Below are 56,714 nucleotides of genomic sequence, written 5' to 3' on the forward strand. Positions count from 1 at the left end.
TGAACGCGACGCGCGAAATCGAAGCCGCCGAATAGCGCTGTAAGCCACGAGAATTGCACCGGCTTCCAGATCGAAAGCCCCGACGCGACCAGCAGCACGCCAAGGAACAATACGAAGAGGTAGAGCGCGCGCTGCACCGCGTTGTATTTGCCGGTATCGTGCGGCAGCTTGAACTGCATCGCCAAGGCGGCATCGTGTACGACATCGCGCGGGTGGACGGGCAGCAGCTTGCGCCGGAAATGCCCCCGCCCGATGCCATACGCCAGATACAGCAGGCCGTTCGCGCACAGCAGCCACATCGCCGCGAAATGCCATGCGATCGAGCCGCCCAGCCAGCCGCCGACGGTCGACCACACTGGAAATCTGAACGGAAAAAAGGGTGACGCGTTATAGATCGCCCAGCCGCTCATTACCATGCAGACCATCGCAAATGCATTGATCCAGTGCGTGATTCGTACGACGAGTGGGTGGACGATAAAGCGCGCTTGCGGTTCGGGCATGGTGAGCGGTGATGAAACATGGAAGAACCTGAAAGCCGCGTCATTGCGGCACGCGGCAGTCTGAACGGCAGAAAGAGCGAACGGTTGAAAAGCGCCGTATTACATAGGCGGCGTTACGCCATGCTCGCCTGCCGAGATGAAATTCGCCGCCATCGTGCCATCGGCTTCCTTGTGGGCGAACAGCACGACCTTCGCGCCCGGCACCAGCAGCGAGCGGTCACCCGGTTCGAGGGCGACGATAGGCACGTCTTGCGGAATCACGATTTTCTTTTCACCGTCCTTGTACTTGACCGTGATCGTGCGGCCGTTGCTGACCACGAGGGAGCCGACCGTGCCGTTGGTCATCGTGCTATTGGAGCCGAGGTCCCACGGGCGATGGCCTTCGGCGGCGCCGCGCATGCTGGCCGGGAAGACGTGCACTTCGAGCGCTTTCAGGGTGCCGTCGGGCTGCGGAATCGCGGCGGTGCCGACATAGCTGTCCGGCTTGATGTCGTTCACGTTGGCGAGCGCGACGCCACGAATCGGCGTGTCCTTGGCGAGCTTCACGTCGACGTCTTTGCCGTCGCGCGTGTGGACCTTGAGCAGGTCGCCCGAGAGCGCGGTTACCGTGCCGCGTACGCCCGTGGGCGCGGCGGTTTGGGCCTGCGCGACGGATCCTGCGGCAAACAGCGAGGCTGCGACGAGCGCGGGGGCAACAATGGCGCGCATCGCATTAGCGGAAACAATCTTCATGAGTTTGCTCTGGGTGGGTGAGGGATAGGGGCAGATTAGGCGCGCGGGTGGCTCGGGCGAGTGACAGACGGATGACAAAAACGTCATGAACGGCGCGGCGCGGCCACGTAGAATGGCCGGCATATCCACGTCCACATCCATGACCCACGCCCACGGCGGCGCTCGGGGTCGGAAACCAGCCACCATGAGCATCCTCGTCATTGAAGACGACCCGAAAACCGGCGACTACCTGAAGAAGGGGCTGCGCGAGAGCGGCTACGCGGTCGACCTCGCGCGCACCGGCACGGATGGGCTGCACATGGCGCTCGAACACGCGTACGACCTCGTGGTGCTGGACGTGATGCTGCCGGGCATCGACGGTTGGGAAATCATGCGTGCGCTGCGCGCGCGGCGCGATCTGCCTGTCATTTTCCTGACCGCGCGTGATCACGTCAGCGACCGCATCCGCGGCCTCGAACTCGGCGCCGACGATTACCTCGTCAAGCCGTTCTCGTTCACCGAGCTGGTGTTGCGCATCCGCACGCTGCTGCGCCGCGGCGTGATGCGCGAGAGCGATGTGTTCGAGATTGCCGACCTCAAGCTGGACGTTCTGCGCCGCAAGGTCACGCGCGAAGGCGTCGAAATTCCACTGACCAATAAGGAATTCATGCTGCTGCATCTGCTGGTGCGACGGCAGGGCGAAGCGCTGTCGCGCACGCAGATCGCCTCGGAAGTGTGGGATATGAACTTCGACAGCGACACCAATGTGGTCGACGTCGCCGTCAAACGGCTGCGTGCCAAGATTGACCATCCGTTTGAAAAGAAGCTGATTCATACGGTGCGCAGCATCGGGTATACCTTCGGCGACAGCTCATGAAACTGTGGACCGAACGTTCGTTGACGGCTCGCACCACAGTGTTGTTCGCCGCGATCGCATGCGTGGTGATCGGCACGCTGGGCGCGTATTTCTATCGCTCTGCCCAATTGTCGTTGCAGCGCCGCGCGGACGTGGTGCTCACCGGCCGTGTCGAGCATTTCAGCCGCATCGTGCGCGATCTCTATTCGGTCAGCGAATTGAAGAACCGGCCTTTGCTGTTCGAGACCATGCTCGGGGCGGAGCAAGACGTGTTGCTGTTTCGCCGTCCGGGCGAAGCGCCGTTTATCGACGTGAACCCCGGCAACATTGCGGTGCCTGCCCTGCAGGCCGGTGCGGAGAATCGCTTGCCGACGCTCCCGGACATCCGCCAGACGATGTTGCCGAACGGCGTGCCGGTTCACTGGGCGATCGCCGCCGTCAAAGCACGCGAGGACGGCAGCGAGGTCGAAGTGATCGCCGCGCATCCGATGACTCAGGAAGCGCAGATGCTGGCCGCGTATCGCAATCGCATCGTGCTGGCTACGCTCACCGGCATGCTGGCCGCGACGCTGCTCGCCTACTACGTGCTGCGCCGCGGCTTGCGGCCGGTGCGCGAGATCGCTGCGCGGGCGGCGCAGATCAGTCCGGCGAGTTTGTCGGTGCGGCTCGACAGCGAGGCCGCGCCGGTCGAATTACGTCAGCTCACGCACGCCTTCAACGCCATGCTCGACCGTCTCGCCGATGGCTATCAGCGCCTCTCGCAGTTTTCCGCCGATCTGGCGCATGAAATCCGCACGCCTGTGGGCGCCTTGATCGGCCAGACCCAGGTGACGCTCGCCAAACCGCGCGACGTCGATGAATATCAGCAATTGCTCGAATCGAATCTCGAAGAGCTGAGCCGTTTGAGCCACATCGCGGAAAACATTCTGTTTCTCGCGCACTCGGACCATGCTGCGCTGTCCATCGACCGCGAGCCGGTCGATCTGCGTGAGGAACTCGTCAGGATCGCAGACTATTTCGAAGGCCCCGCCGACGAACGCGGCATGCGCTTCACCGTCGAGGCACAGGGCGTGGCGTCGGTCAATCCGATGCTGTGCCGGCGGGCGATCAACAATCTCGTCGTCAATGCGGTGCGATACGGCGCGAACGATACGGTGGTGCGGTTGAGCGGCACGCAGGACGAACAGGGCGCGACAGTGGTGGTGGTGGAAAACGACGGTGCGCCGATTCCCGACGAGCAACTGGACCGCCTGTTCGATCGCTTCTACCGCGCGGATGCGGCGCGCAGCGCGTTCACCGAATCGAGCGGGTTAGGACTCGCGATCGTCAAGGCGATCATGCATCTGCACGGCGGCACGGCGCGCGTGGTATGTCCGGTGCCGGGTGTGGTGCGCTTCGAATTGCGCTTTCCGGGAGCCTGAAACCGATTTTCGCGTCAGCACTGATGGCGTGGCTGCCTGGCCGGGCAGGATCGACGATTCTAAAAATCCTGCGTGCCTGGCGCATTCAATGGGCAATGATGTGCATCGCTTAATGCCCTCAACCCAGTTGTGTTGATATCCAGTGAAAACGCGGCCAGACCGCATTTACCGGTCTGTGCCGGACCGATAGGCCGTAACACGAGCCCCAGGCGACGATAGAGTCGATCCATGCTGGATGGCGCGACACCTACTAATTGGCGGATTCCCTGGCTTTGGGAACGAATAAAGATCAAACGAAGGAGTTCGCGCATTCTTTGCATGTTGCAGGCGACGCCGCTGTCGAAAGTCGTGAACCGGGATAGCTCCCACGTGCACGAATCGCTGATCAGCGGAATGGAGCACAAGTCCGGAAAAATTTCGGCGAGCAGATAAGGCTGAGTCGTGGGCAACAATCGTGCATAGCCACAGATACTGCGATCCTGCTTATAGGCGATGACGCAGGTGGTGGTGTTCCGGTCAAATTCGTCCCATTCCTCGATAGTGCCGGAGCTGGCTGACGGCAAGTCCCATTGCATCTCCTTGACGAATACCGTGTGCCGATACCTGCCAAGTTGCTGCTTTTCGGGAGGAGTCAGCTGTTCCATTGTGGTAAATACGATCTCTTCCATGAGTCTGCTCGATAGCTAAAGTAGTCCGTAGGCAATGGCATAGGCCGCTGCACTGGCCTTGGATGGGGCGTTAAGTTTTCTCCTGCAATTCTTTAGATGAAAATTCACCGTATCGACGGAAATGGCGAGGGCGTTCGAGATACCCTTGGCTGACTTTCCATCGGCGGTCCAACGAAGGATTTCAATTTCACGCTGGGTAAGTTTGGCTTCGGTGGCGATGCTGCTCTGCCGGCCGGAAATCCGGCTGATGCAGAACATCGACAACTGGCCGAGCGCCAGGAGAAAAGGTCGGAGGACTTTGATCTCACTGGCGCCTAGCGACGTGCGTTCTCTCGCCAATGAGTAAACGCCGAACTGGCCGCGAGCGTCCCAGCAGGGTTGTGAAATGCCGATTGCGAGTCCTGCCGATTTGGCTTCGTCCCATAAGTGTTTTGTGTTCGCAAAGAGGCCATCATTCCATATCGCGGGAGTCAGGTCGCCCAACTCGAGTTTGGCTATCGGATCTATTCTCAGGTACTCCCTTTCCCTGTATCTCGACACCCATCGCTCGGGATAGGAGCTCTTGATAACGATGTTTCTGGAACAAAAAGGAACGCGATTGACGTAGCCAAACGCACAATACGAGAATCCGAGATCCAGAGAGGCGCGCGACAGTATGGAAAATACACGGTCAATCTCTTCGCAGGTCTGTAGTTCGAGGAACAGATCGCTCCACCATTCAGATAGGTCCCGGGGCATCACAAGGCTCCGCTATGCAAGTTTGATTACAGACTTCGTTTTATAGGAGTGGTTCTTGTTCCATAGCGTGTCTAGTGGTTGCAGAAATGATGATTGACATCTCGTTGGTCATTTTCGGTTTATATCGTAAATCATAAATTCGTCATATTTAGCCGAAAGCTGCAATTTCCTACCAGTTTTGGGCTGTGACGTATCGGCGCATGGGCGTTCGAGTGCCGTGCCCAGTGTCACTAATCAGGCAACTACCAATCGCGGGAGCTGTTCCGTGATTGGCTTCATGTAATTGTTTGAACTATCGGATTGGTGTGAATGGATCGATAACCAATCGACAGTTTTTCCTTTACTTATGAAGGAGCTTGCCGTGGCGCAATCGTATTCGAATATTTGTGATTTTCCGGTTTTTGATCCCGATAAGGACTGGATCACACTGGAACAGAATCATGCGAGTGATGAATTTAATCGAGCCTGTTCGTATGTGAAGAGTCGCGCTGCGGAAGACAACCTGGTCATGAGCTTTGAGGGGAACAACTCACGTCCCTATCCGGTTATGTCGGGTGTGTGTGCGCTTCACGCGGGAACGGAGGAAATTCTGGCGCCGCGAATCGCGTCTATATTTAATGCTTTGCAGAAGATCGTTTCGGCATATCGCGCGGATGCCAATCTCCAGGAGTTTCTGGGGATTCCGAATCAGTTGAACCAATGGGTCAAGGAGGACACGGAGCCGGCCAACAACAGGGTCGATTTGTGCCGCTTCGATCTGATGGGACGCACGCTGTCGGAGCTCAAGATCATTGAATTCAACTGCAATGCGCCCGGGGGGATTGTGTACGCGGGCATGATCAACCGATATTGGCGCGAGGCGCCTTTTTCCTCCTCGCTGATCGAATCGTGGGGCGGCGGCGCGTCTACTTTCGAACAGAGTGACTGGGTTGCCACGTGGTTGTCATCGCTCGCGGATCGGCGCGGCTTGCGCGATATCGAAGGTATTGGCCTATTGCATCCGGCAGGCGGAAACATTCTGGAATTACCGCATCTGAAGAAGCGGATCGAAGCGTGCGGCCTTCGCTCGGCCATGCTGACGCCCGAGCAGCTCAGCCAGACCGGCGATCACACATTCCAGCTTGCTTATTTGAAGTACGGCGTGCAGCGCGCGATTCAGGACATCGGACAATGGGAGCAGTTTTGCCGGAGTGTGGTCGAAGGCCGGCTCGTAATCCAGTCATCGCTGGCGGGGCGTTGGATCGGCGACAACAAGTTGTGTGTCGCAGTCATGTCCGATCCGCGCTTTTCCTATCTGTTCAACGACGCAGAGCGCGCGGCGATCGGCACCATCATCCCGACGAGCCGCAAACTCGGCGACGGTATCAGTCAACGGGAAGTGATCCAGTACAAAGACGATTTTGTCGTCAAGCATCCGTACGGAACGCGCGGTGTGTCGGTTTTCGTCGGCCGGGACTACGATCAGATCGCGTGGACGGAACTGGTCGGCAAAACTTCGTCGCTCGGTCATGTGGTTCAGCAATATGTCGACTCGGACTTTGAGGTCGACGGAGACACCTGCTTCAGGGATCTGGTGGTGATGTTGGCGAGTGGCGCGATTGTTGGATACGGATCGCGAGTGAGCCGGGCGCGAAAAGTCAATATCGCCCAGGACGGTCGAAAGATGGCGGTGTTGAGTTCGCTGCCAGTACCGGTAATTCACTGATTCAAGGGGATGCGATTCGGCGCGCTCGCCTGTGGGGATTTCAGGCTGTTTACTTTCGGTAACTGCCTGTCGTTGGTCGGAACCTGGGTGCAGCGGATCGGCACAGGCTGGCTTGCGTGGGAGTCGAGTCATTCGAGTGTGTGGCTCGGCTTGCTCGCGTTTGCCGATCTTTTCCCAACCGTGCTCCTTGCGCCGATTGCCGGCGTGATGGCCGACCGTTGCGACAAACGCCGCGTCATTCTCTATTGTCAGTTCGTCGCGATGGCAACGGCCGTTTTGCAGGCCGGTCTGATTTTGAGCCGTGCCAATTCCATGGAGGCGCTCTTTGCGGTGACGTTGGTGTCGGGCATTGCCAGCGCGCTGTGCCAGCCCGCTCGCCTTTCCTGGATATCGACTTTAGTGCCGCCGGGAAAGCTTGCGTCCGCGGTCGCGATCAATTCTCTATGCTTCAATCTGGCGCGCTTCGTAGGACCGGCTTTGGCGGGCGTGATGCTTCTGAAGCTCGATCCTTCCGCGTTGTTTCTGCTCGATGCGCTGAGCTATGCCACATTCATCGTCGTCATTCTTCGAATTCCGCCTGCTGCCCCGCGCTCGACCGAAAAGATTTCGCCCTCGCCATGGTTGCATGAGGCGACGGAAGGATTGCGCTACCTCGTGTCGGACGCCCCGTTACGGGCAACCTTCCTGATCCTGACCGCGTCCGCGGTTTGCATTCGCGGGATCCCGGACCTCGCGCCTGCCATTGCCGGCGAAATGTTGCGGCGCAGCTCACAAGGGTTTGCGTCTCTCGTTGCCGCAGCGGGGGCAGGCGCGATCGCGGGCGGCGTATGGTGCAGCGGGCGTGACGCAACCAAACCGTTAGCAAGATTGATCGAGCGGCACGTAATGGCCGCTTCGCTCGGCACGCTTGCCCTGGCGTTGACGCACGACTTCCGCCTGGCGGCCGCGCTGTTCTTCACGATGGGTTTCTCGATCGTCGTGACCGGAATAGGCGCACAAACGCTGATTCACCTGTCGGTTCCGCAGGCCTTGCGCGGACGCGTGCTCGCGCTATACGGCATGGTCTATCGTGGCGGGCCGGCGCTCAGTGCATTGTGGCTCGGCGCGTGCGCGCCGCTTTTGGGCTTGCGCCTGGCGCTGGGCGTTGGCGCACTGCTGTGCATGGTGGCGTACGGTGTCACGACGATTCGAGTTTGCGCGGGCGCTCGCCGCCAGGATCCGCCAGCGCAATGACCGGCATCCACCGGTTGAATCGGTTCGTGGGCGACAGGGCTTCGAGCAAACCGGCAATGGCGATACCGGGATGATTGCGCAACGGGTTGCGGCGGCGCAGTGCCTGCCAACGTGCAGCACGCCCAGGCGTCAGCCGCCCGGCGCGTCCGCATCCGGACGGTTCGCGTAGTGCGCACGTTTTTCCTCATACATCAGCAGATCGGCGCGTTGCACGCCGGCTTCGAGCCGGTCGCCGCGCCGGCACGTCGCAGCACCCATCGAAAGGCTCAGCAGCGAACCCGGATAAAACTGGTTGTTCAGCTCGACCAGCTGGCGGATCGCATCGACCATCGCCGCGCCGCCTCGCTCGTCGGTGTCGGGCAACAGGATCGCGAACTCGTCTCCGCCGATGCGCGCCGCGTAAAACGGCGCGTCCGCCGCCTTGGCCAGGACTTCGCCGGCGCGCCGTAACAATGCGTCGCCGGCCGCGTGGCCGAGCTGGTCGTTCACGCGTTTGAGGCCGTTCAGATCGGCCATGATAATGGTCACCGGCCACGGACCCTTGCGCTCCAGCCGGTTCAGTTCATCGACATAGAACGAGCGGTTGCGCAGCTTGGTCAGCACGTCATGCTTGCCAAGGAATTCCAGGTACGCTTCGGCCTTCTTGCGCGCCGTGATGTCGGTGAGGGCCACCAGCACCAGGTCCCAATCGCGTTCATGACCCGGCAGGACGGAGAACTGCAGGTGTACGTGCACCTCGTTGCCGTCGAGCGAATAGTTGAGCACTTCGCGCTGCTGGAACAGCTTGCCGTCCCATAGATCGATCAACTGCTCGCGGAAATGCGGCCGCATGTCGTCGCGGAAAACGTCCGGCAGGCGCGCCAGCAGCGTTTTCTTGTCTGGCGCCACGAACATGCCGAGCGTGTGCTGGTTCACGTCGAGCACGTGAATTTCCTGCATGCAACGGTCGACAAACTCGGGATGCACGTCGGTGAACACCCGAAAATCGCTGATGCCTGCCGAGCGCGCCCCGTCGAGCAGACGCTTGACCGCGCTGAAATCTTCCACCCACAACGATACCGGCGAATGTTCGAACAGGCCGCGCACATACTGTTCGGCAAGCGTCACGCGATGCCGCGCGCCTTCGAGTTCGGTAATGTCTTCGACCGATACGAGCACGCGGTCCCAGCGGTCTTCATGGCCGGGCAGCACGGCGCCCTTGAGCAGCACGTCGAGGCGCCGCCCGCCGAGCGTGTAGTTGACCGTCTGGCTCGTGAACTGGGCCTGGCCCGCCCATAGCTGGCATAGCTCTTCGAGGTGGGTCTTGAGCATGTCGTCGCGGAACACCGAGGCGAGATTGCTGGTGAGCGCGTCGAAATCGGCGGCCTCGAATTGCGTCAGCGTTTTCTGGTTGACCTTGATGACGCGGATGCTGTGCGCGCATTCGGCGACAAGGGCCGGATAGTCGGCGAACTGGGCGCGCAGATCGGTCACACCTTGTGCCCGCCATTTGTCGAATAGCGCGCGCACGCCGCTGAAGTCTTCGAGCCAGAGCGAGACAGGCGCGAGTTCGAACATTTCGGAATCGTCCCCCGATCCCCCAAGGGGACTTCCTTCGGGGCGGGGGACTTCCTGCTGGCCGTTGTTGGCGGGCGCTGAGTCGCGTGGGAGGGTGTCCAGCATGAGAGTCCCGTGGTCGGAGTTCCGGCTATTCTAAAGCGGCTTGGCTTCGGCTCAAAATGAAACTATCAGCACAGCGGATAGTTTCTCTCGAAAATCGCGATTTCCCTTGTGGGCCTGTGGCGAATAGGATGGTCGGTATCGAACCCACACCGCTTCGACACAGCCGGAGCCGCGACGGAGATCCCGCATGGAACACCACGCCCGCACTCAGAACGAACGGCTCGAGATCAAGACGACCACCTGCTACATGTGCGCCTGCCGCTGCGGCATTCGCGTGCATCTGCGTGAAGGCGAGGTGCGCTATATCGACGGCAACCCCGAGCATCCGCTGAACCAGGGGGTGATCTGCGCCAAGGGCGCCTCGGGCATCATGAAGCAGTACTCGCCCGCACGCCTGACCCAGCCATTGATGCGCAAGGCGGCCGCGGAGCGGGGCAGCGCGCAGTTCGAGCCGGTGTCGTGGGAGGTCGCGTTCGACGTGCTCGAAAAACGCCTTGCCACGATTCGCGCCACGGATCCAAAGAAATTCGCACTGTTCACCGGTCGCGACCAGATGCAGGCGCTCACCGGCCTCTTCGCCAAACAGTTCGGCACGCCTAATTACGCGGCCCATGGCGGCTTCTGTTCGGCAAACATGGCGGCCGGCATGATCTATACGATCGGCGGCTCGTTCTGGGAGTTCGGCGGCCCCGATCTCGACAGCGCCAAACTCTTCTTTATGATCGGCACGGCGGAAGATCATCATTCGAATCCGCTCAAGATCGCTATTTCGAAGTTCAAGCGCGCGGGTGGACGCTTCATCGCGATCAATCCGATCCGCACCGGATACGCCGCCATTGCCGACGAATGGGTGCCGATCAAGCCCGGCACCGATGGCGCGCTGTTCATGGCGTTTCTGCACGAACTGATCGCCGCCGACGCCTGGGATCACGAGTTCGTGCAGCGCTATACGAACGCGGCGGAGCTCGTGGATCTCGACGAAGCCAGCGACAACTTCGGCCTGTTCGTGCGCGACCCGAACCGGCCGGTCGGCAATCCGCTGTTTCCGCAGAATCATCTCTGGTGGGACGCCGCCGCCGCGCGCGCAGTGCCGCACCATGCCCCCGGCGTGACGCCCGCGCTCGACGGACGTTATACGCTCGAGGATGGCACGCCGGTCACGCCGTCGTTCGCCTTGCTGCGCGAACGCGTGGCCGACTGCACGCCCGAGTGGGCCGCTGAGATCACGGGGATTGCAGCGGACACGATTCGCCGTCTCGCGGGCGAAATGATCCAGACGAGCCGTGATCGCCGGATCACGCTGCCGATCCGCTGGACCGACGCGTGGGGCGAGACGCACGAGACCGTCACGGGCAACCCGGTCGCCTTTCATGCGATGCGCGGACTGGCCGCGCATTCCAACGGCTTCCAGTCGATCCGCGCGCTGGCGGTGCTGATGTCGCTGATGGGCACGATCGACTGTCCAGGCGGATTTCGCCATAAGTCGCCGTTTCCCCGTGCGGTGCCGCCCTCGGCCAAACCGCCGAACAGCCCCGACGCCGTCAAGCCGAACACGCCGCTCGCCACCGGGCCGCTCGGCTGGCCTGCCGCGCCCGAAGATCTGTTCATCGACGACAACGGCGGCCCGGTGCGCATCGACAAGGCCTTCTCCTGGGAATATCCGCTTGCCGTGCATGGCGTGATGCATAGCGTCATCACCAATGCGTGGCGCGGCGATCCGTATCCTATCGACACGCTGCTGATTTTCATGGCCAACATGGCGTGGAATTCGTCGATGAACACGATGAAGGTGCGCGAGATGCTCGCCGACAAGCATGCGAACGGCGAGTACAAGATTCCATTTCTCGTGGTGTGCGATGCGTTCCAGTCGGAGATGACGGCGTTCGCCGATCTGATCCTGCCGGACACCACCTATCTCGAGCGGCACGACGCGATGTCGATGCTCGATCGGCCGATCTCCGAATTCGACGGTCCGGTGGATTCCGTGCGCGTGCCGGTCGTGCCGCCCACCGGCGAGTGCAAGCCATTCCAGGAAGTGCTGATCGAACTGGCGTCGCGGCTGAAGTTTCCCGCGTTCACGACCGCCGAAGGCACGCGCCGTTTTCGCGACTATCCCGACTTCATCGTCAATCACACGACCTCGCCCGGTTCCGGCGTGGGCTTTCTGATCGGCTGGCGCGGCAAGGACGGCGACAAGGCGCTGGTGGGCGAGCCGAATCCGCAGCAGTGGGAACAGTATGCAAAGAACAATTGCGTGTTCCATTTCCGCTTGCCCGAGACGCTCCAATACATGCGCAACTGCAACGGGCCGTATCTCGACTGGGCAGTGAAAAACGGTTTCCGTAAATTCAACGAGCCGATCCTGATCCAGCTTTACTCCGACGTCATGCAGAAGTTCAGGCTCGCCGCGCAGGGCCGCACGAGCGGCAGGCAACCGCCGGAGCACTTGCGCGCGCGTGTCGAAAAGTATTTCGATCCGTTGCCGTTCTGGTATGCGCCGCTCGAAAGCGATTCCACCGATCTCGCGCGTTTCCCGCTTGCCGCCGTAACGCAACGGCCGATGGCCATGTATCACTCGTGGGACTCGCAGAACGCGTGGCTGCGGCAGATTCACGGCGAGAACTATCTCTACATGAATCCGCTGATGGCGGCCGAGAACGGCATCGCCGACGGCAGCTGGATCTATGCCGAATCGCAATGGGGCCGCGTGCGCTGCATGGCGCGCTTTAGCGAGACCGTTGAGCCGGGGACGGTATGGACCTGGAACGCGATCGGCAAGGCCTCGGGCGCGTGGAATCTCGGCGCGGACGCGAACGAATCCCAGCGCGGCTTCCTGCTCAATCACCTCATCACCGACGAGCTGCCCGGCCGCGACGAAGCCGCCGCGCGCTTCTCGAACTCGGACCCGGTGACAGGCCAGGCCGCGTGGTACGACGTACGGGTGCGCATCTATCCGGCGGAAGCGGACGCGCGTCATACGCTGCCGCAGTTCGATGCGATGCCCGCATTGCCGGGGTCGAACGGGGTGATCTCGCGGATCGTGCAGACCTACTTCGCGGGGCGCGGCGAGTTCGCGGCGCGGCTGCGCGGCGCGACAGGGCGCAAGTGATGCGCGGTTCACACTCGAGCAAAAGCGCGGCTAAGGCACAACGAAGGCACAACGGAGGCGCACCCAAGGCGCACCCAAGGCGCAACGAAACGTGCGAACAACGCAATGAAGCAGTAAGGAGCCTTTGATGACTCAGATGGCATTGGTAATCGACCTGAACGTGTGCGTGGGGTGCCAGGCTTGCGTGACGAGTTGCAAGGAGTGGAACACGTCGGGTGAATCGGGCAGTCTCGCCGACCTGAATCCCTACGACGCGGACCCGTCCGGCACATTCTTCAACCGCGTGCAGAGCTTCGAGGCCGGCAGCTATCCGAACGCCGAGACGATCCACTTCCCGAAGTCATGCCTGCACTGCGAAGACCCGCCGTGCGTGCCGGTGTGTCCGACCGGCGCGAGCTACAAGCGCAAGGAGGACGGCCTCGTGCTGGTCGATTTCGACAAATGCATTGGCTGCAAGTATTGCGCGTGGGCTTGCCCCTACGGTGCGCGCGAACTCGACGAAGCGCGCAAGGAGATGACGAAATGCACGTTGTGCGTCGATCGCATTCATGATGAAAACCTCTCCGAGCGCGATCGCCAACCGGCCTGCGTGCTCGCGTGCCCGACCTCCGCGCGGCTGTTCGGCGATATCCACGATCCGGAGTCGGTGGTGTCGAAGGCGATCGAGGAGCGTGGCGGCTATCAGCTGATGCCCGAGTGGAACACACGGCCGGCGAACCACTATTTGCCGCGCGTCACGACGTCGGCCTCGGGTTGCGGGAGCCAAGGCTGTTCGTGCAAAGACACGGGTACGGCCATGGAGGTGCCCGAATCGCTCGATGCGCGGCTCGAGCGCGGCGAACTGCATCTTGCGTCGATGGCGACGCGCATCTAAAGGACTTCGCGATGAATCCGGCTTTCTCGGTGGTTTTTCTCACAACGTTGAGTGGCGCGGCGCAGGGCCTGCTGATCGCGCTGGTTGGCGTGGAAGCGGCCGTGCATCTGGGGCTGATCGCGGCGCCCACCGATGCGTTCTATGTCGCCGGCGCGGCGCTGTCGGTCGTGTTGGGCGGCCTCGGACTGATCGCGTCGTTCTTCCATCTCGGGCATCCGGAGCGCGCATGGCGTGCGGTTGCGATGTGGCGAACCTCGTGGTTGTCGCGCGAATGTCTCTGCCTGCCGGCGTTTCTCGCCTGTGCTTTTTTCTATGGCGTCGCGCACGGGTTCGGCTCGCCGTGGTCGCTCGCGATAGGCGTGCTCGGCGTACTGGCGAGCGCCGCGCTATTCGTCTGCTCGGCGATGATCTATGCATGCCTGCGTTTTCTACAGGAGTGGGCCACACCGCTCACGCTGGTCAACTTCGTGCTGCTAGGTTGCGCGTCCGGGTTCACGCTGGCGACGGCGCTGACCGCGTGGTTCGCGCCGGGGCTGACAGCGGGTCTGGCGGTCTGTGCCTGCGTGCTGACACTCGCGGGCTGCGCCAGCCGCTCGGCGTCGCTCATGCGCAATGCGCGGTTGCGGCCGAAGTCCACCGTGCAGAGCGCGACCGGCATCGAGAACCCGAAGCTCGTACAGGTTTCGCGCGGCTTTACCGCCGGCGCGTTCAATCTGCGCGAATTTTTTCACGGCAAATCGGCGGGGACGCTGCGGGGAGTCAAATGGGGTTTTCTCGTGGCCGCGTTTGCCGTGCCAGTCTTGCTGATGGCGCTGGGCGCGGGTTTGCATTCGATCGACGTCTCGCTCGGCTTGCTGGCCGCAGCGTGTCTCGTGCAATACGCGGGCCTCGTGGCGGAACGCTGGTTCTTTTTCGCCGAAGCGAAGCATCCGCAAAATCTTTATTACGCGAGAGTCGGCTGATGCCTGCGCGTAGGCGTTCGCACCAGTTTGCGGCGCGACCTACGCGCTGGTGCCGTTCATCGACCGCAAGGCGCTCGGCGGCGTCGCGGGCGTGATTGGCGCCGGTACCAACGGCATTGCAAATTGACGGAATCGCTTCTGCATAAGGGCTGTCGTCATCTGTCAAGCGCTGCACGCAGAATGTGCTGCAGCGCACCACCATTGTGCTGTACAGCATCAAAATGCATCAGCCCGGTCCGCGCGGATCCGCCTTGCGAGAGCGCCTTTCACCGCGCAGAGGCGGACGGGCGGTCAATAGTCTCGTGTGGCATAGCCCTTGCGTAAGTCAGAGCGGCGGATCAACGACGATCCGGCCAGCATGCAGCAAAAGTCACCCTTTAGATTTCTGGCTTTTGGACAACGGCGTCCCCCGAATTCAGTCACCTGACGACTGTATCCGCGGGACGCCTTTTTATTTGCTTGAGGAACTCACATGAACAACGATCGACTTCCGCAATTCTGGATGCCCGTCTGCGCGCTCGACGACATTGTTCCGAATACCGGCGTCTGTGCGCTGGTCAATGGCGAGCAGATCGCGGTATTTCACGTCGCGAACGGTGACGGCAGCGTGTTCGCGATCGACAACTTCGATCCGGGTTCGCAGGCGGCGGTGCTCTCGCGCGGGCTGATCGGCAACCTCGGTGAGCGGATCGTGGTGGCCTCGCCGATCTACAAGCATCATTTCGATCTGCGTACCGGCGAGTGCCTCGAGGCGCCGGAGAATTCCGTCAACGCCTACCCGGTGCGCGTCGAGAGCGGTCAGGTGTGGGTCGCCGCATGAGACCCGAATACGCCGGGCAAACTTCAGGAGGCGCTTCGTTCACCGCGCCTTGCCGTCCGCGACTGGTGGTCGTCGGCAACGGCATGGCCGGCATGCGTACTGTCGAGGAACTGCTCAAGCTCGCACCGGACCTCTACGACATCACCGTATTCGGTGCCGAGCCGTACGGCAACTACAACCGCATTCTGCTGTCGCCGGTACTCGCGGGCGAAAAGCGTGTCGACGACATCATCCTCAACACGCGTGACTGGTATGCGGACAACGGGATCCGGCTGCATGCTGGCGACCCGGTGGTCGCGATTGACCGCCGGCGCCGTATCGTGCGTTCGCAAAGCGGCGTCGAGGCGAGCTACGACCGGCTGCTGATCGCGACCGGCTCCAGGCCATTCCTGATTCCGGTGCCGGGTCACCAGCTGCCGGGCGTGATCGCGTTTCGCGACATTCAGGATGTCGAAGCGATGCTCGCCGCCGCGCGCAGTCACCGTCACGCCGTGATCATCGGCGGCGGCCTGCTCGGGCTCGAAGCGGCGAACGGGCTCATGCGCCAGGGCATGTCGGTCACGGTCGTGCACGACACCGACAGCCTGATGGACCGCCAGCTCGACAGGAGCGCATCGGCCCTGCTGCTGCGGACGCTGGAGAAGAAGGGCTTGCGCTTCCTGCTGAAAGCCCGCACCACCGAAATCGTCGGGCCGGAGCGTGTCGCCGCCGTGCGTTTTGACGACGGCACGGAAATCCCCGCCGACCTGGTCGTCATGGCGGCCGGTGTGCGCCCGAATATCGACCTTGCGAAGCAGGCGGCCTTGCATTGCGAGCGGGCGATTGTCGTCGACGACACGTTGCAGACCTACGATCCGCGTGTCTACGCGGTCGGCGAATGCGTGCAGCACCGCACGGCGACCTTCGGCCTCGTCGCGCCGATCTGGGACCAGGCGCGTGTCTGCGGCGCGCACCTGGCCGGTGCGGGCCACCGTCGTTACGTGCAGCGCGCCACGGCGACCAAGCTGAAAGTCACCGGCGTCGACCTTTATTCTGCCGGCGATTTCACCGGCGGCCCGGACAGTGAAGACCTCGTGCTGCGCGATCCGCGACGCGGCGTCTACAAGCGCCTCGTGATCGAGGATAGCCGGGTGATCGGCGCAGTCCTCTACGGCGACGTCAAGGATGGAGCGTGGTACTTCGAGTTGATCCAGAACCGGACCGACATTTCTCCGCTGCGCAGCCAACTGCTGTTCGGTAAAGCCCTGTGCGAGGCGCAGCCCGCCTGAACCGGAATCGAACGTGAGTTTTCCCATCGCCATTTCCAACTCGTTTGACGGTAACCGTGACGCGGTCCGAACCACCTGCCCGTATTGCGGCGTCGGTTGCGGCGTACGCGCGACCCCACGCCCGGACGGCCCGCCCGACATTGCCGGCGACGAGCGCCATCCGGCCAACGCCGGACGCCTATGCGTGAAGGGCTCGGCGCTCGGCGAAACGGTCGGGCTCGACGGACGCCTGCTGCATCCGAAGCTGCGCGAGCCGGGCAGCGGCGAATTGCGCGACGCGTCGTGGAGCGATGCGCTCGACACGGTCGCTAGCGGCTTTCGCCGGATCATCGATCAGCATGGCCCGGCTGCGGTCGCGCTCTACGTCTCGGGACAACTGCTGACGGAGGACTACTACGTCGCCAACAAGCTGATGAAAGGCTATGTCGGCAGCGCGAACGTCGACACCAATTCGCGCCTGTGCATGTCGTCATCGGTTGCCGGGCACAAGCGTGCGTTCGGCGAAGACCTGGTGCCGGTGTGCTACGAAGACCTCGAACTGGCAGACATGGTGGTGCTGGTCGGATCGAACACCGCGTGGTGCCATCCGATCCTGTTCCAGCGGATTGTCAAGATCAAGGAAACGCGACCCGATATGAAGGTCGTCGTGATCGACCCGCGTTATACCGCGACCTGCGAGACGGCCGACCTGCACCTGCCGCTGAAGGCGGGCACCGACGTCCGGCTGTTCAACGGGTTGCTCAGTTTTCTCGCGGAACACGACACGACCGATACAGGCTTCGTCGATGCGCACACGACCGGTTTCGCACAGGCGCTCGATGCCGCATCAACCGACGCGGCGAGCGGTTTTGACCTCGCGCAGTGCGCGAAGGCCTGCAAAATCGACCCACACGATCTGCTCGAGTTCTATCGGCTTTTCGCGCGGACCGAGCGGGTGGTGACGGTCTATTCCCAAGGCGTGAACCAGTCGTCTTCCGGCACTGACAAGGTCAACAGCATCATCAATTGCCATCTGCTGACAGGTCGCATCGGCAAGCCGGGGATGGGACCGTTCTCGTTTACCGGACAGCCGAACGCGATGGGTGGGCGTGAAGTGGGCGGCCTTGCAAACATGCTGGCGGCACACCTGGAGCTCGACAATCCGCAACATCGCGGACTCGTGCAGACTTTCTGGGGCTCGCCCGCCATTGCAGAACGGCCGGGACTCAAGGCGGTCGAGTTGTTCGGGGCGATCGAGACAGGCCGGATCAAGGCCGTCTGGATCATGGGCACGAACCCGGTTGTGAGCTTGCCCGACGGCGATCAGGCGAAGCGGGCGCTCGCGCGCTGCGAGCTCGTCGTCAGTTCCGACATTGTTGAAAACACGGACACCAACGCGTTTGCCCACGTGCTGCTGCCGGCACTCGGCTGGGGCGAGAAGGACGGCACGGTCACCAACTCCGAGCGCAGGATCTCGCGCCAGCGGGCGTTCCTGCCGGCACCGGGCGAAGCGCGCGCCGACTGGCGGATCGTCTGCGACGTCGCGCAGCGGATGGGGTATGCCGGCTTCGATTTTTCGGCGCCGCATGAGATCTTCGATGAGCATGCGCGGCTGAGTGCTTATCGCAACGAGCGCAACGAGGCTGGCAACGGTGACGAGACCCCTGACAGCCACGGGAAAACAGGCGACGGGCAAATCGAAGGGAAGGTGCCGCGTGTCTTCAATCTGAGCGGCCTCGTCGCGCTCGGCCGCGAGCGTTACGATGCGCTGCAGCCCATCCAGTGGCCCGTACTGGCGGCGAAAGACGCAGCGCAGCGCGGTACCGCGCGTCTCTTCGGTGATCGCCGCTATGCGCACGCAGACGGCAAGGCGCGTTTCGTGGCGACCCCGCCGCGCGCACCGATCCACGCGCCGGACGACGAGTATCCGCTCACGCTGAATACCGGCCGGGTGCGCGACCAATGGCACACGATGACCCGCACGGGCAAGTCGGAGAAGCTCGCCGGCCACGTGACGGAAGCCTTCGTCGATCTGCATCCGCAGGACGCGCTGTCGTGCGGCGTGCGGGAAGGTGAACTCGCGCGCGTGTCGAGCCGTTGGGGCTCGATGGTCGCCCGTGTGCTGCATGGTGGTGGCATGTCGCGTGGCAGCGTGTTCGTGCCGATCCACTGGAACGATCAGGTGGCGTCCGACGCGCGTGTCGGCGCAGTGGTGAATCCCGAGGTCGATCCGGTCTCCGGGGAGCCCGAGTTCAAACATACGCCGGTTCGCGTCGACCGGTTCGACGTCGCCTGGCACGGTTTCTCGTTGAGCCGTCACGCTCCGGTGCTGGACGGCATGACCTACTGGACGCGCGTCCACGGCACGCAGTTCGTGCGCTACGAACTCGCGGGGCGCAAGCCGCTCGCCGATCACGGCGGCTGGGCGCAAGCGCTGTTCGGCATCGACGATCCGCACGCCGACTGGCTGGAGTACGAAGACAGGACGGCGGGCATCTACCGCGCCGTACACCTGGTCGACGAGCGTATCGAGAGTTGCATCTTCGTCTCGGCGCGGCCTGAACTGCCCTTGCCGTCGCGCACGTGGCTCGCGGGCCTGTTCGGGAAGGACCGGCTCGACGAGGAGGACCGCGCCGGCCTGCTGGTCGGACAGCCGATTGGCAAGGGCGTCGATACGGGACCTACGGTCTGCTCGTGTTTTGGTGTCGGCCGCAACACGATCTGCGCGGCGATCCGCGAGCAAGGGCTAAAGACGGCGGCGGAGATTACCGCGTGCCTGAAGGCCGGTGGCAATTGCGGGTCCTGTGTGCCGGAACTGAAGAAGCTGCTGGTCGACACCGAGCTGGAACGATTGAGCATCGCATGAAGGAGACTGACGTTTCATGATGAAGAGACTTAAGACCATGCCCCGTTGCCACTCACCCACACGCGCCGACTTCACCGCACGCCGTACAGAAGTCGCATCCATCCTTGCGAATCACCGCGTTCGCACCGCAAGAGCCGCATTTGCGTCCAAGCATGGTGTGCAGTCCCTGCGCACCGCCACCGGGTTGCGTCAGCAATGCGGATTCGTCCGCGTCGCCAGGATGCGGACGGATACCGAAATCCGCCGGCAACGCCACCTCGGCTCTCATCTGCCCGCGCGGCAAACGCGCCAGCATGCGCGACGGCACCTGGTTGCCTTCAGCGTCGAGAAAGCCGCGCCGGTGCAGAATCTGCTGGATCGCAAAGGCGAGCGCCGCCACTTCGGAATCGTGCCAGCGCGGCGTGCGATGACCATCGAGCCGCTGCACCTCGCCGAGCCGCACCTGGCCGCGATCCCACGACACCTTGCGCATGTCCTGCAAGTTGCGCGCGACAAAACCGCCGCGTGCCGCGAGCGACAGCGAACGCATCGTCGCCGTGATCCATTGCTGCGACTCGTCGCGCTGACCGGTCGGAATGAAGAACTCGATGGGGCGCTCGATCGTCACATCTTCGCCGCCGAGCCGTCCCGTCACTTCGATGAACGACACCGCCACGTAAAGCGACTTCTTGCCGGCTTGCGTCAGGTACTCGACTTTTTCGATGATCGCCGGCAACTCGCCCTTGGGCCGATGATCGATTGCGATCCGCAGCGGATCCTGATCGGTCTCGGCCAGCGTGTCGTCTGCCTGGGGCGGGCTCACGCTCAGCACCGCGCCTAGCGTTTCGTTCGGGCGGTAGGTGGCGAGGCCCTTCAGACCGTTTTTCCAGGCGTCGAAGTAAAGGCTTTCGAATGCCTCGAACGGATAGTCCGCCGGCACGTTCACCGTCTTCGAGATCGACGTGTCCACGTACGGCTGCACGGCGGCCATCATGTCGAGGTGGTCGCGTGCCGACATTTCCAGGGCGCTGACGAAGTAGTCCGGCAGTTTGTTCACATCGCCGCCGAGCTCGCGATAAAGGCGATACGCGTAGTCTTCGACGTCGAACGATTCGCGGCCGCCGTCGGCCATCACCTTCATGCGCGTGTAGGTCCACGAGAAGGCCGGCTCGATGCCGTTCGACGCATTGTCGGCGAATGCGAGGCTGACGGTGCCCGTCGGCGCGATCGACAGCAGATGGCTGTTGCGGATGCCGTCCTGGCGTATCGCATCTTTGATGTCGTCGGGCAGGCGCGAGGCGAACGTGCCGGCTTCCAGATAGCGCCCGGCGTCGAACAACTCAAACGCGCCGCGCTCGCGCGCCAGTTCCACCGACGCTCGATAGGCTTCGTCGCGCATCAGCCGGGCAATGCGCACCGCGAAGTCGCGGCCTTCCTGCGAGTTGTAGCGCAAGCCGAGCATCACCAGCGTATCGCCGAGGCCGGTGAAGCCCACGCCGATGCGCCGCTTGGCGCGCGACTCGTCATATTGCTGGCGCAGCGGCCATAGCGTGACGTCGAGCACGTCGTCGAGAAAACGCACCTGGATGCGGGTGCGTTTGGCGAGACCGTCCCAGTCGAATGAAGGCTTGCGGCCTTTCATTTGCGCGAACGGATCGAGCACGAAACGCGTGAGGTTCAACGGTCCGAGATTGCAGCAGCCGTAGGCTGGCAGCGGTTGTTCGCCGCACGGATTGGTGGCGCGGATGGTTTCGACGGCGCGTAGATTGTTGTCCTCGTTCATGCGCGAGATGAACACGATGCCGGGCTCGGCGACGTCGTAGGTGGAGCGCATGATGCGGTCCCAGATCTCGCGTGCGGGCCTTTCGCTGTAAACCCACAGGCCGTCTTCGCGTTGCCGCACATCGCCGGCCGCGCGCAGCGCCGGCGACGGCTCGGCGCGGTGCACGAGCGGCCAGGGCTGATCTGCTTCGACGGCGCGCATGAATTCGTCGGTGACGCCCACCGACACGTTGAAGTTGTTCCAGCGGCCCTTCGAATGTTTCGCCTCGATGAACTCGATCAGATCGGGGTGATTGCAGTCGAGCACGGCCATTTGCGCGCCGCGCCGCGAGCCGGCGCTTTCCACGGTCCGGCATGAGGCGTCGAACACGTCCATATAACTGCACGGTCCGGACGCCGACGAACTGGTGGTATGAACGCGGGCACCCTTGGGCCGGATCGCGGAGAAGTTGTAGCCGACGCCGCCGCCGCGGCGCATCGTTTCGGCGGCTTGCAGCAGCGCCACATAGATGCCGGGAAGGCCTTGTTCGTCGACACCTTGAATCGCGTCGCCGACCGGCTGCACGAAGCAATTGATGAGCGTGGCGGCGATGCCGGTGCCTGCCGCGCTCATGATGCGCCCAGCGCCCAGCGCGCCGTGCCGCAGATTGTCGGCAAACAGCGTTTCCACCGACTCGCGCAGTGCCTCCGGTTCCGCCTGAGCGACGCCGCGGGCGACACGTTTGAACACGTCGTCGGCCGATTGCTCTTCGCCTTTCGCGTACTTCTCGAGCAGGACGTCCAGAGAGAATTGTTGCGGTGCAACTAATTGACCGGGAGGAACCGCTGCGGCGCGGGTTTCCGGGGTGTCTTCTGCCATGGCGTGGCCTCTAGCGGCGTCGCAAGAGGCGCGGCGCGGTGGGTGGAATTGCGGATCACTATACCGCCGCGTGTGGGGCGAACGGGGTGTCTCGACGCAATGGGGACCACCTTAGCGCACGTGGCGAGGGGCCGCAATCGGGGAGCGGCTGGTGCCTCGCTTCAAACTTCAGGCTTCACGCTTCAGCCAGCTCGCCCAGCACCTCGGCGCAAATCATCGCAGAAGCATTCGAAGGCGCCGGCCGTTCAGCTGGCTTAAACACGGCATCGCCGCGGCGAATCTTGCGCCGCGTCACCGCGCACGTTCCCGACGTATGCGCCGAGCGCCGCCGCCACCGCTGCTCGCCATAGTGACAGCGCCCGGGTTCGACCCAGCGGATCACCAGCGTGGTGTCGGAGCGCTCGAGAATTTCGATGCGTACGCCATTGGTACCGTCAAGGGGGACGGACTCTAAGGTCATCATAGTCGGCTCCGTATTGTGGTGTGCGGACTGTAGTCCCGTGCGCGCCGGATAGCCATTGTGTCGCGGTTGAAACACTGTTCTCAAAATAGCAACAATGAAACTTGACATCTACGTTCGCCCGACGCGGAGAGGCTTTGCGGGCGATATGCGATGTGAATTTGCGATAGGGTGGATTTTTGCAACGCAGTGTTGTACGCCGCGCGACGGGCATGCCGCCTGCAAAAGGCGCCGGTGCTTCCTTTAAGATGTAATTATCGATGAGCGACCGTGCCGTGCAATTGTAGCGGTTTTGCATTTTTCTGGACGGCTCGCGCGCATATCAACAAGACCCTAAGAGCCTTCATGATTTCACGCCCCCCCGTAGTGCCGCCCGAATCGCCGACACCGCCCGATTGCCTGAAAAAACAAAAAGCGGCATCACTTGTTCTATACGTCGGACTTGTGTTGCTGGCCCTGTGGGTCGTGCGCGATTTCATTGCCGTGATGGCGTGGGCCGGCGTCATTGCGATCGCGCTGTGGCCGCTTTTGCACAAGGTGGAAAGCAGCCGCTGGTTCACCGGCCGTACGACACTGATCGCCGCGGTGCTGACGTCCGCGATCGCGTTGCTGGTGGTGCTGCCGGTCGGAATCGGCATCGCGCAAGCGTTGCGCGAAGCCCATGACATGAGCGAGTGGTTCAAGGCCGTGCAGGAAAACGGTATTCCGCTGCCGGACAGCATCGAGCGCTTGCCGTTCGGCGTGCAACAGATTTCGGCCTGGTGGCAGGCCAATCTCGCCCAGCCATTGCGCGACTCGGCGGCTATGAAGGGGCTGCACAGCACCACGGTGATGACGTTCGGCCGCCACTTCGGTGCACGCGCGGCGCACGCCGTGGTGGTGTTCGCCTTCATGCTGGTCACGCTGTTCGTGATTTTTCAGGCGGGGCCGCGTCTGTCCGGCTCGCTGCTACAAGGCGTGCGGCGCGGCTTCGGCGACGACGGCGCGCACTTGCTCGAGCGCATGGCCGCGGCCGTGCGCGGCACGGTGTCGGGGCTGGTGGTGGTCGGGCTCGGCGAGGGTGTGTTGATGGGCGTGGCCTATTGCGTCACCGGCTTGCCGCACGTCGCGCTGCTTGCGTCGATCACGGCGATCGCCGCGATGCTGCCGTTCTGCGCACCGATCACGTTCGGCCTCGCGGCCTTGTGGCTGTTCTCGCAAGGCTCGGTTGCTGGAGCCATCGGGCTTGCGGGGTTCGGTTCAGTGGTGGTGTTCATCGCGGAACATTTCGTGCGGCCGGTGCTGATCGGCAACTCGACGCGCCTGCCCTTTCTGCTGGTGCTGTTTGGCATTCTCGGCGGGGCGGAAACGTTCGGTTTGCTTGGCCTCTTCATCGGGCCCGCGCTCATGACCGTGTTGATGGTGTTGTGGACCGATCTCGTGCAATAGTTGCACGCAATTTGCGGGCGCAATCAGGGCTGCCGATTCGCAGAGGTACGCCGGATTACTTTTCCTGATCGCGGGCCGGCTGTTTGACACAGCCCAACGTATATTTCAGCGCGGCGGGCAGCAGCGCGCTCCAGACATCCCAGGTGTGGCCGCCGTCGATAATGCGCAGTGCCGCCGGATTCCCCGCCAGCCGAAGATGCGTATATAGCGATGACGCATCGGCCTGGATTGCGAGGTCGTCGTCGCCGGCGGCGATGAACATCGGCAGGCGATAGGGCTGGCTCATGTACCGCTCCCACTGCGCCGGATAGTTGAGCGCACGCCAGACGTGCGGATCGAACTGCCGGTCCCCGAACACGCCGACGCGGCGCGCCGCCGAAGCGAGCGGCGGCTCGTTGGCATAGATCGCGGGACTTAGCAGGAGCGCGCCGCAAAAGAGATTGGGTTGCGTCATGGCGTAGCGCAATGCGCCGAAACCGCCCATCGAAACGCCGCCGATCATCCGCCCGCCACGCTGCGTCGCGACCGCGTAGCGCGTTTCGATCTCGGGCAGAAGATCGTCGAAGAACGCTGTTTCCATCTTCTCCTTGCGATCGACATACCAGTCGGTGCCGCCTTGCGGCATCACGATCGCGACCGGCGGTATCTCCTTGCGCTCGATCAGTGCGTCGGCGGTGGTTTGCAGGTGACCTTGCGTGAGCCAGTCGTTGGCGTCGCCGTTGTTGCCGTGCAGGAGGTAAAGCACGGGAATGCGCGCGGCGTCGTGACGATAGCCGGTGGGCAGATAGATCGTGTAGGCCCAGTCGCGGCCGAGCGCTTCGGAATGGAAGCTTCGGCTGATGACAGTGCCGGCGCTCGCCGGCGCGCCGACGGCGGCGCACAGCGCGAGGAGTGCGGAATGTAGGAATAGACGCATTTCAGAGAAAAAGGCCGCCGCGCAGGTCGCGCGCGGCCGTCATGCTATCAGTTTCGGTAGTGGAAATCGGCAAACTGCAAGCGGGGTAGCGATAACGAGGTAATTCGTTAGGCATTCAAGCTCGTTAGGCATGCAAGCGGCAACGGGGCAACGGGGCAACACGGCAACACGGCAACACGGCAACACGGCAACACGGCAACACGGCAACACGGCAACACGGCAACACGGCAACACGGCAACACGGCAACACGGCAAAAGCTCGCGCGTGCATGCGCACGCTGCTCGCTCAGGGCGAGGTTCTGAGACGCAAGTTCCAGAGACGCGTGGCGAAGCGCTTGAGCGGCTCCGACGCCTTGGCGACGGCGAACAGTGCGCCGACCGCACATGCGTCCGCCACCAGCCCGAGGGGATAGTTCAGATAGCCGTCGGTCGCGGCATACAGCACCGAATCGACGATCAGCGAAATCACGGCGCCTGCAATAAAGCACAGCAGCCCTTTACGGCCGATCATGCCGACCCACGGCATCCATTGAGCGAGCTTTCGTGCCCAGCCGAGCTGGATCAGGTTCGCGACGAGCCAGGCAATCGCGAGAAAATTGACGGCGCGCAGGTAGGAGAGGTTTTGCTTGAAGCTGGCATCGAGCGGCTCGCGTTCGATAAAAAGCTTGTAGCAGGCCGCGGCAGCGACCACGGCGAACGCCAGTACGCTGACCAGCCAGCCGAGCCGGTGCGCGCTGATCCGCTGATAGACCGGCTGGCAACGTGCCAGCACGCCGAGCACGAACAGCAACTGCCAGGCAAACGGGTTGAAATCCCAGTGCATGTCCGGCGCGGCGGGCAGGTAGGCGTCGATAGCCGGTGCGCCCGCCCACAGCGCGACACTGCCGGCTAGCAACAGCCATGGCTTGCTGCGCGCGAGCGGCAGGATCATGGGCACCAGCAGCGCGAAGAACACGTACATCGGCAACACGGAAGCAAGATACGGCTGACGGCGCAATAGCAGGATGTCGCGCAGGGCGGCCACGGGGGTGTCCATCAGATCGTCGAGATCGGTGGTGGCGAGATTCGGGCCGTCGATACTGAACGCACTCAGCACCGCGCTGACCAGCAGCATCAAGCCGGCAGTGATGAGGAAGGCGCGATAGATTTCAAGCGAGCGCCGCAGGAAGCGGCTGCGCGCGGTCGCCTCGTTACGCCGTTCGGCGAGCGCCGCGTAGGCCGTCGCGGTAGCGAAGCCGCCGAGGAACACGAAAACCTCAGCCGCGTCGCATAGTGCGTACGCATGCAGCGTGACGCGCGACAGAATACTGCCGCCGATATGATCGACGACGATGATCAGGAGAACCAGCCCGCGAAAAAAATCGAGCTCAAGCAAGCGGGATTGCGACTTTTGCATAGTGTGGCGCCAAAAGCAGCCCCGTGCGACGGCGCGCTAGTCCAGCGCGGCAGGCGTCTCACAAAGCTTTTTGAAATTGGATGGGGTGTTGCGGCGGGCGGCCGGCCCGCGGAAGGCCGCCCCGCGGATGGCCGCCCCGCGTCGCCGCTTGAAGCGGCCATGCGAGGCTCGGTTGCGGAGGCCAGTAAAAATGACTCGTTTGACAGCGAGGAGTTCCGCTGCGGTGCCGCAAAAGCTTTCGATTATATTTCTTTTCGTGATAAACCCGCTGCGGGACGCGCAGGGCGCCGCGCGGCCCAATGCGACAGCCGGCTTAAGTCCGGGCGGCGCGGCGCCGTTTACCTGAATAAGCGTCGCGGAAAAAGGGTCTGCTCCACGCAGTGGAGATTTCGCAACGTTTTGAGATATGGGAGTGACACCCGATGGACGGCGACGCAACGGCGTGTGAGGATTTCTGAAAACGCGGCGGGGTCGATAAACGCCTCAAGAAGCGTCAAAAAGAAAGCGGTTGGATCGAGGTCACATCACTCGAGCTCAGGGAGATCATCATGAACAAGCAAGTGTTCGCGCTGGCTGTCTCCACCGCTTTGTCCGCCACCTCGTTAGCTATTTTCTCCCCGCCTGTTTCTGCCCAGACGAGCGTGACGCTGTACGGCGTACTCGACGAGGGCATCAACTACACCAACAATGTCGGCCGCGGCCACGTCTATGAACTTGCGAGCGGCTATGCGCAAGGCAGCCGCTGGGGCTTGAAAGGCGCCGAGGAACTGGGCGGCGGACTGAAGGCGATCTTCCAGCTGGAAAACGGCTTCGACGTCAGCTCCGGGCGGCTTGATCAGGGCGGCCGGATGTTCGGCCGCCAGGCGTTTGTCGGCTTGAGCTCGGAGCCATACGGCACATTGACGTTCGGCCGCCAGTACGACTCGGTGGTCGACTATCTGGCGCCGACGACGGCCAACGGCAACTGGGCCGGGTTACTGTTCTCGCATCCGTACGATAACGACAACACCGACAACTCATTCCGCCTCGACAACAGCGTCAAGTACACCAGCCCGTCGCTCTCGGGCTTTCAGTTCGGCGGCGTCTACAGCTTCAGCAACGACACGGGCTTCGCCAACAACCGCGCGTACAGTTTCGGCGGCCAGTACACCTACGGCGGACTGCTGGTGGCCGCGGCATATCTGCAGGCCGACAACCCCGGCAACGGCTCAAACGGCGCGATCACCGCGAACGATGCCAGCTTTATCGCCGCCCGCATGCGCGTGTTCGGCGGTGGCATCACGTATACCTTCGGCCCGGCGACTGCCGGCTTCGTGTACACCAACTCGAACTATCTGGATCCCACCAGCAACGGCTATCTCGGCGTGACGCCGCTTGTGCCGCTCGTGCCGCCAGGCGTGTTATTGAATTCGCTGAAGTATCAGAACTTCGAGGTGAATGGCAAGTATCAGATTTCGCCAATGCTGTTCGTCGGCGCGCAGTACGTGTACTCGATGGAAACCTACGACGCTTCGAGCGGCGGCGTGAAGCCGAAGATTCATTCGTTCGGCTTGATGGCGGACTACAACCTGTCCAAGCGCACCGACGTGTACATTCAGGGCGAATATCAGCAGGTGACCGGCGACCCCACCTACTCGATTCTTGACGATGCGTTTACGCCGGGCACCCAGTCGCCGTCATCGACGTCGAAGCAGGTCGTGCTGCGTGCGGCGATACGGCATAAGTTCTAGGCGCGGCAGGGCGTGCCGGCCGTATGCGGAATGACGACTTCAAGACAAAGCGTGAAGGATGTCGTTTTTCCGTGTGACCGGAAATTAGTTCATCACGTAGTTCTGAATCAGAATCCCGATTATTACCCCGGCGGGAATACCGAAGGTTCTACCGCGAATGGTCGCGCTCAGATCTTCGTCGAGTACGAAGCTGCAGCGGCGTTCACGCCAGACGGTTTTATAGGCCAATGGTTTTGCATCGACGATTACGATCGAAACGAGCGCGGTCAGAATGACCTGTTCCAAAGCATGCAGCTTCGCGATAAACGGCGAAAATTCACCGGCATTGCACAGCAACACCATCACGACTGCGGCGATCAGGGCGCCGAAAAAGAAACCACCCATGAATCTGTTCGCTGAATTTAGAGAATCCACTTAAACCTCAAATCATCCGCCGGCTTATCGAGCTGACGAAGTAAAAAATATACTGACGGAAATGGCTTGCCCGTTTAAAGACTCGCAACGCTTTGGCAGCGAGGCAGGCAGGCTTCAAAAGGACCCGTAAGGATATTTTCTTGACGTTCTTCAACATATCGTCTCTTTCCCAACGTCGCGTGGGATTAGTCGGAAATGCCGGGCGCGCCGGCAGGCCGCTGACAGAACAGCCGATGGGCATTCCACCCGTCCGCTCGTCAACCCATTTTTCCCTCGATGCGCACCGTCGCCGCGGCTGGCAATTCAAGGTTTGGCGGCGCTTTGCCGTTAAAGCAAACGTTGCCGTGCGGTCGTCCGGCGGCGCAGCCGCTTACGGGTCTTTGCGATCGCGCGGGTAGCGGCGCGAGGCCGACCCGCGCATGAGGCGCTGGCAGATCTTGTGCACCGGGTTATGCCGCCAGGGCGGCCGCGACCGGACCTGCACGGAGCAGCGGCTGCTTGAGGGCATGCGGCGCTGGACTGGTTGCGCACGCAACCGTGTCTGCAACACCATAAGTAAGGTTTGTATCAGAGTGTGCGAGGCGGGGCGTTTTTTTAAAAACGCACTTTACAATTCCGCGTGAATTTTAATCGGCAATCTGGCCTTTTTCGCAGAAGATCGCCTGCTATCGGGCGTCTGGCGTCTGGCGTCCGGGCTTCGAGGCTTCCAGGCTTCCAGGCTTCCCGGCTTCCGGCTTCCGGCTTCCGGCAACGCAAAAAGGGTTGGGTTGGACGGCAAGGCACGGGTGGGCGCCGCACGAGGTGGCCTCGCTGTGTCGCGAAAGAGAGCAGCGCTTCGTAAGAACGCGCGCTTCGAACGCGACAGGGCAGCACTCGGCTCGCCAATAAAAAAGCAGGAGTCGAATATGTTGGGAAAGCGTTTCGACCGAACAATGATGGCCAGTCTGGCTGGCGTGTGGGTCGCGCTGGCGGTCAGCGGTTGTGCGAATGTGGGACAGCAGGGCGCGCAAACCGGCGCGGCATCGGGTGCATCGGCTGCGCCCGGTGTGCCGGCGGCGGCTGCAGCGCCGGCTTCCAATGCGGTTGCAGGCACGTCGGTCGAGCTGGCCGCCGACGACGGCACACCGCTTAAAAAGGCGCCGCCTCTGGTGTATCGCGTCAAGCGTGGCGACACGTTGGCGCGTATTGCGCAGCATCATCATTGCAGTGTCAGACAGTTGCAGGCGTGGAATGGCCTCAAGCCTTCCTCGCGGTTAAAGCGCGGGCAGGTGCTGCACGTCGCCTCGCCGGAAACGGTGCGAGCGGTCAATGCGGCCACTGCGGCGGCCAACGCGGCGGCGGCTGCTGCGAAAGCTGCCGCGGCGTCCGCGCCGGCTGTTCCGCTCGCCGCGCAGCAAGCGTCTGCGGCCACCACCGCGCAGGCAACGGCGCAGTCCGCCACGCAATCGCCCGCGCCCAGCGCTGCTGAGGCGCGCGAAGTCGCGCAGCAGATTTCCCGGCATGCGAACGGCGTGTCGCTGGCATGGCCTGCGGGTGGCCGCGTCGTAGAGGCTTTTCAGCCTGGCGAAACGCGCGGCATCGAAATCGGCGGCAAGGCGGGCGATCCGGTGCGGGCCGCGGCCGGCGGCAAGGTGATGTACGCCGGCACGGGTCTGAATGGCTACGGCAGTCTGATCATCGTCCAGCACAACAAGGACTTTCTGACCGCGTACTCGCATAACCGCAAGCTGCTGGTGAGAATCGGCGACATCGTGCGGCAGGGGCAGCAGATTGCCGAGATGGGCGATGAAAGCAACTCGCGCGTCTCCGTAGGCTTCGAGTTGCGCCGCGACGGCAAGCCGATCGATCCGCTGCCGTATTTGCCGCAAGGCCGCGGCTAGGCGATAGCGGGCGATTATTCGTCAACTCTGAACAAGCAGCGATCCCGGTAAATCGATTGTCGCGAATTTTCCGGGATCGCCGCTTTGTCACATCCAGGCTTCCGGCTCCAGTGCTGGGCAGATCCGCTAACGGCTGCGCGCCTTCAATCGAACCACCGCAGCGCCGCCGCGACGATCGCTTCGGGCGCATCTTCCTGCAGCAGATGACCGGCCTTAGGCACCGCCTGAAAGTGCGCCTCGGGTATGACTGCCGCCAGTTGCCGGCCGCGTTCGAGCGGAATCCATTGGTCGTCTTCGCCCCACAGGATTTGCGTCGGGCAACGCATCTGCGAGTAGCGTGTTTCGACCGCGTCGGTGTAGCGCTGATCCATTTGGGCGATCTGGCGGTAGAACGCGGCTTGTCCTGTTGCCCCGAGCCACGGCGTCACATAAGGCGCGAGTTCCTCGTCCGGAATGTCGCGGGCGATGGCTCCACGCACGTATGCCTTCACCACCGCTTCGTGGATATACGGCGGCAGCCCGGCGAAGGCCGCGCCGTGTTCGCGCACGTGCTGCACGAACGGCGATCCCCATGGTGCGACGGCGACCGGATCGATCAGCGTGAGGCTGCGGTAGTCGCACCCGTCAATGAGATGCGCGCGCAAGGAAGTCGCGCCGCCGAAATCGTGCGCGATGACGTCCGGATTCGTCAGTTGCCAATGCGCGAGCAATTCCGCCAGCAGCACGTTCTGCACGCCGAGCGAGACGTCCTGAGCGTCGCGTTGCTCGGATTGGCCGTAGCCAAGCAGATCGTAGTAATACACGGTGCGAACTTGCGCGAGATGCGGGGCGATGCGATGCCACACGTACGAAGAAAACGGTGTGCCGTGAACCAGCACCAGCGGCGGGCCGTTGCCGGTCACGCGAAAGCGCACGCTTTGACCGCGGAATGTATAGCTTTCGGGAAGCGGCCAGTTTTGCATAGCGGTGAGCGTCGCGAGAAAGTTTGCTTACCTTAGCAGGGCGCGTCAAAACGCGCTGACTGGCCTTTCGTGGCATCCTCAGAACGCCTCCCGCAAAATCTCACCTTTGTTTTAGTCAGCAAAACCAGGCAAATTCAAAAGAGTGTGGCTCACGGCGTCGCCGGATTGACCGGCGAGCGGCGCAGACACAGCGCACTGTTACGAAATGAGTATGAATCACCTTGAAATAAGGAGTCGTTGTGTTGGCTGGATTCGGAAAGCCTGGTAATCGTCGGGGACGCGTCGATTCTGTATTCGACGTGGCGACGCGTGATCGATCGAAATGCGCGCGTGGCAAAGGTGAGCGAATCCGGGAGCCGAAGTCTCAACCATCACTGGACGCCGTACTGCCGTGTTCAACCACAGCGACGGCGCCCAGCCAACGTCAACGAAGCCCGGGCGAAGTCACGCGCCGCCGGCTACTTCGCTTCAGTGCCACGCAGCAATTGCGAAACCTGGCCGTGGTGATGGAGGATCGCCGGGTCGGCTTGCAGGAGCGGCAAGTAGCGCGGCAGGAACGCGTTTTCGGGCTGGTCGGGAGAAAAGAGGCCGGTGACGGCTTCGGCAGCGGCGAGCCGATCGGCAGCCTCTGCTTCCTTGTCGTCGAGAATCTCGTCGACGTTTGCGATCACCGTGGAGAGCGGCGTGAGCCAGCGGAACCCCGAACCGTTGATGAGCACCTGCAGGAAGGCCGCCGGCGTCACGGGACCGTATTCCTTTTCGTACGACGCGCGCTCGTGATCGAGAATCGACTTATGCAGCGCCAATAGCGGTTTGCGAATTTCCGAGAGGAATTGAATGCATTGCTGGTCGTTCATCTTGCCGCTCCTTCGGATAGTCATGCCGGATCAAGCCGGGCGATCGGGTCAAGCCAGATCCATGCTAACAAAATCGCATCAGGACGCATCAATAAGAATGAGGCACGTATGTGAAGCGCGTCAGATCAAGCCAATGCGGCAATGGTAACGCATTGATTTTAATCCCGTTTCACTTCCAGCACGGGCGGCAGCCGCGCCCTTTTCGCCGCGTGGACACATTGCGGACATGCCCGCGCTATCTGCGAACTTCTTTATCCACGGCTACAATTCCCCGGTCTTTTCCAGCGCAATCGCGCTGCGCATCATTTACTGCACGCATTGAACTGCAACCGCGTCGCGCATTAGCACGACCTGTCGAATAAACACGGCAAGTCTGTGCGTTTTGGTTCGACGTCTCTGCCTAGACAGCCGCCTGACAAACAATAATCCCCACTCGGAGCCGCCCATGACAACGTTCAATATCAACGGCCAGACTCATACTGTCGATGCGCCGCCCGACATGCCCCTGCTGTGGGTCTTACGCGACCTCGTCGGCTTGACCGGCACCAAGTTCGGTTGCGGCATCGCTCAATGCGGCGCATGCACCGTGCATCTCGATGGCGTCGCGGTGCGCTCGTGCGTGCTGCCGGCGGCGGCTGTCGGCGACAAGAAAATCACCACCATCGAAGCGGTCGGCAGCACGCCGGCCGGGGAGAAGGTGCAGCAGGCATGGCGTCAGCTGGACGTCGTGCAATGCGGCTACTGTCAGTCGGGGCAGGTGATGTCGGCGGCATCGCTGATCGCGAGCAACCCCAATCCGACCGACGCGGATATCGACGCCGCCATGGCCGGCAACATTTGCCGCTGTGGGACGTACAACCGAATTCGCGCGGCGATCAAGCAAGCCGCGAAGGGAGCCTGACATGTCCCGGGGATTGCTCGATGCACAAAGCGGCGCGCAGCCGCCGAAGGGTGGCAAGGGCGGCATCACACGCCGCACGTTCCTGAAGTTCGGCGTCACGGTGGGCGCGGCAAGCGGCGGCGGCTTGCTGCTCGGCTTCAGCATGCCGGCCGCCAGTCAGGATCAGAAGGCGGGCAAATCGGTCATCGGCGGCGATGGGGATGAAGCAGCGCAGAATGGTGTGTTCGCGCCGAACGCCTTCATCCAGATCGACACGGCGGGCAAGGTCACGCTGGTGATTCCGAAGGTCGAAATGGGGCAAGGCGTCTACACGTCGATCCCGATGCTGATCGCCGAAGAGCTCGAAGTGCCGCTCGACTCGGTCACGCTCGACCACGCGCCACCGAACGAAAAGCTCTTCATGGACCCGCTGCTCGGCGGCCAGCTCACGGGCGGTTCGACGTCGATCCGCTATGCCTGGGAGCCGATGCGCCGTGCCGGCGCGGCCGCACGCACCGTACTGATCAGCGCCGCCGCGCAGCAATGGCAAGTCGATCCGGCCAGCTGCCATGCGCAAGCCGGGCAGGTGATTCATGCGGCGAGCAATCGCAGCATCGGTTACGGACAGTTGGTGAACGCCGCGGCGAAGCTGCCCGCGCCGCAGAACGTGCTGTTGAAAGATCCGAAAGATTTCAAGCTGATCGGCACCGCGGTCAAACGCCTCGATTCGCCGGAGAAAGTGGACGGCACCGCCATGTTCGGACTGGACGTGCGCGTGCCCGACATGGTCTACGCGGCCATCGCGAACTGCCCGGTGTTCGGCGGCACGCTCGCCAGCGTCGACGATACCAATGCGAAGAAAATCCCCGGTGTGCGCCAGGTCGTCAAAGTTGATAACGCGGTCGCCGTGATCGGCGATCACACGTGGGCCGCCAAACGCGGTTTGCAGGCGCTGGATATCAAATGGAACGAAGGCGCGGGCGCGCAGATCGGGATGAAGCAGATCGTCGACGATCTCGCCAATGCCTCGCAGCGCAATGGTGCGGTGGCGCGTAAAGACGGTGACGTGAACAACGCGTTTTCAAACGCGCAGACACGCGTCGACGCGGTGTATCAGCAGCCGTTCCTTGCGCACGCCACGATGGAACCGATCAACTGCACGGTGCACGTGCGGCCTGACGGCTGCGAGATCTGGATCGGCTCGCAAGTGCCGACGCGGGTGGTGGACGCGGCGGTTGCCGTCACGGGTTTGCCGGCGGACAAGATCGTCGTGCACAACCATCTGCTCGGCGGCGGCTTCGGCCGGCGGCTCGAGTTCGACATGGTCACGCAGGCGGTCAAGATCGGCAAACAGGTGTCGACGCCGGTGAAGGTATTGTGGACGCGCGAAGAAGACATCCAGCACGACATGTACCGGCCGTACTACTACGACAAGATCTCCGCCGGGCTCGACGCGAACGGCAAGCCGATCGCGTGGCAGCATCGGATTGTCGGCTCGTCGATCCTGGCGCGTTTCGCGCCGCCGGCGTTCAAGAATGGCCTTGATCCCGATGCGGTGGAAGTCGCCTCCGACCTGCCGTACGATCTGCCGAATCAGTTGGTCGATTATGTGCGGCAGGAACCGCATGCGGTTCCCACCGCATTCTGGCGCGGCGTGGGGCCGACGCGCGGCACCTTCGTGGTCGAGAGCTTCATCGACGAACTCGCCGCGCAGGCGAAAGTCGATCCGGTCAAATACCGCCAGGATCTGCTCGGCAAAACGCCACGCGCGCTGAACGTGCTCAACACCGCCGCGCAGGCGGCGAACTGGGGCAGTGCGGTGCCGAAGGGCCAGGGGCGTGGCGTGTCGGTGATGCATGCGTTCGGCAGCTTCTTCTCGATCGTTGTCGACGTGGCGGTCGATCAGGGCGAGGTGGCCGTCAAGCGGGTGGTGTGCGCGGTCGATTGCGGGATGGTGGTGAATCCGAACACGATCGAAGCGCAGGTGCAAGGCGGCATCATCTTTGGCATTACGGCCGCGCTCTACAGTGAGATCACGATCAGGAACGGCCGCGTGGAGCAGAACAACTTCACCGACTACCGGATGCTGCGGATCGATCAAACACCGCCTATCGAGGTGCATATCGTGAAGAGCGGCGAGGCGCCTGGCGGCATCGGCGAGCCGGGCACGGCGGCGCTCGCCCCCGCTCTGACGAACGCGATTTACGCGGCCACCGGCAAGCGGCTGCGGCAATTGCCAGTCGGTAGCCAACTACAAACCGCTTGACGGCTTTGCATGGGATCGGAGTAAGTGCTTTGCATCGACAGGAGACCAACATGAAAGACACACTCAAGGGTTTCGGCGTGGCGCTGTGCGTGGCATTGCCGTTCCTGATGCAAACCCCGGCGCAAGCAGCGGATCAGGCGCTGGTGCAGCGCGGCGCCTATCTGGCGAAGCTTGGCGATTGCGTCGCTTGCCATACGGCGCCGAAGGGCAAACCGTTCGCGGGCGGCCTGCCGATGACCACGCCGATGGGCCAGATCTACACCACCAACATCACGCCGGATCAGCAAACCGGCATCGGCAATTACACGGAAGAGGACTTTGCGAAAGCGATGCGCGAAGGCGTCGCGAAAGACGGTCATAACCTGTATCCGGCGATGCCGTATCCGTCGTATGCGAAGGTCAACGACGACGACATGAAAGCGCTGTACGCGTACTTCATGAGCGGCGTCGTGCCGGTACAGCAGGCGAACCGAGAGCCGGACATCAAATGGCCGTTGAACATGCGCTGGCCGTTGAAGTTCTGGAACATGGTGTTCCTGGAGAAGGGCGTCTATCAGGACAAGCCGGGCAAAGATGTCGCGTGGAATCGTGGTGCGTATCTGATCCAGGGTCTGGGGCATTGCGGGTCGTGTCATACGCCGCGCGGCATTGCGTTCCAGGAGAAGGCGCTGGATGAAAGCGGCAGCGCGTTCCTGACTGGCGGCCTGCTGGACGGCTGGTTCGCGGCGAACCTGACGGGCGAGCACAACGCCGGCCTGGGGCGCTGGAACAATCAGGATCTGCAGGCGTTCCTGAAGACCGGCGCCAATCGCCATGCATCGGCGTTCGGTTCGATGACCAGTGTGATCAACAACAGCACGCAGGGCTTGAACGACACCGACATCGCCGCGATGTCCGCATACCTGAAGTCGATCCCGCCGGCGGCCGGCAGTGGCGCGCCGCCTTATACGTATGACCCGCAGGCGACGAAAGTGTCGTTGACCCGTCCTGCCAACGATGCCGGTGCGCGCGTTTATACGGCGTATTGCATGCACTGCCATGGCGTCGATGGGCGCGGCTTTGCGCCGATGCTGGCGCCGTTAGCCGGCAATCCGAACGTGCTGGAGAAGGATCCGTCCTCGCTGATCAACGTGACGCTGAACGGCACGGAGGATCTGGTGATCGGCGGCATTCCCGCGCCGTATCCAATGCCGAAGTACGCGCCGGTGCTCAACGACCAGCAGATCGCCGATGTGCTGACCTTTGTGCGAGCCGGGTGGAATAACGGTGGCTCGGCGGTCACGGCGGTTGACGTGGCGAAGTTGCGGAAGTCGACCCAGGCGGCGCGCTAGAACCATCGGGCTGGCAACAAAAAAAAGCGGCAACCATGCAAAACGGTTGCCGCTTTTTTCTGGACCCGCAGAAGCTTTTTGTGGACCCGCAGAAAGCGTTATCGGTGCTGTCCCACCTTTGCCCGCTTCTCCAGCACGCGCGCATACCACGTCAACGGGAAACACATCGCGAAGTAAATCATCGCGACCATGCCGTAGATCGGAAACGGGCGGAATGCGGCGTTCGTGATCATCGTGCCGGTCTTGGTCAATTCCGTGAAGCCGATGATCGACGCGAGCGCCGTGCTCTTCACCACCTGCACGAGGAAGCCGACCGTCGGCGCTACGGCGATCTTCAGCGCCTGCGGCCAGATGATGTAGCGCAGTTGCTGGCTGAACGTCATGCCCAGACTCGCCCCGGCGGCCCATTGACCACGCGGCACGGCTTCCACGCAGCCGCGCCAGATATCGACCAGATAAGCGCTGGTATAAAGCGTCAGCGTGACGGCTGCCGCGACCCAGGGCGAGACGTCGACGCCCAGCAACGGCAGACCGAAGAACGCCAGAAACAGCTGCATCAGCAGCGGCGTGCCCTGAAACACTTCCACATACACCACCACGATCCGCCGCAACCACGGCAACGGCGACACGCGCATTGCGAGCAGGATCAGCCCGACAATGCCGCCGCCGAAAAACGCGATCAGCGACAACAACACCGTCCAGCGGGCGGCGAACAACAGATTGCGGGCGATGTCCCACAGCGTGAATTCGACCATGATCAACGCTCCGTCGGCAGAGTGCGGGCGGCGCGCCACATCAGGCGGGTGCGCCAGTTACGCGGCGCGCTGCCGCTGCGAGCCGCGCGGCCCGCGAAGAGGTTGCGGCCGAGCCGGTTCATGAGCTGCCGCAACACGATCGACAACACGAGATACGTCGCGGTGATGATCAGGTAGCTCTCGAACGAGCGGAAGTTGCGCGACTGGATGAAGTTGGCCGCGTAGGTCAGATCGGGCACCGAGATCTGCGAGACCACCGCCGAGCCGAGCATCACGATCAGCACCTGGCTCAACAGCGCGGGAAACACGTTGGCAATCGCCTGCGGCAGCACGACGTAGCGAAACACTTGCCGTCCATGCAGGCCGAGCGCTTGCGCCGCCTGCACCTGGCCGCGCGAAATCGAATCGATCCCGGCGCGCACGATTTCGATCGCGTAGGCGCCGAGATTGACGGTCATCGCCAGAATCGCGGCCTGCACTTCGTCGATATGAATGCCGAGACTCGGCAAGCCGAAGAAGATGAAGAACAACTGCACGATGAAGGGCGTATTGCGGATCAACTCGACGTAAGTTGCGACTCCCCAGCGCGCCCACTTCGGCCCGGCCACCGCGATGCTCGCGCCGCCAATGCCGACGAGGCCGCCGAGCACGGTGGACACGGCGGTCAGCCCCAGCGTGACGGCGACGCCGCGCGCGAGCAGTCCCGCATAGAGGCCGAAGCCGCTGAAATCGAACGCATAGGTCATGGCGTGGCACTCATCGTGAGGTCAATCTCCAGCGCGCGCCCCGAAGGAATCCTCCTCGGGGGCCCTCGAAGGAAGTCCCCTCAGGGGGCGCCTCGAAGGAATCCCCCTTGGGGGAGACGCCCCGAAGGAAGTCCTGTTGGGGGACCGGCTTGGCCAGTCCGCGCAAAAAAGGTTCAGAGGTCGGCCGGCAGCGGCGCACGCAGCCATTTCTGCGAAATCGCATTCATGGTGCCGTCCTTGCGGGCCTTGGCAATCGTTTCGTCGACTTTCTGCTTCAGACGCGGCTCGTTCTTGTTCAAACCGACGTGGTCCGGCGAGCTGAACAGCGAGAACTTCTGCTCCGGATCGTTCGCCGGATGACGCGCGAGAATGGTTGCGCCGACGTCGTTGCCGACTACCATCAACTGTACCTGACCAGAAAGAAACGCCGAAATTGCGCCGTTAGGATCGTCGAAACGCTTGATGGTCGCGCTGGGCGGCGCGATCTTGCTGACACTCAGGTCTTCCAGCGTGCCGCGCGCGACGGAAATCGACTTGCCGGCGAGATCGGCGGCGTTCTTCACGGGCAGCGTCTTCGGGCCGAACACGGCGAGGTAGTAGGGCGCGTAGGGCTGCGAGAAGTCGATCACCTTTTCGCGCTCCGGCGTCTGGCCCACGGAAAGCAGCATGTCAGCCTTGTGGTCGGCGAGGTAGGCCATGCGGTTGTCGCCCGTCACCTGCACGAGTTCGACTTTCGCGTTGAGGGCATGGCCGATCAGGTTGGCGACGTCGATGTCGTAGCCCATCGGCTTCATGTCCGGGCCGATCGAGCCGAACGGCGGGTAGTCCTCGAATACGCCGATGCGTACCGTGCCGGACTTGGCGATGTTGTCGAGCGCGTCGGCATGCGCGGCCGACGAAAAGGCGCACAGCGCGCCGAGGCCGGTGAAGGCGAGCGTCGCGGCGAGGGTGGCGAAGACGCGGCGTGCGTTCGATTGGGCAACTTGGGGCTGGTTCATGGTCTGTCCTCTGTCGAAAACTCGGTGTTGGAATGGGATTCAGGGTGAGCGCTTCAATGCGCCGCGCGCGCGGCGATCAGCTTACATGCGTGCGGTGGCAATTCCGCGAATACCGGCATGCCGAGCGTCAGCCCCGGTGTTTCGCGCGGCGTGGTCGCGGCAGTCAGGGTGAAACCTGCGCAATCGATCGTCGCTTCGAGCGACGCCCCCACGTCGCGGATAAAAGTCACCGTGCCCGCGAGCCGGTTCTGCCCCGCACGGTTTTGCAACGCATTGTCGGATGCGGATTTGACGCACACGTCTTCCGGCCGGATCAGCAGACGGATGTCGCTGCTGGATTCCGGCACGCGCGCCGGTTGCGCAACTGCAATGCGCCTTCCGCCCGGCAGACTGACGCCGCCCGCGCCGTCATAGGTGACCGGCAGGATGTTGCCGAGCCCGATGAAGTCAGCGACGAATTCGCTGACCGGGTCGCGATAAATATCGAGCGGTTTGCCGACCTGCGCAATCCGGCCTTTCTCCATCACCACGATCTCGTCGGCCATCGTCATCGCTTCGCGCTGGTCGTGCGTCACCATGATCGTCGTGATGCCGAGACGCTGTTGCAGCAGGCGGATTTCGACCTGCATCGCTTCGCGCAGCTTGGCGTCGAGCGCGGAGAGCGGTTCGTCGAGCAGCAGCAGTTTCGGTTGCGATGCGATTGCGCGGGCAATCGCCACGCGTTGCCGCTGCCCGCCGGAGAGTTGCGTGACTGGCCGGTTCGCCATATGCGGCAACTGGATCAGCTCCAGCAATTCAGCGACGCGGCGCGCTTGCGCGTCTTTCGCGGTCTTGCGCAGCTTGAGCGGATACGCGACGTTTTGCGCGACCGTCATATGCGGAAACAGCGCGAGCGACTGAAACACCATGCCAAAGTCGCGCTGATTGGCAGGCAGATGCGTGATGTCGCGGCCGGCAAAGTTGATGCTGCCGGAACTCGGCGTCTCCAACCCGGCGATCATCCGCAAGAGCGTGGTCTTGCCGCAGCCGGACGGCCCGAGAAAGCACACCAGCTTGCCGTCGGGCACGCTCAGATCGACGCTGTCGACGGCATACGCCGCGTTGAAGCGCTTGGTCACGGCCTGCAAGGTCAGATGGGTCATCGAATGCTCCAGCAAAAAGGCGTCATCGCAGCGCGAATCGAAAGTGTGGTCAAAGCGCCACCCCTTCGTCGCCGATCAGCTTTTCGAGCAGCCAGATCAGCGCGAAGTCGATCGCGACGATGAAGACGGCGAAACAGAACACGGTCGGATCGAGCGACGACACCGTGCGGCTGTAGAGCCACACCGGCAGCGTCATCGTGTCGATGCCGTACAGGAAGAACGTCACCGTGAATTCGTTGAACGAGACGATGAACGCGAACAGCATGCCGGCGAGAATGCCGGGGCGCATGAGCGGCAGGATCACGTCGATCAGTGCGCGGCTCGGGCTCGCGCCCATCACGCAGGCCGCTTCCTCGAACTCCGGGCCGATCGAGGCCACCGACGCCGCGCAATTTTTCACGGTGAACGGCAGCGCCAGAATCACATGCGCGATGATCAGGCGGAACACGCCGAGTTCGACCGGCAGCACGTTGAACACCAGCAGCAGCGACAGGCCGAGCATCACCAGTGGATAGACGAGCGGCAACGCCACCAGTTGTTCGACCGCGGGTTTGCCACGAAAACGGTAGCGGCTCAATGCGTAGGCGGCGGGCACCGAGACGAGCGTGGCGATGACCATCGTCGAGAGCGCGACGATCAGGCTCGTGCTGAGCGCGGCGCCCATGGAGAGCGAGTCGCTCGCGTCCGGCGAGACGAAGCTGTGCCACGCCGCGCGGTACCAATGCAAGCCGTAGGCGTGCGGCGGGAATTCGAGCGTGTCGGCCGCGCTGAACGACATGGTGATCATCGTCAGGATCGGCAGCGCGGCAAGAAACAGCACGACGGCGGCGAGCAGCGCGGTGGCCTTGCCGAGCTGGCCGGGCATGGTGGTCGGCAAACGCGGCAAACGCGGAAGGCGCGGTGAAGGCGTCAGACGCGGAGTCTGGATCGGCGTGCTCATGCGTGAGGCTCCTCGGCAAGACGTTGCGTACGGCGCACGAGACGCTGCGACAGCGCCATCACGGTGAGCGTCGCGATCATCAATACGACGCCCGATGCGGAAGCGGCGGGCCAGTTCAGCAAGGGCGCGACCTGGTCGTGGACCAGCACGGCGAGCATCGGCACACGGCGTCCGCCGAGCAGCAGGGGCACCGCGAATGCGCTGGCGTTGTAGGCGAACACGAGCAACGCGCCGGACACGAGACCCGGCATGGCGAGCGGCAGCAACACGTGACGCAGTGTTTGCCAGCGCGTCGCGCCGAGCGTGGCCGCGGCTTCCTCATACGAGCCCGAGACCGCGCGCATCGCGCTCGACAACGGCAGCACGGCCAGCGGAAACGCCGTCTGAATCAACCCGAGCAACACGCCGTGTTCGCGATACAGCCACATCACCGGGCGCTCGACCAGGCCGCTGCCGAGCAGCGCATGATTGAGCAGGCCGGCCGGACCGAGAATGATCAGCCAGCCATAACCTTGCAGCAGCAGATTGACGAGCAAGGGCAGCAGCACGCCCGCCAGCAACAGCCGCCGCGCGAGCCGCGACTTGGTGCGCGCCATCGCCAACGCGACGGGAATCGCCAGCAACACGGCGCAGATCATGCTTTGGAACGCCAGCTTCAACGTGAGCCACAACGACTTCAGGAAATAGCCATCGAGGAGATCGGCGTAGTTCTGCAGCGTGAAGCCGTGCCATTCGTTGCCCTGGGTGCCGAAGCTCATGCGCAGCACGACGAGCGCTGCCGCGCCGAGTATGGCGAGAAATAGCAGGATCGGCGCGAGCAGAAGCCAAGGGCGCGCTTTCGCGAGCGCCGTGGACGCCTGCTCGTCAGGTGCGCCGGATGCAGCGCCGGGCGAACCGGAAGCCGCGCCCGGTGCATCACCTGACCCCGAGTCCGATACCGCACCCGACGTAGACGAAACACGCCGCGAGAAGCGCGCGAGCATCGCGGTCATGCCGAGAAAATCTCGGTGTAGCGCTTGATCCATGCCGGCTGCACGACGGCGAGCGCCTTGTCGTCATGCAGGATCGCTTTCTCGGCGATCTGCTGCGGGCTCGGCACGAACGCGCGGCTTTCGGCGGGAATCACTGCTTTCGAATTGACCGGGCCGTTCAGCACGTCGGCGGCCATGCGGCCTTGCACGCCGGCGTCGAGCGAATGGTTGATGAAGGCGTGGATCAGATCGCTGTCGGCGGGATGCGACTTCGGGATCACCGTGAACATCAGTTGCGTGGCGAAGCCTTCCTTCATGCCGTAGGTCACGCCCATTTTGTACTCGGGCTTGCGGATCTGGTCCGGGAAAAAGGCCGGCGAATAAATGCCGCCGATATCGAGCGAGCCGGTGCGGAACAGATCAGCCACCTGGTTCGGGTTCTCGCCGAGCGTCATCACGTGGTCTTTCAGCTGCATCAGCTTCCTGAAGCCCGGCTCGATGTTCTGTTGCGAGCCGCCGTTCATTTTCGCGGCGATGATCGCGAGGTCCACCGCTTCGGCCCATTCGGGAGGCGGCAGGAACAGGCGTCCGGCGTACTTCGGGTCCCACAGTGCTTCGTACGAAGACGGCGCCGTCTTGACCGTCGACGTGTTGTAGATCAAGCCATCCGACCACAGCAGATAACCTACGCCGAAGCCGTTCGCGCCCGTGCGGTATTGCGGCGCGACGTCCTTCAGGTTGGGCAGCTTGTCGAGATCGGGCTTCATCAGGAGACCCGCGTCGCCGAGACCCGACGCGCCGACGCCGGCCAGCGTGATGACGTCGTACGTGGGGCGATCGCCCGCGGCCTTGACCTTGGCGACCATGCCGGAGGTGCCGTCGGCGCGGTCGGCGATGACCTTCGCGCCGGTCTTCGCCGTGAACGTGGCGGCGATGTTGCGCAAGGCAGCCGCGCCGGTGTCGTCCGACCAGGTCAAGAGGCGCAGCGTCTTGCCGGAGAAGTTGTGCTCCTGCGCTCGCAGGTTGATGAACGGCATCGGCAAGGTGGACGCCGCGAGTGCCGCGCCGATCGCCTTGATGGCCTGCCTTCTACCCCGTTTGATCTCTTGCATGGCGGTCTCCTGTGTTGAACGCCTGTTACCTGGTGATATTCGCTCTGACCGCTGCCGCTGCCGCTGCCGCTGCCGCTGCATCGCCCATTTGCGCTGCCTGTCGCACCTGGCCTCTCGCGAGACCGGATGCGTTGCGTATGGATGCACTCTAGGTTTGCCAAAATCCCCCAACAAACGAAATATGCGCATGGAGCGCATGATGGAATCTCATGGGCCGGCTGTCGTGCGACACTAGCGGCGGCTTTGCTGCGATCCGTGGGAGCGCCAATCCAGTGGCGTATCGGGGTTAACGTCCATGATTTTTTCAGGCGGGCGGGCTGGCGGGAGGTATGAGGAAAGCTCGGTTCTGGTGCGGTGGTTGGCAGGATTCGCCCAGAGTCGGTGCAAGCGCTGGCGCTCAGGCTGGAATTGACCGCTGGGTCATGAGTGAATTGCATGCGCTTTTGCCTGCGCGCAACTCGTCTGGGCACTTCTGATCGCGTATCCTGTGGGTTCAATGGGCGTGACGGCACACCACACCGCATACCCGTGCAATGATTTTTTCTGATCCCGACTGGACTCATCCCGATGCGACGTCTCCCGCCGCTCAATGCGCTGCAAATCTTCGAAACCGTCGCGCGGCATCGCAGCTTCACGCGCGCGGCGGACCATCTATGCCTGACGCAAGGCGCGGTGAGCCGGCAAATCATTGCGCTAGAGGACTACTACAAGTTTCCGCTCTTCAAACGCCATGCAAAAGGTCTGACGCTGACCGCCGAAGGCGAGTTGCTGCTGCCGGCCGTGAAGGAGAGCTTCGCGCGTATCGAGGAGATATCGCTGCGCCTCACGCGTCAACGCACCGATCTCGCACTGAAAGTGCCGACCTGCGTGATGCGCTGGATGTTGCCGAAGATCATGCGCTTCCAGGCCGAGTATCCCGAGCTGCACGTGCAGATCACCACGACCTGGCAGCACGACGTCGACTTCCAGCTCGAACCGTTCGATGCGGCGATCATCTATGGCTCGTCGCCGGGCGTGGACGTGCAGGCGGTATCCCTGTTCGAGGAGCGTCTGACGCCGGTGTGCGCGCCCGATCTGCTGAAAGACAAGCCGCTCGACAAGGTGGCGGATCTGGCGCATCACACGCTGCTGCATCCGACGCGCGACCATCGCGACTGGAAGATGTGGCTCGCCAAGGTGACCGAGGTGAATGCCGCAAATGCGCCGGCGATCGACGCTGAGCACGGACCGAGCTTCGATACGCTCGACATGGCGACCAACGCAGCTTTACAGGGCTTCGGTGTCGCCATCAGCGACCTTGCCTTGATCGACGAAGACGTCGCGGCCAAGCGCCTCGTGCGGCCGTTCGATACGGTGCTCAAGACCGGCTGGCGCTATTACTTCGTGTATCCGGAGTCAGGCGCGCATCAGCAGAAGCTGAATCTGTTTCGCGACTGGATTGCGCAGCATTGGGAAGAGTAGGAGGCGCCCGATGGTTGGCGGGCATGCGGGCCCGAAGCCTATCGTCAGGGCGCGAACGACAGAAACAGATACGCCGCGAACAACGACAGATGCACGGCGCCTTGCAGGATCGTCGTGCGCCCGGAGCTCAGCGTCAGGGTGCCGACGATCAACGTCAGCACCAGCAGCACAGTTTCCTTGCCGTCGATCCCGAGGATGAGCGGCTGAGCGGTCCACAAGAACACCACGGCGACCGTTGGAATCGTCAGCCCGATACTCGCTAGCGCCGAACCGAGCGCGAGATTCATGCTGTTCTGCAAGCGATCGGCCCGCGCTGCGCGTACGGCGGCGAGCCCTTCCGGCAGCAGCACCAGCGCGGCAATGATAATGCCGACCACCGCGGGCGGCGCGCCTGCGTTCTTCACCGCGGTTTCGACCACTGGCGAGAGCACTTTCGCGAGCAACACGACGGCGACCAGGCACACCGCCAGCAAGCCGCCGGCTGCCAGCGCGACACCCATACTCGGCGGGGCGGCATGGACGTCCTCATCGGGGACATCGGCAAGAAAGTAGTCACGATGCCGCACGGTCTGGACGAACACGAACACCCCATACAGCACCAGCGACGACACCCCCGCGAACGCCAGTTGCGACGACGACAAAACCGGGCCGGCGCGGGTCGTCGTGTAGTTCGGCATCACCAGGGTCAACACGGACAACGACGCGAGCACCGCCAGCGCGGCCGCGGCGCCACGACTCTGAAAGTCCTGCTCGCGATGCCGGATGCCGCCCACCAGCAGGCAAATGCCCACGATCCCATTGCAGACGATCATCACCGCGGCGAACACCGTGTCGCGCGCGAGGCCGGCTTTTTCCGGCCCGGACGTCAACATCACCGAAACGATCAGCGCAACCTCGATCACCGTCACGGCCACCGCCAGCACCAGGGTGCCGAACGGCTCGCCGACGCGATGCGCGACCACTTCCGCGTGGTGGACCGCTGTGAACACGGCTGCGCACAGTGCTGCCCCGATGAGCGCGAGCAGCAGCCCGTTGCCCGGCAGGGCATACGCGACGCCCAGCACGATCCAGGCGACGAACGGCGCGGCAATGGTCCAGCGTGGCAAAACGGTCGCGGGCGTGGTCATTCAGGGCTTCCTTTCGTTGCGTGTTCTTGCTGCTCGTATCGGACGGGTGATTGACTGGTGATTGAACCGATGCGGCGCGCGATGACTTTGTCAGTCCGCGCTATGGATTGTGCCGACGCAGTGGCGAAGGCGGCAAGGCAACCAACGGTTGTTCTGCATCTGAAGGATTGAGCCGCGCAGGACCGCGCGGAAAATGCGACGCGAGTTCGATGGATGAAGCACTATCGGTTCACCACTGCCGGGTTAGCAACTTCAGGGAAAGAACCCGGATGTTTCGGTCCGGACGCGCCGCCTCATGACGAAGCGTTGCGTCCGGGTGTAGCGTCAGGACTGGCTGACGCGGCTTACTGTCCGACCGGACGGATCGACAGTGCGTTCTTGACCGAAGTCACGCCCGCTACGCCTTGCGCGGTCTGGGTTGCCAGATCGACCTGCGGTTGCTCAGGCACCGTGCCGGCCAGCGTCACTGCGCCGCTACGCGCGCGCACCGTGATGTTGGCCACGCTCAGGCCCTTGGTCTTCGACAGCGCGGTGCGCACCTTGCGTCCCAACGCACGGTCGGCCGCCTTGACAGACTTGGCGCTGGGCGCCGACGAAGCAGCCATGGGAGCCGCCGACGCTGCCGCATCGCTGCTTTGCGCGTACGCATTGACGGACGCCAGAACGATCAGCGCGCCGCCGACCATCTTGATTGCCTGGAATGCTTTCATTCAACTCTCTCCTATTGTCATGAATACAACGGCCCCTGGATGGGACCGGGGTACTGCACCAGCGGTACATCGGGATCAAATCTGAATGGAACGTTGCTGCGGGTCGTGCAACTTCTTGCAATCTGTAAGCTGATCAAGTGCGCGTAAACACGCGCATGCCGGCAAAGGCCGTACTGCTGGCCGGAAACACACGATACTCCAATTAGTGCCATGATCAATGCGCCGCTGCCCTGAAATGAGGTTTTGCTACAACGAATGGGCCGATGAATGCAGGCCGATGGCGCTTTACCGCTTGATGCTGCGCGGGTGGCACGCCCGTTGGCGTGTCTGCAGCGCTGGCAGGCCGCGCATCTACGGAACCCTGCGTTTTGCGCTTAACGACCCCCGTCCGGACCGCATGCCAAATCAGCCGCTGCCCATTCTCCCATTACTTCGTGACGATTTGCCGCTCGATGCGGTCGCGCTGGCGCGCTTCATGGTCGGCAAATACCTGGTGCACGACCTCCCCGAAGGCCGTATCAGCGGACGAATTGTCGAAACCGAGGCATATCCGGTCGGCGATTCGACCGGCCACGCGTTTCCAGGCCGCCGCGCGTATAACGGCTCGCTGTTTCTCGCCCCCGGCCACGCTTATGTCCGGCTCACGTACGGGCTTTCGTACATGCTGAACATGTCCGCGGAAGCGGAAGAAGTCGGCGCCGGCATTCTGCTTCGCGCCATCGAACCGCTGGAAGGCTTGCCCCTGATGGAAGCGCGGCGGCCCGGCGTGCCGCTGCGCGACCTCGCGCGCGGTCCCGGCCGGCTCACCATGGCGTTAGGCATCGGTCAGTCGTTCGACGGTCGCGATCTTTGCACCGGGCGCGGCCTGTGGATCGGCGTGATCGAGAAGGGGGATGGGCCGCTTGGCGTGACGACGCGCATCGGCTTGTCGCGCGAAATGCATCGGCCGCTACGGTTTTTCGAACCCGGCAGCGCGTTCGTCAGCGGGCCGCGAAAACTGTTGCTGCCGCCGCATGCCGGCGCTTTGACGGGCGCGCAAATTTGACCATCAGCGGCGGCCAATACAGCAAAACACGCTCAGTGTGGGCATGTTTTCGAAACGTCAGACACGAAGGGTTACGATCCCGACAATTATTACGGCAAAGGCAGCGCTTCAATGGTTCTCGGCGGTAAGTTTCGCTGCATTCTTGCGTTTTTAACAATTAAATATCTTAAAATTAAGGGTTTTCCCTTGGCGATTGTGTGACTAGACTGGAGTAACTCGCTTCCCGCACGGTGTGGCAAGCGAAGCAAAAAACCAGGTCTGGAGGTAAGTCATCATGAAATCGCTCATCAAGGCACTCGCCATTGCAGCCGTTCTCGCCGCCCCGGTCGCTTCGTTCGCTCAATCGAGCGACCAACCCATCACCCGCGCGGAAGTCCGCAATCAATTGATCCAGCTGGAAAAAGCCGGCTACAACCCGGCCGCGACCAACGACACGAACTATCCGGCTGACATTCAGGCCGCCGAAAGGCAAGTGCAGGCGCAAAACCCGGCCGTTGCGCAGACGCAGGAACCGGTCGCGAATACCAGCGGTTACGGTGGCGCGGTGAGCGGTTCGTCGCAATCGGGCGGCGTGGTGCAGCCGATGTCCGGTCCGAAGTCAGTTTATTTCGGTAATTAAATTCGGCGGCTGCCGGCCGGTCTGGCCGGTAGCTGACCAGATCGAGCAAGGGCGTGCGCGAGTGAATTGGCCGCACGCTTGCGATTAGCAGGTAGTCCACAATTCAAGAACCTCCGCTGCCGCAAGGTAGCTTCGCCCAACCTTTTCCAAGGATTGGGCTTTTTTTGCGCCCTGTTTCGGCAGCGTGCGATGCGCGACACGCGATAGACGTGCGCTAGGCGCGCAAGAAGCGGCGAACCTAAGGCCGTTCGCCGTGGATATAGAACTCCAGTTGCTGAATCGTGAATTGCTGCTCGGCGATGATGTTCTTCACGAGGTCGCCGATCGATACCATGCCCACCAGCCGGTCGTTGTCGATCACCGGCAAGTGGCGCATGCGCCGTTCGGTCATCAGGGCCATGCAGTCTTCGGTGGTCTGGTCGGGACGGACGAAGCGTACGGCTTTGCTCATGATGTCGCGCACCGGCGTGGCCTTCGACGAACGGTCCATCAGCACGACTTTGCGCGCATAGTCCCGCTCCGTAATGATTCCGGCGATGCTGTCGCCGTCCGTCACGACCAGTGCGCCGATGCCTTTTTCAGCCATCAGCTTGATCGCCTCGTAGACGGAATCATCGGCCCCGACGGTGTAGACGATGGTGTTGTTCGGTTTCGTTTTAAGAAGCTGGGCAACGCTTGTCATGGAGCGGCTCCGTTTCGCAGTGCAGCACGCCGATGCGGCGCGCTGTCGTGAGGGACAGGCCATTCAAGTATAGGCGCGACGCGCGCCCAAGGGACTTCGGGAATACCTGTGGCGCGTGGCCTCTCTGGCCTGGTTTAGTCCCTTGAGCAGCGCGGCGCCGCAGCGGTTCCTTGTACGGCGCGTGGACATCCGGGTGCGTCGCGCCGATTAGCGGTAAACTCCTAGCCTTACCTTATCCCCGGTTTGATCGGGTTCATGTCAGCCCCATTGTCCAACGCCATGCTCACGTCTCACGATCCGTCGCAAGCAGCAGACGGCGCAATTAGCGGCGAGTGCGTCGTCCTCGACGCCACCGCCACGCTCCCTACGCGCTACGGCACGTTCACCTCCTACGTGTTTCGCGTGGCCGAAAGCGGCGCCGAACATCTCGCGCTCGTGATGGGCGACGTCGCAAACCAGTCGTCCGTATTGACGCGCCTGCACTCCGAGTGCCTGACAGGTGACGTACTCGGCTCGTATCGTTGCGATTGCGGTGAGCAGCTCGATCTGGCGCTGCGTTATATCGCGGCCGAAGGCTGCGGCGTGCTGCTCTATCTGCGTGGTCACGAAGGGCGCGGCATCGGCCTGTCGAACAAGATTCGCGCGTATGCGCTGCAGGAGCAGGGTCGTGACACCGTCGAGGCCAATCTCGATCTCGGCTTGCCCGACGACTCGCGCGAATACGATTCGGCGGCGGGCATTCTGCGCACGCTGAAGGTCACCTCGGTGCGCCTGATGAGCAACAATCCGGAGAAATTCGACACGCTGTCGAAGCACGGCATTCCGGTATGCGAGCGGGTCGCGCTGGCGATTCCAATGCGCGAGGAAAACGAGCGCTATATCCGCACCAAGCAGTTGAAGTTCGGGCACTACTTCGACGAGAACGAATAGCGCAAAACCCGGACGTGTGCGACATGGTCCGATGTGTTCCTATAGAGGCCGTAAGTCACTGAATTGCGCATGCGACAGGTGAAGCTCGGTGAATGGCCCGCGATGAGTTTTGCCGCAGTGATCGCTGCGTGGGGAAAGAACCGTCTCGCTCGTGCGGGAGAAAACCTTTCCTGCACCGCGACTCCTATCGGGCCGTACTGCCGTCTCGCTCTCGGCAAGTTGACAGCGCCGTTCGTACCGTTGTGCTGTTTCACAGGTGCTCGGCCAACGCACATATGCCGCGGCGAGTGCAACGCTCGAAACAACACGCCGAAGGAACGTCTGCCCGATGCTGACATCGGCTTCGTCAACTCACCTTCAATACGAAACCTTCCTGGGCTGTGGTTGCGTGTCAGCAACCGTTCGGCCTGTCGCGTCACGCCGAGGCATCGTGCGTGTGCAGAATCATCGCTTTCGTGTTCGCCAGAATATCTCGCGCAAGAGCCGCGTCGCCAACGGCGCGTGACATGCTGACGGCGCCGATGATAGCCGTGAGAATGGCCGTGGCACGGGCGGTTGCGGACTCGTCGGCACCCATCGTGCGTGCAATTTGCAGAACGGACCAGTTGAATTGCTCGGCGACGACCTGCTTGACTTCCGCGCTCGCGAACCGTGCCTCGCCGGCGAGGGCGCAGATGCCGCAACCCGTGATGAAGTCCTGGACATGAGACGGATCAAGCCAGACGTCCACGACTTGCTCCAGCGACGGGCTGTCGTTGTCCGAGAAAAGCCGGACGAGCTTGCTCCGGCCGCGCTCCATGGCTCGCCTCGCGGCCTCCGCGATCATCGCGTCGCGCGACTCGAAATGACCATAGAAGGCGCCCTTGGTCAGGCCGGCGTTCTGCATCAACTCGGCCACGGCAACGCTATCCAGTCCGCCTTCGTTGATTTGCCGGGCCGCCGCGTCCAGGATGCGCTCCCTGCTGGCCGCCTTCTCTGCCTGTGAATGTCCCATTGCTTCCGCCCCAAATAAAGACCTTGACAATCTGCAGTACGACAGTAATACTGATTCTGCAGTGTGATCGACCTACAGATTATAGCGGATGCCGACACGTCGGGTCTGATCCGATGTAACTGGCAAGGGCAGAAGCTCGTGCCGCGCAGGAGGGATGTCCCCTTTTCCTCTGTTCAGCGGAAAACGCGAACCGGAATTCACACTAAACGGAACGGCATCGCTGGCTCGGCCAATCGCGGAGCTTTGATGTCAGGTCAACATACGCCGAAGGCCGCCATTTGGCCGCGCGGCACCCAGGACAAGGCCAACACTGGGTAACAGGAGTAAACGCAATGAGTACCCTGCTCGAAGACGCAGTCAAAGCACATGGTGGTTTGGAAAACTGGAAGAAGATTCGTTCCGCCTCTCTCAAACTCGACATAGCTGGAGCGATTTGGGGATTCAAAGGCCAGCCGGACATGTTCAGGAACATCGAACTGGCTGTGGATCTGGATCGGGTAACGCAGCACGTCGCGATGTCGTCACCTGACGGTGGCTGGAAAGGCGATTTCGCTCCGGACCGGATTGCGATCACAAACCTTCATGAAGATGCTGTCGAAGAGCGCCACGCACCGCGAACCGCGTTCGACGGCCATACGCAAATGACACCGTGGGACCGCCTGCATGCGTTGTACTTTTGCAGCTACGCCCTGTGGAGCTATCTGACGATCCCGTTTCTCTACACCTATCCGGGCTTCCAGACGGAAGAGCTGTCCACGTGGCAGGAAAACGGCGAGACGTGGCGGCGGCTGAAAGTCACGTTTCCGGACACGGTCACCAGCCATAGCCGGGAGCAGATCTCCTATTTCGGCGAAGATGGCCTGCTGCGCCGCCACGACTATACGGTGGATGTGATGGGCGGTGCGCGGGGCGCGAACTATGCGTCGAACTATCGCGACGTAGGCGGTATCTTGGTGCCGATGTCGCGACGCGTGTTTGCCTACGACGACGCCGGGCGAAAGATCGATGAACCGCTGCTGGTCGCCATCGACTTTCACGACATTGCGTGGAGCACGGAATAGGCCCGTACGTTGAACATCGCATCAATCGCAGTCTTCCTCGCATCGAAGGACGCGCGATGGATCACGGGCGAACATCTCATTGCCAGGGGCTGCTAACAATCAACGAATTGTGTTTACATCCTGATTTTTATGGGAGATCAGGATGGTTCGCTGGCTGATGAGCGACGCGCAATGGACCATGATCGACCATCTGTTGTCAGGCAAGGCAAGCGATCCGGGACGCACGGCGGCAGACAATCGTCTGTTTGTCGAGGCGGTGCTATGGATCTCTCGTACTGGCGCACCAACATTCAGCCGGCGCCCAAAAAAGCGGGGCCGCAGGCATTTGGGCGGTCACGGGGAGGATTGAGCACGAAACTACAGGTCGCAGCCGACGCACTGGGCAATCCGCGGCGCGTCATATTGAGTTTGCTCCACTTAGCTTTGCACTTTGTGTCGCGAGGGCGCCGTTCCGGCTCGTCAACCATGTCCGCAACGTTACAGAGCGTGGCATCCGCTACGTCTTGGGGTTGCGCTTGCACTTCGCAGTCGATTCGTTGTTCGCGAACAGTTCGAAGCGCCGTCGAAGTTCATTTTGGAAAGGAAAGTATCCATGTCTATCAATGAAGAAACGTCGGTCTCGGACCGCCCGAAGGCGGTGGTCATCGGAGTGGGACCGGAGCAAGGGCTGGGCGCGGGCCTGTCTCGCCGATTCGCGGCAGAGGGGCGTCACGTCGTCATCGCGGGGCGCACCGAAGCGAAGATCGAACGGGTACGCGAGAGCATTGTCGAGGCGGGCGGCTCGGCCAGCACGGTCGTCATGGACGTGACCAGCGAAGCGGATGTGATCCGGTTGTTCGACATCGCGATGCAGGCAGACGAACATGGCGGCAGTGCTGACCTCATTGCCTATAACGCAGGCAACAACCAGCCTCTGGATCTGCGGACGATGGAAGCGGACGTCTTCGAATCGTTCTGGCGGCTCAACTGTTTTGGCGGGTTTCTCGTGGGGCGCGAGGCCGCACGCCGCTTTGCGCCCCTCGGCCGCGGGTCGATTCTTTTCAGCGGGGCGACGGGCGCGCTTCGAGGCATGCCGAACTTCGCCCACTTCGCATCGAGCAAGGCCGGCTTGCGCATGCTCGCTCAAAGCATGGCGCGCGAATTCGGCCCGCTCGGCCTGCACGTCGCCCATGTCGTGATCGACGGTGGCATCGACGGAGAACGGGTGCATACGCGCTTCACTGAGCATGTCAAGCAGAAGGGCCTCGACGGACTGCTCGGTATCGACGCCATTGCCGACGCATTCTGGTCACTTCACCGCCAGCACCGTTCGGCGTGGACGCACGAGCTCGATCTGCGCCCTTTCAAGGAAGCGTTCTAAACGATAGCGAACCCCAACAGAGTCAATCTCGAAGAGTCAACAATGAAGCTTATCGGTCCATGGTTTTCCGGCTATACCCGTCGGGTCGGCATCACGCTAAAGCTACTCGGCATGCCGTTCGAGCACCTGCCCTATCACGCCTATGAGCAGAAGGATCTTATCCGTCCGTTCAGCCCGATGGTGAAGGTGCCGGCGCTCGCGCTCGACGACGGCACGGTTCTCTACGACAGCACAAGCATCATCGAATATCTGCATGAAGAAGTCGGAGCAGAACGCGCGTTGCTCGCACCCTCCGGCGCGAATCGACGCGACGCATTGCAGTTCATCGGCATCGCGTCCGCGATCTACGGAAAGCTCAGCGATATGTATGACGAGTCGATCCGTCCGCCCGAGCATCAGATCGCCACGATTGTCGAATCGCTGCGCGAGCAGGCGTTGGCGGGATTTCAGATGCTCGAGTCGAGGGCCGGTAACGGCTGGCTGGTGGGCGACGCGCTGTCTCAAGCCGACGTGATGGTCGTGATCACCTGGCAGTCAGCATCATCGGCATTCATGCCCGATGTCATTCATCCGGCTGCCTTCCCCAAGCTTGCCCGACTGGCCGAGCGCGCGATGGAATTGGACGCGTTCTCCAGCACGCTACCTTTCAGGGGATAGTGACAGCGTGCGCGGAGAGGAAGTCGCGACTCTTGCGAATCGATGCGGTGTGGCGCCGCCCCGTGGGCGGCCAATCGCCGGTATATCGGGCGTACGATTCGCATGCACTGTCGCGGCTTCAGCCGCCCCGCAATGCGTCGATCGCTGCGCGAAGCGCAGCAACTACGCCAGTCCAATCGCCTCGCGTCGTTTGTCGAAACAACCGCGTCTTTGCGTACCACGGACTATCGCTTCGATCGAGTTGCCATCTCCAGTCCGGCATGAACGGCAAAGCAATCCATACGGGCTTCCCAAGCGCCCCCCCCAAATGCGCCACAGCTGTGTCGACGCTGACGACGAGATCGAGGCGAGCGATCAGCGCAGCAGTCTCAGCGAACGTGGTGAGCCGCCCGGAAACATCGCGCAGCACCCCGCGCTGCTCAAGTTGCGCGAGGCACGCGCGATCACTGTCGCGTACATCCGGTTGCAACGCGAAGAAATCCGCGTCGGCATCGAACACCGGCTTCAGTTGCTCGAGCGAAATGGACCGATTGTGATCATTCAGATGCGTACGGCTTCCCGACCACACGATCCCAATGCTCGGCCGTCGGATGGATCCTGTAAAAACATCGTCCCATTGAAGGGCAAGCGCGTCGTCTGCCTGCACATATGGACCGGATAGTGCGAGATCGGGTGCATGAACCTTGAGCGCAAACGGCAGACTCAGGATTGGAATGTGATAGTCGAAATGTGGCACTTGCCCTGTCTCACCGATGACTTCGGCCGCACCCCGATAATTTTGGAGGAGCGGCAGCAGGGCATCCTGAACACGCAGCACGACGTGAGCGCCAGCTGCACTGAGCCGATCCACGAAGCGCACGAATTGCAGCGTGTCGCCGAACCCCTGCTCATGATGAACGAGCATTGTCCTGCCACCTATCGGTTGGGTGCCGGTCCATAGGGTGTTCTGCGGAAAACCGTGGCTGCAGGTGCCATCGCGCCAACGCCATTCGTATTCGCGCCAGCCGTGTTCGAATTCTCCGAGCAGCAAATTCGTCTGAGCTCGATTGGTGCGTGCGCCGGCGTCGTTCGGATCGATCGAAAGCGCCTTCTTGAATTGAAGCAATGCCTCATCAAATCGCCCGATATCTCGCAACGCGACCCCGAGATTAACGTATGCGCGTACGAAACGCGGCTTGAGCGCGATCGCCTGCCGGTAGGCATCCAGTTCGTCCTCATAGCGCGCCATCGTACCGAGCAGCGTTCCTCGGTTGTAATGCGCTTCGGCTGATTGTGGCTGGGTCTTGCACAGATGCACCAACACATCGAGTGCCCGCTGCGATTCGCCAAGCTGTATCAGCGACATTGCGACACCATGCAATGAGGCGGCATGGTTCGGAAACTGGGTCAGGCAGCGCTCGAACAGCGCTATCGCAGCATCGCGACGCTGCGCCAACTGACACACCTGTGCGGCGAAGTACAGTTGATCCATAGACATTGACATGTGCACCGATGCCTGCACCAGGTACTCCGCTGCGCATGCATGATCGCCCTGGTTGGCGGCGATATAACCGAGGCCTGCAAGAGCTTCGCCGTGGTCGGGGACGCTCGCCAGAATGCCGCGCAGCAAACCTGCGGCATCATCGAGCCGACCGGCCATGAGGTTCTCCTGCGCGGCGGCGAGAGCGTGTTCAATATCGTGATTCATGGCGTTGGGGGCTGGAGCAAAGTGCGATCTGTCGCGGGATTCGAATCGGCTCATTGTACGGGATCGACAACGCTGCGAGAGATCAGGATGAGGTGAGCGAGATCCCACTGCGACAGTGCGACGGCTTTCCGGATGTCAGAACACGTAACCTCGATCATGCCAGTAGTGCCAGTCAGCGACGGCTACTTGTGTCGGTTCATCGCAGTTCACGGGAACGATCTGGGCCAGGGGTGCCACCACGTCACGTTGGCCCCACCGAACCCAGACGAAGATGCCAACCCGACACAGGTCTTCATGAGCGAGTCCTGTGACCGAGACGTGTTCACCCGGGCGCAGCGGTGAAGAGGCCATTGCCTTGCGAATGCTGGCCTCGAATGGAAACGAGAGCTGTTCTTCCAGATAGCAGTGCCACGACGTCGCCCGCTCTTCCTCGGTATAGGCGTCGACGACCACCTCCATCTCAATGCGATGTTCACGTTTCCGCGTTGATTTTGGTTCTGGCCATGAGGTTGCAGGTGATCGGCATAGATGGGGTTATAGGTCGACGATACGCCGCAGCAGGCCGTAGGAAACGCGCCAGTGTCCTTCGGAGTCTGTCATGGCAATCGAGGCAGTTTTCGAGTTCAGCCTGACGATGGTGCCGACCCGCTCGCTGAGGTGTTTGTCGGTGAACCCAACGGTGTCGCCGACGAAGAACTCTTCGCGTTGTGCGCGCGCCAACGGTGAAGGAAAGCGGCGCCGTTCAAGGCGCTTGTACCAGAGCGCGAAGCCGGTGCGATCCCAGTATAGACATTTGACTTTCGAGCGACCCCGGCCGACGAACACGAACAGATTGCCCGAGACAGGGTTCTGGGCAAGCAGCGGTTCGACCAGATATGACAGCCCATCAATCGATTTGCTGTTGTTACGATGGCTACACCTTTGCACCACGCGTACGTGCGTTCGAGACGGGATGCGCTGACGGATACGTCGAAAAAAAGCCCATCCAGACGGACGGGCCAAATTATTGCTCGGAGAAAGTCGCGTCAGCGCAAGTGTCCGCGGACTCTCGCTCCGCATTCACTGCGCCGTGACCGCCGTTTCGTCTGGACCCGCGACGAGAGTCCCGACACATCTGGACGTGACCGTTCCAATCAAACTGTATCGGTCGTACCCAGATGAATTTGCGCCGGCGGGTGCTTTTGCCGGCGCACACTGCTGTTGCT

48 protein-coding genes and 4 pseudogenes (1 of these 52 only partly in view) are annotated in these 56,714 nt (G+C 62.3%); 26 read left to right on the top strand and 26 right to left on the bottom strand.

The window, feature by feature from the left end:
- Together P3T22_RS22410 and P3T22_RS22415 are read right to left on the bottom strand one after the other, a co-directional pair.
- Window positions 1–500, bottom strand: partial view of a cytochrome b/b6 domain-containing protein gene (locus P3T22_RS22410; RefSeq protein ID WP_429326159.1) — the 5' portion only. It extends 133 nt beyond the left edge of the window; 500 of the gene's 633 nt are visible here — the first part of the coding sequence; it begins with the start codon at window positions 498–500; its stop codon lies off the left edge, out of view.
- Window positions 501–599: 99 nt separating this feature from the next.
- Window positions 600–1,232: a hypothetical protein gene (locus P3T22_RS22415; RefSeq protein WP_063498831.1), complete on the bottom strand. Its 633-nt coding sequence runs from the start codon at window positions 1,230–1,232 to the stop codon at window positions 600–602.
- Window positions 1,233–1,416: 184 nt separating this feature from the next.
- Between P3T22_RS22415 and P3T22_RS22420 the strand changes: the two genes are divergently transcribed.
- Window positions 1,417–2,088, top strand: coding sequence for a heavy metal response regulator transcription factor (locus P3T22_RS22420; RefSeq protein WP_429326160.1), 672 nt, complete (start codon window positions 1,417–1,419; stop codon window positions 2,086–2,088).
- Window positions 2,085–3,488, top strand: a complete 1,404-nt coding sequence (locus P3T22_RS22425; RefSeq protein ID WP_429326161.1) for a heavy metal sensor histidine kinase — start codon at window positions 2,085–2,087, stop codon at window positions 3,486–3,488. Before P3T22_RS22420 ends, P3T22_RS22425 begins: the two co-directional genes overlap by 4 nt.
- Before the next feature lie 59 nt (window positions 3,489–3,547).
- Here the strand turns inward: P3T22_RS22425 and P3T22_RS22430 are convergent, their stop codons facing one another.
- Window positions 3,548–4,156, bottom strand: coding sequence for an acyl-homoserine-lactone synthase (locus P3T22_RS22430; RefSeq protein ID WP_082855275.1), 609 nt, complete (start codon window positions 4,154–4,156; stop codon window positions 3,548–3,550).
- Between the two features lie 15 nt (window positions 4,157–4,171).
- A complete protein-coding gene (locus P3T22_RS22435) occupies window positions 4,172–4,894 on the bottom strand; it encodes an autoinducer binding domain-containing protein (protein WP_429326162.1) in 723 nt (240 codons plus the stop codon).
- A 475-nt stretch (window positions 4,895–5,369) separates the two neighbouring features.
- Between P3T22_RS22435 and P3T22_RS22440 the strand changes: the two genes are divergently transcribed.
- Window positions 5,370–6,599: a hypothetical protein gene (locus tag P3T22_RS22440; RefSeq protein ID WP_429326163.1), complete on the top strand. Its 1,230-nt coding sequence runs from the start codon at window positions 5,370–5,372 to the stop codon at window positions 6,597–6,599.
- Between the two features lie 9 nt (window positions 6,600–6,608).
- Window positions 6,609–7,832 (top strand): MFS transporter, encoded by a 1,224-nt coding sequence (locus P3T22_RS22445; protein ID WP_429326164.1) that lies wholly within the window; start codon window positions 6,609–6,611, stop codon window positions 7,830–7,832.
- A gap of 129 nt (window positions 7,833–7,961) precedes the next feature.
- On the opposite strand, the gene P3T22_RS22450 is transcribed toward P3T22_RS22445, so the two are convergent.
- Window positions 7,962–9,494 (bottom strand): diguanylate cyclase domain-containing protein, encoded by a 1,533-nt coding sequence (locus tag P3T22_RS22450; protein ID WP_429326165.1) that lies wholly within the window; start codon window positions 9,492–9,494, stop codon window positions 7,962–7,964.
- 187 nt (window positions 9,495–9,681) lie between these two features.
- Here P3T22_RS22450 and P3T22_RS22455 point away from each other — a divergent pair, with 187 nt between their 5' ends.
- The 6 genes from P3T22_RS22455 (at window position 9,682) to P3T22_RS22480 (ending at window position 19,372) form a co-directional block, all read left to right on the top strand.
- Complete coding sequence (locus P3T22_RS22455; protein WP_429326166.1) at window positions 9,682–12,603, top strand: molybdopterin-dependent oxidoreductase; 2,922 nt, start codon at window positions 9,682–9,684, stop codon at window positions 12,601–12,603.
- A 127-nt stretch (window positions 12,604–12,730) separates the two neighbouring features.
- The gene (locus P3T22_RS22460) at window positions 12,731–13,477 is read left to right on the top strand and encodes a 4Fe-4S dicluster domain-containing protein (RefSeq protein WP_429326167.1); all 747 of its coding nucleotides are present in this window, start codon (window positions 12,731–12,733) and stop codon (window positions 13,475–13,477) included.
- A gap of 11 nt (window positions 13,478–13,488) precedes the next feature.
- Entirely contained in the window at window positions 13,489–14,439 is a 951-nt protein-coding gene (locus P3T22_RS22465) for a dimethyl sulfoxide reductase anchor subunit family protein (protein ID WP_429326168.1), read from the top strand.
- Between the two features lie 472 nt (window positions 14,440–14,911).
- On the top strand, window positions 14,912–15,259 hold the full coding sequence (nirD, locus tag P3T22_RS22470) for a nitrite reductase small subunit NirD (RefSeq protein WP_429326169.1): 348 nt from the start codon (window positions 14,912–14,914) through the stop codon (window positions 15,257–15,259).
- Window positions 15,256–16,527 carry an NAD(P)/FAD-dependent oxidoreductase gene (locus P3T22_RS22475; protein ID WP_429326170.1) on the top strand — a complete coding sequence of 424 codons (1,272 nt, stop codon included), beginning with the start codon at window positions 15,256–15,258 and terminating at the stop codon, window positions 16,525–16,527. The genes nirD and P3T22_RS22475 overlap by 4 nt, the downstream gene beginning before the upstream one ends.
- 13 nt (window positions 16,528–16,540) lie before the next feature.
- Window positions 16,541–19,372 carry a molybdopterin-dependent oxidoreductase gene (locus P3T22_RS22480; protein ID WP_429326171.1) on the top strand — a complete coding sequence of 944 codons (2,832 nt, stop codon included), beginning with the start codon at window positions 16,541–16,543 and terminating at the stop codon, window positions 19,370–19,372.
- A 52-nt stretch (window positions 19,373–19,424) separates the two neighbouring features.
- On the opposite strand, the gene P3T22_RS22485 is transcribed toward P3T22_RS22480, so the two are convergent.
- Together P3T22_RS22485 and P3T22_RS22490 are read right to left on the bottom strand one after the other, a co-directional pair.
- The gene (locus P3T22_RS22485) at window positions 19,425–21,992 is read right to left on the bottom strand and encodes an adenosylcobalamin-dependent ribonucleoside-diphosphate reductase (RefSeq protein ID WP_429326172.1); all 2,568 of its coding nucleotides are present in this window, start codon (window positions 21,990–21,992) and stop codon (window positions 19,425–19,427) included.
- Window positions 21,993–22,167: 175 nt separating this feature from the next.
- The gene (locus tag P3T22_RS22490) at window positions 22,168–22,452 is read right to left on the bottom strand and encodes a DUF3331 domain-containing protein (RefSeq protein WP_063500674.1); all 285 of its coding nucleotides are present in this window, start codon (window positions 22,450–22,452) and stop codon (window positions 22,168–22,170) included.
- 345 nt (window positions 22,453–22,797) lie between these two features.
- Between P3T22_RS22490 and P3T22_RS22495 the strand changes: the two genes are divergently transcribed.
- On the top strand, window positions 22,798–23,880 hold the full coding sequence (locus P3T22_RS22495) for an AI-2E family transporter (protein WP_063498844.1): 1,083 nt from the start codon (window positions 22,798–22,800) through the stop codon (window positions 23,878–23,880).
- 55 nt (window positions 23,881–23,935) lie between these two features.
- On the opposite strand, the gene P3T22_RS22500 is transcribed toward P3T22_RS22495, so the two are convergent.
- Window positions 23,936–24,796: an alpha/beta hydrolase gene (locus tag P3T22_RS22500; RefSeq protein WP_429326173.1), complete on the bottom strand. Its 861-nt coding sequence runs from the start codon at window positions 24,794–24,796 to the stop codon at window positions 23,936–23,938.
- Window positions 24,797–25,082: 286 nt separating this feature from the next.
- Window positions 25,083–26,192, bottom strand: coding sequence for an OpgC domain-containing protein (locus P3T22_RS22505; protein WP_429326174.1), 1,110 nt, complete (start codon window positions 26,190–26,192; stop codon window positions 25,083–25,085).
- Between the two features lie 548 nt (window positions 26,193–26,740).
- On the opposite strand from P3T22_RS22505, the gene P3T22_RS22510 reads away from it, so the two are divergent.
- The gene (locus tag P3T22_RS22510) at window positions 26,741–27,922 is read left to right on the top strand and encodes a porin (RefSeq protein ID WP_429326175.1); all 1,182 of its coding nucleotides are present in this window, start codon (window positions 26,741–26,743) and stop codon (window positions 27,920–27,922) included.
- Between the two features lie 84 nt (window positions 27,923–28,006).
- Here P3T22_RS22510 and P3T22_RS22515 read toward each other — a convergent pair whose 3' ends face one another.
- Window positions 28,007–28,306: a hypothetical protein gene (locus P3T22_RS22515; RefSeq protein WP_236721072.1), complete on the bottom strand. Its 300-nt coding sequence runs from the start codon at window positions 28,304–28,306 to the stop codon at window positions 28,007–28,009.
- A 935-nt stretch (window positions 28,307–29,241) separates the two neighbouring features.
- Here P3T22_RS22515 and P3T22_RS22520 point away from each other — a divergent pair.
- Window positions 29,242–30,216, top strand: a complete 975-nt coding sequence (locus P3T22_RS22520; protein WP_429326176.1) for a peptidoglycan DD-metalloendopeptidase family protein — start codon at window positions 29,242–29,244, stop codon at window positions 30,214–30,216.
- Between the two features lie 143 nt (window positions 30,217–30,359).
- Here the strand turns inward: P3T22_RS22520 and P3T22_RS22525 are convergent, their stop codons facing one another.
- Entirely contained in the window at window positions 30,360–31,178 is an 819-nt protein-coding gene (locus P3T22_RS22525; protein WP_429326177.1) for an alpha/beta fold hydrolase, read from the bottom strand.
- Between the two features lie 458 nt (window positions 31,179–31,636).
- Window positions 31,637–32,035, bottom strand: coding sequence for a hypothetical protein (locus tag P3T22_RS22530; RefSeq protein WP_429326178.1), 399 nt, complete (start codon window positions 32,033–32,035; stop codon window positions 31,637–31,639).
- 445 nt (window positions 32,036–32,480) lie between these two features.
- Here P3T22_RS22530 and P3T22_RS22535 point away from each other — a divergent pair, with 445 nt between their 5' ends.
- Genes P3T22_RS22535 through P3T22_RS22545 form a run of 3 tightly spaced genes read left to right on the top strand, consistent with a single transcriptional unit; the run spans window position 32,481 to window position 36,512 of the window.
- The gene (locus tag P3T22_RS22535; RefSeq protein WP_063498849.1) at window positions 32,481–32,936 is read left to right on the top strand and encodes a (2Fe-2S)-binding protein; all 456 of its coding nucleotides are present in this window, start codon (window positions 32,481–32,483) and stop codon (window positions 32,934–32,936) included.
- A 1-nt stretch (window position 32,937) separates the two neighbouring features.
- Entirely contained in the window at window positions 32,938–35,181 is a 2,244-nt protein-coding gene (locus P3T22_RS22540; protein ID WP_429326179.1) for a molybdopterin cofactor-binding domain-containing protein, read from the top strand.
- 50 nt (window positions 35,182–35,231) lie between these two features.
- On the top strand, window positions 35,232–36,512 hold the full coding sequence (locus tag P3T22_RS22545) for a c-type cytochrome (protein ID WP_429326180.1): 1,281 nt from the start codon (window positions 35,232–35,234) through the stop codon (window positions 36,510–36,512).
- Between the two features lie 98 nt (window positions 36,513–36,610).
- On the opposite strand, the gene P3T22_RS22550 is transcribed toward P3T22_RS22545, so the two are convergent.
- From P3T22_RS22550 to P3T22_RS22580, 7 genes are all read right to left on the bottom strand, one after another.
- Window positions 36,611–37,267 (bottom strand): amino acid ABC transporter permease, encoded by a 657-nt coding sequence (locus P3T22_RS22550; RefSeq protein ID WP_063498852.1) that lies wholly within the window; start codon window positions 37,265–37,267, stop codon window positions 36,611–36,613.
- A gap of 2 nt (window positions 37,268–37,269) precedes the next feature.
- The gene (locus P3T22_RS22555; protein WP_429326181.1) at window positions 37,270–38,013 is read right to left on the bottom strand and encodes an amino acid ABC transporter permease; all 744 of its coding nucleotides are present in this window, start codon (window positions 38,011–38,013) and stop codon (window positions 37,270–37,272) included.
- A gap of 173 nt (window positions 38,014–38,186) precedes the next feature.
- Window positions 38,187–39,011 (bottom strand): transporter substrate-binding domain-containing protein, encoded by an 825-nt coding sequence (locus tag P3T22_RS22560; RefSeq protein ID WP_063498854.1) that lies wholly within the window; start codon window positions 39,009–39,011, stop codon window positions 38,187–38,189.
- 53 nt (window positions 39,012–39,064) lie between these two features.
- Window positions 39,065–40,153 carry an ABC transporter ATP-binding protein gene (locus P3T22_RS22565; RefSeq protein WP_063498855.1) on the bottom strand — a complete coding sequence of 363 codons (1,089 nt, stop codon included), beginning with the start codon at window positions 40,151–40,153 and terminating at the stop codon, window positions 39,065–39,067.
- Between the two features lie 49 nt (window positions 40,154–40,202).
- The gene (locus tag P3T22_RS22570; protein WP_063498856.1) at window positions 40,203–41,093 is read right to left on the bottom strand and encodes an ABC transporter permease; all 891 of its coding nucleotides are present in this window, start codon (window positions 41,091–41,093) and stop codon (window positions 40,203–40,205) included.
- Window positions 41,090–42,085: an ABC transporter permease gene (locus P3T22_RS22575; protein WP_429326197.1), complete on the bottom strand. Its 996-nt coding sequence runs from the start codon at window positions 42,083–42,085 to the stop codon at window positions 41,090–41,092. The genes P3T22_RS22570 and P3T22_RS22575 overlap by 4 nt, the downstream gene beginning before the upstream one ends.
- Entirely contained in the window at window positions 42,082–43,176 is a 1,095-nt protein-coding gene (locus tag P3T22_RS22580) for an ABC transporter substrate-binding protein (protein WP_063498857.1), read from the bottom strand. Before P3T22_RS22580 ends, P3T22_RS22575 begins: the two co-directional genes overlap by 4 nt.
- 567 nt (window positions 43,177–43,743) lie before the next feature.
- Here P3T22_RS22580 and P3T22_RS22585 point away from each other — a divergent pair.
- Window positions 43,744–44,637, top strand: a complete 894-nt coding sequence (locus P3T22_RS22585; protein ID WP_063498858.1) for a LysR substrate-binding domain-containing protein — start codon at window positions 43,744–43,746, stop codon at window positions 44,635–44,637.
- A gap of 44 nt (window positions 44,638–44,681) precedes the next feature.
- Here the strand turns inward: P3T22_RS22585 and P3T22_RS22590 are convergent, their stop codons facing one another.
- Window positions 44,682–45,764, bottom strand: coding sequence for a calcium:proton antiporter (locus P3T22_RS22590; RefSeq protein ID WP_429326182.1), 1,083 nt, complete (start codon window positions 45,762–45,764; stop codon window positions 44,682–44,684).
- 344 nt (window positions 45,765–46,108) lie between these two features.
- The gene (locus tag P3T22_RS22595; RefSeq protein WP_063498860.1) at window positions 46,109–46,474 is read right to left on the bottom strand and encodes a BON domain-containing protein; all 366 of its coding nucleotides are present in this window, start codon (window positions 46,472–46,474) and stop codon (window positions 46,109–46,111) included.
- A gap of 397 nt (window positions 46,475–46,871) precedes the next feature.
- Between P3T22_RS22595 and P3T22_RS22600 the strand changes: the two genes are divergently transcribed.
- Entirely contained in the window at window positions 46,872–47,519 is a 648-nt protein-coding gene (locus P3T22_RS22600) for a DNA-3-methyladenine glycosylase (protein WP_429326183.1), read from the top strand.
- A 274-nt stretch (window positions 47,520–47,793) separates the two neighbouring features.
- Entirely contained in the window at window positions 47,794–48,138 is a 345-nt protein-coding gene (locus P3T22_RS22605; protein ID WP_063498861.1) for a DUF4148 domain-containing protein, read from the top strand.
- Between the two features lie 238 nt (window positions 48,139–48,376).
- On the opposite strand, the gene P3T22_RS22610 is transcribed toward P3T22_RS22605, so the two are convergent.
- Window positions 48,377–48,820 (bottom strand): CBS domain-containing protein, encoded by a 444-nt coding sequence (locus P3T22_RS22610; protein ID WP_063498862.1) that lies wholly within the window; start codon window positions 48,818–48,820, stop codon window positions 48,377–48,379.
- 279 nt (window positions 48,821–49,099) lie between these two features.
- Here P3T22_RS22610 and ribA point away from each other — a divergent pair, with 279 nt between their 5' ends.
- The gene (gene ribA / locus P3T22_RS22615) at window positions 49,100–49,750 is read left to right on the top strand and encodes a GTP cyclohydrolase II (RefSeq protein ID WP_063498863.1); all 651 of its coding nucleotides are present in this window, start codon (window positions 49,100–49,102) and stop codon (window positions 49,748–49,750) included.
- A gap of 415 nt (window positions 49,751–50,165) precedes the next feature.
- On the opposite strand, the gene P3T22_RS22620 is transcribed toward ribA, so the two are convergent.
- On the bottom strand, window positions 50,166–50,744 hold the full coding sequence (locus P3T22_RS22620) for a TetR/AcrR family transcriptional regulator (protein WP_429326184.1): 579 nt from the start codon (window positions 50,742–50,744) through the stop codon (window positions 50,166–50,168).
- Window positions 50,745–51,076: 332 nt separating this feature from the next.
- On the opposite strand from P3T22_RS22620, the gene P3T22_RS22625 reads away from it, so the two are divergent.
- The 6 genes and pseudogenes from P3T22_RS22625 to P3T22_RS22650 all read left to right on the top strand — a co-directional run bounded on the left by P3T22_RS22625 (window position 51,077) and on the right by P3T22_RS22650 (window position 53,822).
- Complete coding sequence (locus tag P3T22_RS22625) at window positions 51,077–51,805, top strand: hypothetical protein (RefSeq protein WP_429326185.1); 729 nt, start codon at window positions 51,077–51,079, stop codon at window positions 51,803–51,805.
- A 12-nt stretch (window positions 51,806–51,817) separates the two neighbouring features.
- Window positions 51,818–51,901: pseudogene (locus P3T22_RS22630) on the top strand (oxidoreductase); the annotation flags it as partial.
- Between the two features lie 82 nt (window positions 51,902–51,983).
- Window positions 51,984–52,031, top strand: a pseudogene (locus tag P3T22_RS22635) (hypothetical protein); the annotation flags it as partial.
- 40 nt (window positions 52,032–52,071) lie between these two features.
- A pseudogene (locus P3T22_RS22640) lies at window positions 52,072–52,207 on the top strand (IS5/IS1182 family transposase); the annotation flags it as partial.
- 190 nt (window positions 52,208–52,397) lie between these two features.
- Window positions 52,398–53,165: an SDR family NAD(P)-dependent oxidoreductase gene (locus P3T22_RS22645; RefSeq protein ID WP_429326186.1), complete on the top strand. Its 768-nt coding sequence runs from the start codon at window positions 52,398–52,400 to the stop codon at window positions 53,163–53,165.
- 42 nt (window positions 53,166–53,207) lie between these two features.
- Entirely contained in the window at window positions 53,208–53,822 is a 615-nt protein-coding gene (locus tag P3T22_RS22650; RefSeq protein WP_429326187.1) for a glutathione S-transferase family protein, read from the top strand.
- 118 nt (window positions 53,823–53,940) lie between these two features.
- Here the strand turns inward: P3T22_RS22650 and P3T22_RS22655 are convergent, their stop codons facing one another.
- From P3T22_RS22655 to tnpB, 3 genes and pseudogenes are all read right to left on the bottom strand, one after another.
- Window positions 53,941–55,509 (bottom strand): tetratricopeptide repeat protein, encoded by a 1,569-nt coding sequence (locus P3T22_RS22655; protein WP_429326188.1) that lies wholly within the window; start codon window positions 55,507–55,509, stop codon window positions 53,941–53,943.
- A 135-nt stretch (window positions 55,510–55,644) separates the two neighbouring features.
- Window positions 55,645–56,014 (bottom strand): annotated as a pseudogene (locus P3T22_RS22660) (calcium-binding protein).
- A 29-nt stretch (window positions 56,015–56,043) separates the two neighbouring features.
- Window positions 56,044–56,511 (bottom strand): IS66 family insertion sequence element accessory protein TnpB, encoded by a 468-nt coding sequence (tnpB, locus tag P3T22_RS22665; protein ID WP_429326189.1) that lies wholly within the window; start codon window positions 56,509–56,511, stop codon window positions 56,044–56,046.
- Window positions 56,512–56,714: the final 203 nt, after the last annotated feature.

The organism is Paraburkholderia sp. GAS348 (genome assembly GCF_050434205.1).
GTDB lineage: Bacteria > Pseudomonadota > Gammaproteobacteria > Burkholderiales > Burkholderiaceae > Paraburkholderia.

What these genes read in the sequence shown, in the direction of transcription:
- P3T22_RS22485 (WP_429326172.1), bottom strand. Translation starts at nt 21,992, where the DNA reads ATGGCAGAAGACACCCCGGAAACCCGCGCCGCAGCGGTTCCTCCCGGT.
- P3T22_RS22450 (WP_429326165.1), bottom strand. Translation starts at nt 9,494, where the DNA reads ATGCTGGACACCCTCCCACGCGACTCAGCGCCCGCCAACAACGGCCAG.
- P3T22_RS22465 (WP_429326168.1), top strand. Translation starts at nt 13,489, where the DNA reads ATGAATCCGGCTTTCTCGGTGGTTTTTCTCACAACGTTGAGTGGCGCG.
- ribA (WP_063498863.1), top strand. Translation starts at nt 49,100, where the DNA reads ATGCTCACGTCTCACGATCCGTCGCAAGCAGCAGACGGCGCAATTAGC.
- P3T22_RS22575 (WP_429326197.1), bottom strand. Translation starts at nt 42,085, where the DNA reads ATGACCGCGATGCTCGCGCGCTTCTCGCGGCGTGTTTCGTCTACGTCG.
- P3T22_RS22605 (WP_063498861.1), top strand. Translation starts at nt 47,794, where the DNA reads ATGAAATCGCTCATCAAGGCACTCGCCATTGCAGCCGTTCTCGCCGCC.
- P3T22_RS22625 (WP_429326185.1), top strand. Translation starts at nt 51,077, where the DNA reads ATGAGTACCCTGCTCGAAGACGCAGTCAAAGCACATGGTGGTTTGGAA.
- P3T22_RS22545 (WP_429326180.1), top strand. Translation starts at nt 35,232, where the DNA reads ATGAAAGACACACTCAAGGGTTTCGGCGTGGCGCTGTGCGTGGCATTG.
- P3T22_RS22490 (WP_063500674.1), bottom strand. Translation starts at nt 22,452, where the DNA reads ATGACCTTAGAGTCCGTCCCCCTTGACGGTACCAATGGCGTACGCATC.
- P3T22_RS22500 (WP_429326173.1), bottom strand. Translation starts at nt 24,796, where the DNA reads ATGCGTCTATTCCTACATTCCGCACTCCTCGCGCTGTGCGCCGCCGTC.
- P3T22_RS22560 (WP_063498854.1), bottom strand. Translation starts at nt 39,011, where the DNA reads ATGAACCAGCCCCAAGTTGCCCAATCGAACGCACGCCGCGTCTTCGCC.
- P3T22_RS22515 (WP_236721072.1), bottom strand. Translation starts at nt 28,306, where the DNA reads ATGGGTGGTTTCTTTTTCGGCGCCCTGATCGCCGCAGTCGTGATGGTG.
- P3T22_RS22655 (WP_429326188.1), bottom strand. Translation starts at nt 55,509, where the DNA reads ATGAATCACGATATTGAACACGCTCTCGCCGCCGCGCAGGAGAACCTC.
- P3T22_RS22420 (WP_429326160.1), top strand. Translation starts at nt 1,417, where the DNA reads ATGAGCATCCTCGTCATTGAAGACGACCCGAAAACCGGCGACTACCTG.
- P3T22_RS22595 (WP_063498860.1), bottom strand. Translation starts at nt 46,474, where the DNA reads ATGAAAGCATTCCAGGCAATCAAGATGGTCGGCGGCGCGCTGATCGTT.
- P3T22_RS22425 (WP_429326161.1), top strand. Translation starts at nt 2,085, where the DNA reads ATGAAACTGTGGACCGAACGTTCGTTGACGGCTCGCACCACAGTGTTG.
- P3T22_RS22620 (WP_429326184.1), bottom strand. Translation starts at nt 50,744, where the DNA reads ATGGGACATTCACAGGCAGAGAAGGCGGCCAGCAGGGAGCGCATCCTG.
- P3T22_RS22600 (WP_429326183.1), top strand. Translation starts at nt 46,872, where the DNA reads ATGCCAAATCAGCCGCTGCCCATTCTCCCATTACTTCGTGACGATTTG.
- nirD (WP_429326169.1), top strand. Translation starts at nt 14,912, where the DNA reads ATGAACAACGATCGACTTCCGCAATTCTGGATGCCCGTCTGCGCGCTC.
- P3T22_RS22570 (WP_063498856.1), bottom strand. Translation starts at nt 41,093, where the DNA reads ATGAGCACGCCGATCCAGACTCCGCGTCTGACGCCTTCACCGCGCCTT.
- P3T22_RS22415 (WP_063498831.1), bottom strand. Translation starts at nt 1,232, where the DNA reads ATGAAGATTGTTTCCGCTAATGCGATGCGCGCCATTGTTGCCCCCGCG.
- P3T22_RS22590 (WP_429326182.1), bottom strand. Translation starts at nt 45,764, where the DNA reads ATGACCACGCCCGCGACCGTTTTGCCACGCTGGACCATTGCCGCGCCG.
- P3T22_RS22505 (WP_429326174.1), bottom strand. Translation starts at nt 26,192, where the DNA reads ATGCAAAAGTCGCAATCCCGCTTGCTTGAGCTCGATTTTTTTCGCGGG.
- P3T22_RS22645 (WP_429326186.1), top strand. Translation starts at nt 52,398, where the DNA reads ATGTCTATCAATGAAGAAACGTCGGTCTCGGACCGCCCGAAGGCGGTG.
- P3T22_RS22455 (WP_429326166.1), top strand. Translation starts at nt 9,682, where the DNA reads ATGGAACACCACGCCCGCACTCAGAACGAACGGCTCGAGATCAAGACG.
- P3T22_RS22550 (WP_063498852.1), bottom strand. Translation starts at nt 37,267, where the DNA reads ATGGTCGAATTCACGCTGTGGGACATCGCCCGCAATCTGTTGTTCGCC.
- P3T22_RS22475 (WP_429326170.1), top strand. Translation starts at nt 15,256, where the DNA reads ATGAGACCCGAATACGCCGGGCAAACTTCAGGAGGCGCTTCGTTCACC.
- P3T22_RS22460 (WP_429326167.1), top strand. Translation starts at nt 12,731, where the DNA reads ATGACTCAGATGGCATTGGTAATCGACCTGAACGTGTGCGTGGGGTGC.
- P3T22_RS22530 (WP_429326178.1), bottom strand. Translation starts at nt 32,035, where the DNA reads ATGAACGACCAGCAATGCATTCAATTCCTCTCGGAAATTCGCAAACCG.
- P3T22_RS22535 (WP_063498849.1), top strand. Translation starts at nt 32,481, where the DNA reads ATGACAACGTTCAATATCAACGGCCAGACTCATACTGTCGATGCGCCG.
- P3T22_RS22430 (WP_082855275.1), bottom strand. Translation starts at nt 4,156, where the DNA reads ATGGAAGAGATCGTATTTACCACAATGGAACAGCTGACTCCTCCCGAA.
- P3T22_RS22495 (WP_063498844.1), top strand. Translation starts at nt 22,798, where the DNA reads ATGATTTCACGCCCCCCCGTAGTGCCGCCCGAATCGCCGACACCGCCC.
- P3T22_RS22435 (WP_429326162.1), bottom strand. Translation starts at nt 4,894, where the DNA reads ATGCCCCGGGACCTATCTGAATGGTGGAGCGATCTGTTCCTCGAACTA.
- P3T22_RS22565 (WP_063498855.1), bottom strand. Translation starts at nt 40,153, where the DNA reads ATGACCCATCTGACCTTGCAGGCCGTGACCAAGCGCTTCAACGCGGCG.
- P3T22_RS22520 (WP_429326176.1), top strand. Translation starts at nt 29,242, where the DNA reads ATGTTGGGAAAGCGTTTCGACCGAACAATGATGGCCAGTCTGGCTGGC.
- P3T22_RS22525 (WP_429326177.1), bottom strand. Translation starts at nt 31,178, where the DNA reads ATGCAAAACTGGCCGCTTCCCGAAAGCTATACATTCCGCGGTCAAAGC.
- P3T22_RS22610 (WP_063498862.1), bottom strand. Translation starts at nt 48,820, where the DNA reads ATGACAAGCGTTGCCCAGCTTCTTAAAACGAAACCGAACAACACCATC.
- P3T22_RS22445 (WP_429326164.1), top strand. Translation starts at nt 6,609, where the DNA reads ATGCGATTCGGCGCGCTCGCCTGTGGGGATTTCAGGCTGTTTACTTTC.
- P3T22_RS22585 (WP_063498858.1), top strand. Translation starts at nt 43,744, where the DNA reads ATGCGACGTCTCCCGCCGCTCAATGCGCTGCAAATCTTCGAAACCGTC.
- P3T22_RS22650 (WP_429326187.1), top strand. Translation starts at nt 53,208, where the DNA reads ATGAAGCTTATCGGTCCATGGTTTTCCGGCTATACCCGTCGGGTCGGC.
- P3T22_RS22555 (WP_429326181.1), bottom strand. Translation starts at nt 38,013, where the DNA reads ATGACCTATGCGTTCGATTTCAGCGGCTTCGGCCTCTATGCGGGACTG.
- P3T22_RS22510 (WP_429326175.1), top strand. Translation starts at nt 26,741, where the DNA reads ATGAACAAGCAAGTGTTCGCGCTGGCTGTCTCCACCGCTTTGTCCGCC.
- P3T22_RS22540 (WP_429326179.1), top strand. Translation starts at nt 32,938, where the DNA reads ATGTCCCGGGGATTGCTCGATGCACAAAGCGGCGCGCAGCCGCCGAAG.
- P3T22_RS22580 (WP_063498857.1), bottom strand. Translation starts at nt 43,176, where the DNA reads ATGCAAGAGATCAAACGGGGTAGAAGGCAGGCCATCAAGGCGATCGGC.